The sequence below is a fragment of the Bacillus sp. MMSF_3353 genome (genome assembly GCF_030733445.1).
GTDB lineage: Bacteria > Bacillota > Bacilli > Bacillales > Bacillaceae_G > Bacillus_A > Bacillus_A wiedmannii.
In genome coordinates, this window is sequence record NZ_JASHJA010000006.1 from 114651 (window position 1) to 171847 (window position 57197).

Below are 57197 nucleotides of genomic sequence, written 5' to 3' on the forward strand. Positions count from 1 at the left end.
TTTTTTATGGAAAAAACATTTCTAATGGTAAAACCAGACGGTGTACAACGTGCCTTCATTGGGGAAATCGTAGCTCGTTTTGAGAAAAAAGGCTTTCAATTAGTTGGTGCAAAATTAATGCAAGTCACTCCGGAAATTGCTGGACAACACTATGCTGAGCACACAGAGAAACCTTTCTTTGGTGAATTAGTAGACTTTATTACATCTGGACCTGTATTCGCAATGGTATGGCAAGGTGAAGGCGTAGTAGATACAGCTCGTAACATGATGGGTAAAACAAGACCACATGAAGCAGCTCCTGGAACAATTCGTGGAGATTTCGGTGTAACTGTTGCGAAAAACATTATCCATGGTTCTGATTCGTTAGAAAGTGCAGAGCGCGAGATTGCTATTTTCTTTAAGGAAGAAGAATTAGTTGACTACTCAAAATTAATGAATGAATGGATTTACTAATTATTTTGAAATAATTTGTAAACGCTTTAATCACTGTGATAATAGTAGAAAGTGCAAGGAGAATAGGGGTATTCTTCTTGCACTTTTTTTGTTTCAATTAGTTACGAAGTTAGAGCTGTTATGATATATTGATATGTAAAGTAAAAGGCCTATCGGAGAATAAGCGAATGGCTGATCAAATATATAATTTCTTTCATATTTTTAGAGTAAGGAAAGATAATATCATTGCTTAATATAGCGGGATAAATACATATACGAAAAGAGGAATAACGTATGCGATATATTACAGCTGGTGAATCTCATGGTCCACAACTTACAACGATTATAGAAGGTGTTCCGGCAGGACTGCCTTTAGTAGCGGATGATATAAATGAAGAGTTAGCTAGAAGGCAAAAGGGGCATGGGCGTGGTAGACGCATGCAAATTGAAACAGATCAAGTGCAAATTGTAAGTGGTGTTAGACATGGAGAGACATTAGGTTCTCCAATTGCACTTGTTGTTGAAAATCGTGATTTTGCACATTGGACAAAAATTATGGGCGCAGAGCCTTTAACGGAACAAGAAGAAAAAGAAATGAAAAGGAAAGTAACAAAACCAAGACCTGGGCATGCTGATTTAAATGGTGCGATTAAATATGGTCATAGAGATATGAGAAATGTACTGGAGCGTTCTTCAGCACGCGAAACGACAGTGCGTGTTGCTGCTGGTGCGGTTGCTAAAAAAGTGTTAGCAGAACTTGGTATTACAGTGGCGGGCCATGTAATTGAAATTGGCGGTGTACAGGCTCAGGAATTTACCTATAGTTCAATTGAAGAATTAAAAAGTATTACAGAAGCATCACCTGTACGTTGCTTAGATGAAGCAGCAGGTAACCAAATGATGAAAGCAATTGATGATGCGAAAGCAAATGGTGATTCAATAGGTGGAATCGTTGAAGTGATTGTGGAAGGAATGCCAATTGGGGTCGGTAGCTATGTGCATTATGATCGAAAACTGGATGCAAAATTAGCAGCTGCAATTATGAGCATTAATGCTTTTAAAGGCGTCGAGATTGGAATTGGTTTTGAAGCAGCGCATAGACCGGGAAGTGAAGTTCATGATGAAATTCTGTGGAATGAGGAACATGGATATACACGAAGAACAAATAATGCAGGTGGATTAGAAGGCGGTATGACGACTGGAATGCCAATTGTTGTGCGCGGTGTGATGAAACCGATCCCTACACTATATAAACCTCTTCAAAGTATAGATATTGATACGAAAGAGCCTTTTACAGCAAGTATTGAACGTTCAGATAGTTGTGCTGTTCCAGCAGCTAGTGTCGTTGCAGAAGCGGTTGTGGCTTGGGAATTAGCGACAGCTTTAATAGAACAATTCGGATTAGATCGTATGGACCTTATTCGTGAAAATATTGAGAAACATAATGAATATGCGAGGGGATTTTAATGGGAAACATACATATTCAAACGAAATCAAAAGAATATGATGTACATGTAGGAAAACAATCGTTGTCAAAGTTGACAACGATTGTTCAAAACATGCAGCCATCTGTGTCAAACATCATGATCATTTCAGATGAAGCTGTTGCGTCTTTACATTTACAGACAGTTGTAGACGCGTTGCAAATAAAGCAAAAAGTATTTTCATTTGTCGTACCGAGTGGCGAAAAAGAGAAGTCTTTTGAAAATTTCTATGCGGCTCATACGTCAGCTCTTGAAAATAAATTAGATAGAAATTCTTTAATTATTGCACTTGGAGGCGGGATGATTGGAGATTTAGCTGGTTTTGTTGCTGCATCGTTTATGCGTGGAATTCGCTTCGTTCAAGTTCCAACGACTTTATTAGCTCACGATAGCGCAGTGGGTGGGAAAGTAGCGATCAATCATCCGTTAGGTAAAAATATGATCGGTGCATTCCATCAACCGGAAGTAGTTGTATATCATACGCCGTTTTTACAGTCACTTCCTGAAAAAGAGTGGCGTTCAGGTTATGCAGAAGTGATAAAACATGCTCTTATTGGTGATGTAAAGCTGTATCATTGGTTAAAAGAAGAAGTGCAAACATTAGCGGATCTTCGTGATGAGAAGTTAATCCATATATTAACGAAGGCAATTCCTGTAAAGGCAAACATTGTATCGCAAGATGAAACAGAAAAAGGTGTACGTGCTCATTTGAACTTTGGACATACGTTAGGCCATGCTCTTGAAAAAGAACTAGGATATGGAAATATTACTCACGGTGACGGAGTAGCGGTTGGAATGTTATTTGCCTTGTTTTTAAGTGAGCAAGTGTACAAGGTTAATCTTTCTTATGAAGAGATGAAGCAGTGGTTCTTAAAGTACGGATATCCAAAAATGCCAAGTGATTTGAGTGTAGAGCGTCTCGTTCAATTGATGAAACAAGATAAGAAAGCGAACGCTGGAGCAATTCATATGGTGTTAATGCAGGAATATGGGGTAGTGAATGTCGTATCTATTCCAGATGAGACTGTTCATATTGCGTTAGAGGCATTTCAAAAGGATATGGTTTAAGAGCTAAGAAGTGCTTGTTTAAAGGTATCCTCGTAATAGTGACGGTTAAGATAAACGATTACAGTGAGAAATTACAACCTTATTGTAATTGAATTGAATAAAACGACTGGGGGAAGAAAAATGAGAGTGAAAGAGCAATTGTTAACTTTGAGAGCATATGTACCTGGGAAAAATATTGAAGAAGTAAAAAGGGAATATGGATTATCAAAAATTGTGAAATTAGCATCGAACGAAAATCCATTCGGTTGCTCAGCACGCGTAACAGAAGCATTAACTTCTTTAGCGAGTCAATACGCTCTTTATCCAGATGGATATGCATTTGAACTTCGGACAAAAGTAGCAGAGCAGTTAGGTGTCAAAGCAGAACAACTGTTATTTGGTAGTGGATTAGATGAAGTCATTCAAATGATTAGTCGTGCATTACTACATGAAGGAACAAATGTTGTAATGGCGAATCCAACATTCTCGCAATACCATCACCATGCTGTTATTGAAGAAGCAGAAGTTCGTGAAGTACCACTTAAAGATGGCATTCACGATTTAGATGCGATGTTACAGCAAGTAGATGATAAAACGAAGATTGTATGGATTTGTAACCCGAATAATCCGACAGGTACATATGTAGAGAAACAAAATTTACTTTCATTTTTAGAATCAGTTCCTAAGTCAGCGCTCGTTATTATGGACGAAGCATATTATGAATATGCGGGGGCAGAAGACTATCCGCAAACATTACCACTTCTTGAACAGTATGAAAATCTTATGGTTTTACGCACGTTTTCAAAAGCATATGGTTTAGCTGCTTTCCGTATCGGATATGCGGTTGGTAATGCGAATTTAATCGGGCAGCTAGAAGTAGCAAGGTTACCATTTAATACATCGACTGTAGCGCAGGCTGTAGCACTCGCTGCATTAGAAGATCAAGTATTTTTACAAGAATGTGTGAAAAAAAATGAAGAAGGATTAAATCAATATTACGCATTTTGTAAGGAATATAACGTATTCTATTATCCATCTCAAACAAATTTCATTTTCTTAAAACTCGGTATTCCTGGTAATGAGGCTTTCGAACGATTAATGAAGAAAGGATATATTGTTCGTTCTGGTGCTGCATTTGGTATACATGATGGTATTCGTATTACTGTCGGTTTGAAAGAAGAAAATGATGAAATTATAGAATTATTGAAAGAGCTTGTAAACGAGCAAGTAAAGAAAGAAGAAACATACTCTTAAGAGTTTGTGAAGGCTCCTAATATAGGAGTCTTTTTTATTTAAATGAAGGCCTGTAAAGCTTGATCCGTGCGTGTTAATAATTAATAAGGGAAGTTTATTTGCACGGTAATGAAAGAAAACGGTACAATAGAAAGTAGTAATGCGGTATCGGTGTCATGTTTGAATCGTTGTCAGTGAAAGTACAAGATGAAGTATGCTCATTCTAAAGGTTGCGTTCGTACACCTAGTTGCTTATGATAAAGTGAAACTTTAATCAGTGAGGGGATGCTCATCCCCTCACTGATTATTAGCCCGCACCAATCGGGGTAAATGAATAGAAAATAATATTTGTTAGAATTAAAGGAGACGTTTATGCAAAAGTTTGAACAAGCTGTTTCATATATTGAAAATGGTGAAGCGGAAAAAGGATTACAATTATTAAAAGAACAATTAAAAATTGCGAATGATGAAGAGAAGTATGATATCGCTCGCTATTATCATACACTTGGATTTACGGATGAAGCGTTAGCTATTACAGAAGACTTGCGTTTATTGTATCCGGAAGAAAGTGAATTCACTGTATTTTTAGCAGAATTATATATTGATCTAGACAAAGAAGATGAAGCGATTGAAGTGCTTCATGATATTCCAGAAAATGATGACTTATATGTTCAATCGTTATTACTTGTTGCAGATTTATTCCAAATGCAAGGTTTCGATGATGTAGCAGAACAAAAACTATTAAAGGCGAAAGAAATGATGCCTGACGAACCTGTTATTACGTTTGGATTAGCAGAGTTATATAGTAGTAAAGGTGAAGAACAAAAGGCAATCACTCATTATGAGTCGCTATTAGCAGAACATAAAGTCATGGGTGGTGTTGTCATTGCACTTCGCCTCGCAGAAACGTTAAGTGCGATTGGAAATTGGGAAGAAGCGATCTCTTACTATGAAGCAGGTTTAGAGGAACAAAAAGATATCCACTCATTATTTGGATATGCCTTCACATTATACCAAGGTGAAGAATATCAAAGAGCAATTGGTGCTTGGCAAGAACTAAAAGAATTAGATCCGGAGTATGCATCGCTGTACATGTATTTGGCGAAAAGCTATGAAAAAGAAGGAATGCTTCAAGAAAGCTATGAAACACTTCAAGAAGGAATTAAAGTAGATGAGCTTTCTGTACCATTTTATGTAGAATTAGCGAACATTGCGGCGAAATTAGGAAGAATAGCGGAAGCAGAGGAAGTGCTTCAAAAAGCGCTTGAGTTAGATCCAGGACATTTAGGTGCGATATTAAAATATGCGTATATCTTAAAAGAACAAGAAAAATATGAAGAGTTAATTGCAGTTGTAGAGCGTGCGATTGACAGCGGAGAACCAGATACACAACTACTTTGGGATCTTGCGTTTGCAAAAAAACAATTAGAAATGTATTCGGATGCATTAAAACACTATGAAAGTGCATATACTTCTTTTAAGAATCATCCAGACTTCTTGGAAGAGTACGGTTATTTCTTATTGGAAGAAGGTATGCGAAAAGAGGCGAAAGAAGTATTTACTCAGTTAATACAACTAGACCCGACACAAATTCATATTGAAGAATTGTTATATAATTTAGAGGATTTTTCATAAGTTGGAAGGAAACTGAATACCGCTTCTTGAATCTAAAAAGAAAAGAGAAAGACAGAGGAGGGACTTAATTGCTATGAATACCCCTGTTTCTGTAAACGAGAAGAAGGATTTTGTAAAATGGTTTTTGAATAATTACCAACTGAAACAGCGTGAATGTGTATGGATTTTGAATTATTTAATGAGTCATGACCAATTGATGCATAAAGTCCACTTCGTAGAGCATGCAAAATATTGTCCGCGTGGTTTAGTGATGTCCGCGAATTGTGTGAAAGACACACCATTTCACTTTTTTAAACAAAATGTTATGACAACAGATGCTGAAAAATCGTTTCATGATATTCGTTTAAATCGAGATGAAGATATTTATATTCAACTCAATTTTAAATCATCGTTTCAAAATGCCAATTATGTAGCTGTATTAGAAGAAAACCCGTATTTACCAAAGCATATTGAAGTAAATGAAAAAGATCGTTTACTTGCAGAAAGATTTTTAGAAGAAAGTGTATTTTCTTTTAGAAGAGAACGTCTTTTGAAACAAATTGATGAAGCGCTGGATAAGCAAGATAAGGAAGCGTTTCATAAGTTAACAGCTGAGTTAAAGATGTTATAGAATTCATTTGGATTCATAAAATTTTACAAATTTCAGACTTTTTTAAGAAAAACTACCTTAATATAGGTAGTTTTTCTTTTTTTACCTCTTTTAGTATGGTTTAATATATATAAAGTGAAAGTTCTGTCATTTGAAAATGAAGGGAGGGAAGACATTTGAAATGGAGTGTAAAAGATGTGGAGCAGTTTGAGCAAGCAAGAGATTATGTAGATACTGGTGTTATACCACTTTTATCAATTTCGGCAGCAAAAAAAATGAAAATGGTAGTAGAACAAGGTGAATTTATCGAATTGTTGAGTATGGAGTTGGAAAGAGAATATAAAGGAAGAGTACTTTTACTACCTGCATTTACGTATTTAGTAGAAAGTCAAAAAAATGAAAAAGGTCGTTTGCAAGAATGGACAAATCATTTGCAAAAGCAAGGTTTTAAGCATATTGCTTATGTTACAAGTGATTTTTCATGGAAAGAAGATATGCAAGAGTTACAAGGAGATTTATTTTGGTTTCCTTCATTAGCGTTAGAACAATTTAGTGATCAAGCGAAAAGAGAAGTTATTCATGCACATATAAAAAATATAATGGTGATGTTAGAAGAAAAATGGGGAAAGTAGTAATAAACAGAAAGTTCTTATTATTATGAGTAGTATGATATTGACCTGTACCTAAGCGTATTATATCATGATAGTGTCCTAGTTTTTATTTTTTATATAATTTATCACGAGGGGACAATTTCTGATAGAGGGGGGAAATTTTCGTGAGCGAGAAAGAACATCGTGTATCAAGAAGACAGTTTTTAAATTACACCCTTACAGGGGTAGGAGGCTTTATGGCAGCGGGTATTTTAATGCCGATGACGCGATTTGCGCTTGATCCGGTGTTAAGAAAAGAAGCGGGAACGGATATGGTTGCTGTTGCACAAGTAAAGGATATTACAACAGAGCCGAAACGTTTCGACTTTAAGGTGAAGCAGGTTGATGGTTGGTACAAGTCCGAAGAGCCAAAATCAGCTTGGGTTCATAAAGATGAAAGCGGAGACATTGTTGCGTTCTCTCCGGTATGTAAACATTTAGGATGTACAGTTAACTGGAATTCGGACAAAGCACATCCGAATCAATTCTTTTGTCCATGTCACGGGGGCCGTTACACAAAAGACGGGATGAACATTAAAGGCACGCCGCCCCTTGCTCCGCTTGATGTATACGAGTCCAAAGTAAAAGATGGAACGCTGTATTTAGGCAAAGCGAAGCCAAAAGGGGGTGCAAAGTAGATGCTAAATAAAATTTATGATTGGGTAGATGAAAGGTTAGATATTACACCAATATGGCGTGATATCGCTGATCATGAAGTACCTGAACATGTAAACCCGGCACATCACTTTTCTGCATTCGTTTATTGCTTTGGAGGACTTACCTTTTTCGTTACTGTAATTCAAATTTTATCAGGAATGTTTTTGACGATGTATTATGTGCCTGATATTAAAAATGCTTGGGAATCGGTTTATTATTTACAAAATGAAGTTGCATATGGGCAAATTGTTCGTGGTATGCACCACTGGGGCGCTAGTCTCGTCATTGTAATGATGTTTTTACATACACTTAGAGTTTTCTTCCAGGGTGCGTATAAAAAGCCTCGTGAGTTAAACTGGATTGTTGGTGTTCTTATTTTCTTTGTTATGTTAGGTCTTGGTTTTACCGGATATTTATTACCGTGGGATATGAAAGCATTATTTGCTACGAAAGTAGGGATTCAAATTGCAGAGCAAACGCCGCTCATTGGTCCTTATATTAAAACATTACTCGCTGGTCATTCCGAAATTGTTGGCGCTCAAACATTAACTCGCTTCTTTGCTATTCACGTCTTCTTCTTACCAGCAGCACTTCTAGGTTTAATGGCCTTCCACTTCATCATGATTCGCAAACAAGGTATTTCCGGTCCGCTATAAGAGATTGCTAAATTAAAGGGGAAAGAACTAAAGGAGGGAGATTATGCATCGAGGCAAAGGGATGAAGTTTGTAGGAGATTCTCGGGTACCAGTAGCTCGGAAACCAAATATTCCAAAAGACTATTCTGAATACCCAGGAAAAACAGAAGCGTTTTGGCCGAACTTCTTGTTAAAAGAATGGATGGTTGGTGCAGTTTTTTTAATCGGTTATTTATGTTTAACAGTGGCGCATCCGTCACCACTTGAGAGAATGGCAGATCCAACTGATGCCGGATATATACCACTTCCAGATTGGTATTTCTTATTCTTGTATCAGTTATTAAAGTATTCTTATGCTTCTGGTTCATTTACTGTAATTGGAGCGTTTATTATGCCAGGGATTGCGTTTGGCGCATTATTGTTAGCTCCATTTCTTGACCGAGGCCCAGAAAGACGCCCATTGAAGCGTCCTGTAGCAACTGGATTTATGCTTTTAGCAATTGCATCGATTATCTTTTTAACTTGGGAATCTGTAGCACACCACGACTGGGAAGCTGCAAAAAAACAAGGAGCAATTGTAAAAACAGCACCAGTTGATAAAAATGATGACGGCTATAAATTAATGCAAAAAAATACTTGTTTAACGTGTCACGGTGACAATTTACAGGGCGGGGCAGCAGCGCCTGCACTGCAAAACTTAACTTTAAAGCCAGAAGAAATTGCTAAAATTGCGAAAGATGGAAAAGGTTCAATGCCTAAAGGGGTATTTAAAGGTACAGATGAGGAACTGAAGAAACTTTCGGAATTCGTTGCAAAGTATAATAAAAAATAATAAAAAGCTGACTACAAAAATTTGTAGTCAGCTTTTTATTTTGATGAAAGAAAGTTTACTATATAATAGAGTAGAGTTTGAGGAAAGAATGACTTTGTTTGAAAGGTGTTGGACATACAGCTTGGTTTATTTGTATGCAATGTTAAGACAACGCTCTATATTATTATTTTTATTAGTTGTTAACATATTAGGTACAATATACGGATTTATATGGTATGGAAATCAATTAAAAGAAACCTCACCTATATTTTGGCCGTTTGTACCCGATAGCCCGATGGCAAGTCTCTTTTTTGTCTTTGTTTTAATTGCTTTTTTAAGAAAGAGAAATTGGGGATTAATAGAGGCGCTAGCGATTGTTACTTTAATGAAATATGGTATATGGGCTGTTGTTGTAAATGCAATTATGATCTATGTAAAAGGTCCTATTGGTCCTATTGGTCTTATGGGGTATATGTTAATGCTTTCGCATTTTGCGATGGCAGTACAAGCAGTGCTATATGCGCCGTTTTACCGTATAAAAAAATGGCATTTTGCGGTAGCAGCTATATGGACATTACATAATGATGCAATTGATTATTTATTTTGGCAAATGCCGAGATATGGAATTATGCATTTGTTTGTAGGAGAAATTGGTTATTTTACGTTCTGGCTAAGTATCGCAGTGCTTTGTGTTACATATTATTATTGCTTACGTGAGAACCGAAAACAGTTTTCTTTATGAACATTTAGGGGGAGAAAATGAAGAAGAATAAGAGTCGTACAAAAATATTGGATCGATTGATTACGATAGTTGTTTCATATAGCATAGCATTTTCTATATTTGCACTCGCAACAACGGTGGTGGTGTACGGAAAATGGCTATATTATTTTGAAATTGATTTTTTAAACATTCCAGACTTAGCGGATATGACGAAGGATGATATTAAAAGAAATTATGATGTGCTTATCACATATTTATCTCCGTTTTATGACGGAGCATTACAGTTTCCAACATTAGATATGTCCACAAATGGCCGTATTCATTTTGTAGATGTTAAAAATATTTTAGTGAAAATTCAATATGTGATGTATGCGACAATTATGATTGCAATAATAGGCGGGATTTATTTATTAAAAAAGAAAAATGAAAAGTTTTTACTGCACGGATCAATTTTAACAATTATCTTACCGATCGCGCTCATGTTACCGATCGCTATTAATTTTGAAAAGAGTTTTGTATTATTCCATAAACTTTTATTCAGTAATGATTATTGGATGTTTGATATTGAAACGGATCCAATTATATTAATGTTACCAGAAGAATTCTTTATGCATGCTGCGTGTGCTATTTTATTATTTATTTTATGCGGCAGCATAATTTGTTACAGTTTGTATAGATATTTCGTAAAAAAGAAAAGGGTTTCAAAGGAAAAATTCTCTGTTTAAAGAGAATTTTTTTGTTTGTAAAATGATAATATATTTTTCGGTCCAGTTCTGTTCTATTCTTGTCCAAATTAACATATTTTGTACTAGTAGTTATAGGGGGGACCGTGATGAAGAGAACATTAATTGGATTAATAGCATTTCTAATTATAATGTTTCCGTTACGTATATATGCTGAAGAGTGGAGTGAACTAACAGGGTTGTTAGACGACTCATTACAATTAGTGAAGCGTAATGAAGATGGAAAAGCAGTACAAGTATTACAACATTTCTCCGAGCAGTTTGTTATAAAGGGGAATGAAAAGAAGCAAGAAGTAACGCCAGATCAGGTTAGAGTTATTTCTTTAGCTTACGACAAGGCGAAACAATCTCTCTCGGAAACAGATTTAGGTAAACAAGTTAAAATTGATAATGTGTTAGCCCTGCAGCTCGCTGTTGATGCGCAAGTGTCGAAATATCAACCGCTTTGGATGGAAAGAGAAAGAAAAGTAATGGGTGCCTTTTCTCAAATGGAAAAAGCGATGAAAAAAGAAGATACGGGACAGTTTCAACAAACGTTAAACACATTTTTACATGAATTTAATATTATTTATCCAAGCTTAATGATCGCCCTGCCAGAAAATGAAGTGCAGCGTGTAAATGCCCATTTATCTTATTTGGATGAATTTCGTAACGTTATGTTAAATACGAAAGGGGGGCAAATGCAAGTAGGAATCATTAAAGGGGATTTGCAAAAAATATTTCACACAGTAAAAAAAGATGAAATTGCACCCTCACTCATTTGGTTTATGACAATTACTGGAGGTCTTATTTTATTCACATTAACTTATGTTGGATGGAGAAAGTATAAAGGAGAGAGAGAAAAAAGAAAAAGTAATGTACACTCTAAGAATAGATAATGCAATAAATAAAGATACGGATTGTAAGGTTTATTCATTGACAATGATGTCAGAAGAAAATAGAATGAGAAGTACTATAATTAAAACTTCAATGGAGGTTCAGAGGTTCATGATGTTTTATTTAATTTACTTCGCGATCATAATGATCATACCGTTGTATGCACAGTCAAAAGTACGTAGTGCCTATAGCAAGTATTCACAAGTTTATTCAACTTCAGGTATGACAGGAGCGGAAGTGGCTCGAAAAATTTTAGATGAGAACGGATTATACAACGTAGCTGTAGAAGAAACACCAGGTCATTTATCAGACCATTATGATCCAACTGCCAAAACAGTTCGATTATCAACAGATAACTATTACGGTCATTCAGTTGCTGGTACAGCAGTTGCAGCACACGAAGTAGGACACGCAATTCAAGACGCAAAAGATTATAACTTTATGCGTATTCGTCATTCGTTAGTGCCAGTTGCAAACTTTGGATCGAATATTTCTTGGGTATTTATTATGATTGGTGCCTTTGCATCTATGTCTAACTTGTTGTTATTAGGTATCATTTTAATGGCAGCAGGTGTTGTGTTCCAACTTGTGACATTACCTGTTGAGTTTGATGCATCAAAGCGTGCAATGCAACAAATTGAAGCGTTAGGTATCGTATCAACAGATGAATATGGCCAAGCTCGTAAAGTATTAAATGCGGCAGCATTAACATATGTAGCGGCTGCAGCTGTAGCAGTATTTGAATTATTACGTCTCGTATTAATGTATACTGGTATGCAGCGTAGCGACGACTAAAGACTATCAATTTTGATAGTCTTTTTTGTTTTGTGGATTGAATTATATAATGTATTGCAAATAGAAATAATAGAAGGAATAGAAGTAATGCGGAAAGGCGGTGGGGGAAGTGAAATATCCAAGTCGTTTAGTAAAACAAGTGAAAGAACAAAGCGCTTCTTATCAGTTAGAAGGCTTTTTAAGTGGACAAGGTCCTGAAAATCCAAAATTTATGCTGTTAGGAGAAGCGCCTGGTGAAACAGAAATTCATAATGGGATTCCGTTTAGCGGGAGAGCGGGAAAACAATTAATGGGTTTTTTAGAACGGATTCATGTTACAAGGGAAGAAGTATATATTACGAGCGCTGTCCGAAGTAGGCCTTATAAATGGCGAGAGAAAAAAGAACGAAATGGTGAAATCATACAGAAAAAATATAATAGAACACCAAATCAAGGAGAAATACTTGCCCATGCGCCTTTGTTAGATTATGAATTAGAGAAAATAAATCCGAAGCTTATCGTCACCCTTGGAAATATCGGTCTTCAACGTTTAACAGGAAAAAATAAAAAAATAACAGATGTGCACGGACAATTATTAAAACAGCCCATTCAAAAATTAAAGGATATGCAAAGTGCAGTGTTTACATGGTCAGAGCAAGAATATCATATCTTTCCGACCTTTCATCCTGCTTCCATTTTTTATAATCGGAGTTTATTGGAGCTTATTTATGAGGATTTAGATAAACTTAAAAAATATGTAATAAAAAACTAGAAAAGCTAGAGAGCTTTTCTAGTTGCGTTTATTTATGTAACGGATTTTTATTTTCATCTAACGTAAAACCTTCACCAACTACATCATGTACATCACTTACAGCAACAAAGGCATGAGGATCTACAGAAGTAATAATATTTTTTAATTTCACGATTTCATTTTTAGCAACAACGCAATATAATACGTTCCGTTCCACTTTCGTATACGATCCAACAGCTTTTAAAAAAGTAGCTCCGCGTTCCATATCAGATAAAATTTTGGCAGCAATTTCATCGTTTTTATCTGAGATAATAGTTGCTCCTTTTGCCGCATAGGCTCCTTCTTGCATAAAATCAATGACTTTCGCCCCGATAAAAACAGCAACTAACGTATACATGCCCTCGCGGTATGATAAATAGGTAAGAATAGAGACGATAATGACGATAGCATCAAACATAAACATCGTTTTCCCCATACTCCAGCCAACATATTTATGAGCGAGTCTTGCGATAATATCTACACCGCCAGTAGTCCCGCCATATTTAAATATTATGCCAAGACCGACACCGATAAATGCCCCGGCGAATAAAGCCGCGAGTGTCATATCATTTTGTAAGTTTAAATGTAAGTTAAGAACTTCGTAACGTTGAAAAATCCATAGAAATAAAGATACGCTGAAGGTGCCGATTAGTGTATAGATAAATGTCGTTCTTCCAAGTAACTTCCAACCAATAAAAAATATAGGGATATTTAAAATTAAGTTTGAATAAGAAGGATCAAACTTAAATAGAAAATACAATAATAGTGTAATACCGGTAAATCCACCTTCTGCAAGGTGATTTTCAATATTGATATTCACAATACCGAAAGAAAAAATAGCGGAACCGATTAAAATGAAAATGATATTTCGAATCTTCAAATTTGATGTCATATAGAAATCCTCCTAATTATGTAAATTGCATTGCTCCGCTGATACGGTAAAACATAATGATAAGTAATTTCTAGTTGTTAGTAAAAATAGAGAAGGCTGTAAAAAAACGCAAAAGAAGTTTCTATTTACCTCGTTCCAACGGCTGGTAGGAGATAAAGCTCTGAAGAAGGACAAACCAGCCGTAGGAACCCGATTGGTTCTGGCTGATCTTTTGCAAAAAACGCAAAAGAAAGTTTCACTTTATTATAGTCTATCCAAAAAAGGGTCGCAAATAGGTGTTTGGCGGGGAATAATATTTGTCAAATCGCGATGAATTGGCTAACATGAAAGAGGAAGGATTAGAGGTGAATTGTATGGAAGCAAAAACGATGAAGGATATGCAGAAAGAAGTAGATGCATATATTGGTCAGTTTAAAGAAGGTTATTTCAGTCCACTTGCAATGATGGCTCGTTTAACGGAAGAAATGGGGGAGCTTGCAAGAGAGGTAAATCATTATTATGGTGAGAAACCGAAGAAAACAACTGAAAAAGAACGTAGTCTGGAAGAAGAGCTTGGAGATGTATTATTTGTTATGATTTGTATGGCAAATAGTTTAAATATTGATTTAGAAACGGCACATAACATTGTAATGAATAAATTTAATACACGTGATAAAGATCGCTGGACACGTATTGATGAGGGAGAGAAAGAATAATGAAAGAAATTAAAGTAATTATCGCTGGACCAAGAGGACGTATGGGACATGAAGCAGTCCTTCTTATGGAAAGAACGGAACATTTTAATTTGGTAGCAGCAGTGGATTATAAGCATGGTGGAGAGAAAATTTCTGATTTACCGGGCATGCCAGCGTTACAAGCGCCAATTTACGCAGATTTACATACTTGTTTAGAGGAAGTAGAAGCAGATGTGTTGTTAGATTTAACAACGCCAGAAGTTGGGAAACAACACGTTACACTAGCAGTTGAGCGTGGACTTCGTTCTGTTATTGGTACAACTGGATTTACAGAAGAAGAACTAAAGCAATTAAGAGAGAATGCGAAAGAAAAAGCAGTAGGAACAATTATCGCTCCAAACTTTGCAATTGGTGCAGTTCTTATGATGAAATTCTCACAAATGGCAGCGAAGTATTTCCAAGATGTTGAAGTAATTGAATTGCATCATGATCAAAAGTTAGATGCACCATCTGGTACAGCAGTAAAAACAGTAGAATTAATTCGTCAAAATCGTGAATCAAAGCAGCAAGGTCATCCGAATGAAGTAGAACAACTAGAAGGTGCTCGTGGTGCAAATGTAGACGGCATTCACATTCATAGTGTACGTTTACCAGGACTTATTGCACACCAAGAAGTAATGTTTGGTGGAGATGGACAAATGTTAACGGTTCGTCATGATTCATTCAATCGTGCATCATTTATGTCGGGTGTAAAACTATCAATTGATACAGTAATGAATCTAGATCATCTTGTGTACGGTTTAGAAAATATTATCGACTAAAGGGGAGACAACGGATGAAAATTGCCTTAATCGCACATGACAAAAAGAAAGATGACATGGTTTCGTTTGCATACGCATATAAACCAATTTTTGAACAACATGAATTATTTGCAACAGGGACGACAGGACTTCGTATTATGGAGGCAACTGGTTTAGTTGTAACAAGATTTCAGTCGGGTCCTCTTGGTGGCGATCAAGAAATTGGTGCCATGATTGCAAAAAACGATATGGATATGGTGATTTTTTTCCGAGATCCACTAACTGCTCAGCCGCATGAACCAGATGTAAATGCATTGCTTCGTTTATGTGATGTATATGCGATTCCACTTGCAACGAATATGGCAAGTGCTGAAATGTTAATGCACGCATTAGAGCGAGGAGATTTAGATTACCGCAAGTTTAGAAAATGAGGGGAACAATTATGAGTGGATTACATATATTAGCGTTTGGTGCTCATGCCGATGATGTCGAAATCGGCATGGCTGGTACCATTGCTAAATATACGAAGCAAGGGTATGAAGTAGGTATTTGTGATTTAACAGAAGCTGACCTTTCTTCTAATGGAACGATAGAATTGAGAAAAGAAGAAGCAAAGGCGGCAGCTCGTATAATGGGAGTAAAAACGAGACTGAATTTAGCGATGCCAGACCGTGGTTTGTATATGAAAGAAGAGTATATACGTGAAATTGTAAAGGTGATTCGTACATATAAACCGAAACTAGTTTTCGCGCCGTATTATGAAGATCGTCATCCAGATCATGCAAATTGTGCAAAACTTGTGGAAGAAGCTATTTTTTCAGCGGGAATTCGTAAATATATGCCAGAGGTTTCGCCACATCGCGTGGAGTCTTTTTATTATTATATGATTAATGGTTTTCATAAACCGAATTTTTGTATAGATATAAGTGAGTACCTTTCTATAAAAGTGGCAGCATTAGAAGCGTATGAAAGTCAGTTTTCAACAGGGAGTGATGGTGTGAAAACGCCGTTAACAGAAGGTTACGTTGAAACTGTGGTCGCTCGAGAGAAAATGTTTGGAAAAGAAGTTGGAGTCTTATATGCCGAGGGATTTATGAGTAAGAAACCGGTTTTATTACATGCTGATTTAATAGGGGGGATGTAAATGAAATTAAAAATAGGTATTACATGTTATCCTTCTGTAGGTGGTTCTGGAGTTGTTGGAACAGAATTAGGAAAGCAATTAGCGGAACGCGGGCATGAAATTCATTTTATTACATCGGGTTTACCATTCCGGTTAAATAAAGTGTATCCAAATATTTATTTTCATGAAGTGACGGTAAATCAATACTCTGTATTTCAATATCCACCATACGATTTAGCGTTAGCGAGTAAAATGGCAGAGGTTGCACAAAGAGAGAACCTAGATATTTTACATGTGCATTACGCAATACCACATGCCATTTGTGCTTATTTAGCAAAACAAATGATTGGAGAGCGTATTAAAATTGTTACAACCTTGCATGGAACAGATATTACTGTGTTAGGTTCTGACCCTTCGTTAAATAATTTAATTCGTTTTGGTATTGAGCAATCTGATGTTGTGACGGCTGTCTCGCATTCATTGATTAACGAAACGCATGAGCTTGTAAAACCAAATAAAAACATTCAAACGGTATATAACTTTATAGACGAGCGTGTATATTTCAAGCGTGATATGTCTCAATTAAAGAAAGAATACGGTATAAGTGAGAGTGAAAAGATACTGATTCACATTTCAAATTTCCGTAAAGTGAAACGTGTGCAAGATGTTGTTCAGGCATTTGCTAAAATTGTTACAGAAGTAGATGCGAAGTTGCTTCTTGTTGGAGATGGACCAGAATTTTGCACGATTTTACAGATAGTAAAAAATTTACATATTGAAGATCGCGTCTTATTCTTAGGGAAGCAAGATAATGTTGCAGAGCTACTTGCGATGAGTGATTTAATGTTGCTTCTTTCAGAGAAGGAGAGTTTTGGTCTTGTTTTATTAGAAGCGATGGCGTGTGGTGTACCTTGTATCGGAACAAGGGTTGGAGGTATTCCAGAAGTCATTCAACATGGTGAAACAGGATATTTATGTGAAGTTGGCGATCCAACAGGAGTGGCAAATCAAGCCATTCAGCTATTAAAGGATGAAGAACTTCACCGTAATTTGGGAGAGCGAGCAAGAGAAAGTGTTTACGAGCAGTTCCGCTCTGAAAAAATCGTCTCACAATATGAAACGATTTACTATGATGTACTAAGGGATGACAAAAATGGAAAGATTTAAAAAAGCTAGTTCTATTATTGAGACTTTAAAGCAACAAGGACATGAGGCCTACTTTGTCGGTGGAAGCGTACGAGATCTTATTATCGATAGGCCGATTGGAGATATTGATATTGCGACATCTGCTTTACCAGAAGAAGTGATGGCTATATTTCCAAGACATGTTCCTGTTGGTCTTGAGCATGGAACTGTAATTGTGGTAGAAAATGGTGAACCTTATGAGGTAACCACTTTTCGAACAGAGAGCGAATATGAAGATTTTCGAAGACCTAGTAGTGTTCAATTTGTTCGTTCATTAGAAGAGGATTTAAAACGTCGTGATTTCACAATGAATGCAATTGCGATGACAGAAGAAGGCAAAATGGTTGATTTATTTGCTGGACAGCAAGCGATTCAAAAGAGAGAAATTGTGACGGTTGGCAATGCTGCGGATCGTTTTCAAGAAGACGCCCTGCGAATGATGCGTGGTATTCGTTTCGTAAGTACGTTAGGTTTTTCTTTAGAAATGAAAACGAAACAAGCAATAGAAACATATGGACATTTGCTAGAACATATTGCAATTGAGCGAATTACAGTGGAGTTTGAGAAACTGTTAACTGGTACATATTGCGTGAAGGGCTTGCAAGAATTAGTAGAAACGAAGCTATTTTCTCATCTGCCATATTTACAAATGTCAGATGAGAGATTATTAAAAGCTACGCAGTATAACTGGGATTCTTTTGAAACGGACATTGAGGCATGGGCATTCTTCTTATATTGTATTGGGGAAGAGCATCCATCTGTCTTTTTACGTCAATGGAAGTTTTCAAATAAAAAAATAAAAGATATCGTCGCAGTTTTATTAACACTCCGTACGAGAAAGGAGAAGGATTGGGATACAGTCTTTCTTTATAAAACGGGAATTCATATCGCTGAAATGGCAGAAAGAGTATATGAAGCGATGATTGAAAGCTATGATAATACATCTGTGAAACGAGTACAAACGTTGTTTGAAGCATTGCCAATCAAGAATCGACAAGAAATGAATGTGACTGGGAATGATTTATTAAACTGGGCAAATAAAAAGCCAGGTCCGTGGGTTGCTGAAATGATTCAAAAAATTGAGGAAGCAATTGTACAAGGAAACGTAGTTAATGAGAAAGAGTGTATAAGGGAGTGGCTGCAAGAATGCAATCTACTATAAGAAAGCAGTTATTGCAAGTTTTTTCAGAAGCGGATGGCGCGTTTGTATCTGGCCAAACGATTAGTGATAAACTTGGTTGTTCAAGAACCGCTGTGTGGAAACATATGGAGGACCTTCGGAATGAGGGATATGAACTTGAAGCTGTGCGTCGATTAGGTTATCGAATTGCGAGTAAGCCAGACAAAGTGACTGCTAATGAAATTCAGTTAGGGTTACAAACGAAACATATTGGTAGAACGGTATATTTTGAAGAGTCTGTTGAATCTACGCAGCATATTGCAGCAAAACTTGCTTATGAAGGTGCAGAAGAAGGAACGATTGTTGTTGCAGAAGAACAAACAGCCGGCAGAGGTCGTTTAAGTAGGAAATGGCATTCACCAAAAGGAACAGGAATTTGGATGAGTATTATTTTACGTCCATCAATCCCGGTTCATCATGCACCACAACTTACTTTATTAGCGGCTGTTAGCGTTGCACAAGCAATTGAAAAGTGCACGGGTGTAAACGTAGGAATAAAATGGCCGAATGATATTTTAATTCAAGGTAAAAAGGCTGTAGGTATATTAACAGAAATGCAGGCTGATCCTGATAAAATTAATGCTGTCATTATGGGTATTGGTATTAATGCAAATCAAAAGCAAGAGCATTTTGATGAGGAAATTCAGCATATTGCTACTTCTTTAGCGATTGAATCCGGTGAGCCAATTGTTCGTGCAGAGCTGATGCAACAAATCTTTTTACAACTAGAAAAATTATATGAAGAGTATTTACAAAATGGTTTCTCTGTCATTAAAATTCTTTGGGAAAGTTACGCTGTGAGCATCGGGAAAGAAATTACCGCTCGAACGATGAGAGAGACAATTACAGGCGTAGCAAAAGGAATTACAGAGGATGGTGTATTGCTTCTGGAGGACCATGAAGGGAAAGTACATCACATTCATTCTGCGGATATCGAAATTAAGTAAAAGAAGTTCCTTTTGGGAACTTCTTTTTATTTGACTATTACTTTGCCTTCCATTCCTTTAAGAAGGTGGTACCGGCATATTAATTCATATGTACCAGTATTTTTAGGTTTCACGGTAATGTTTTTTTCTTTTCCTGACTCGACTACGACATCAATGCCGAGTTTTTTTACTGTAAAGGTGTGTTCATTCTTACCTTTGTTTTTTAATAACAATGTTGTTGACTCTTCAATTGGAATGGTGATGACGTTTGGATGAAAGTAATCATCATTCAGTTCGACCTCAATTACTTTCGTTGAATCGATAGGTTGTGTTACGACGTTAACTGAGGCAAATGCATGGAAGGAGCTAAAAGTTATCATCCCTACAATCATCAGAAGCAAACCGGTGAATGGAAATAACCATTTGTTCATAAACATGCGCAATTCTCCTTTTGTAAGTACTTTTCTCCATTAACCTGCATCATTAGTTTAAGAGTTATACGAGGCATTTTAAACAAAGCTTAATCTTTCTATGATTGAGTTATTTATAAAAAATTTCACATACCATAATAGGAATAAAAAATTATTTTTTCAAAAAAATGTAGTAATTCCTTTTTGGAGTTTGCTATAATTAGTTCGAATGTGGGCAGTATCAGAGCGAACTGCACCATGATTCGAAGCAATACGAAAAATAATAACTTGGATTCTGCCTTGATCCAATAACGGACTGGGACAGAGGGATGAATAATGCCGACTAACACACAACCCTTCTGCCCTTTTATGGCCAGAGGGGTTTTTTATATGATTTCGGCCATCTCCTCTCTCCTGTATAAAGGAGGAGTAGTTTTTGAAAACAAAAACAGATTTTTTGAAGATGAAAGAGCAAGGTGAGCCGATTACGATGCTAACGGCGTATGATTATCCATCTGCTAAGTTAGCAGAAGAAGCTGAAGTTGATATGATTCTAGTTGGAGATTCCCTTGGGATGGTTGTGCTTGGCTACGATTCAACAGTACCTGTAACAGTAGAGGATATGATTCATCATACGAAAGCTGTACGCCGAGGAGCGAAAGAGACGTTTATTGTAACTGATATGCCATTTATGTCGTATCATGTGTCGCCTCAAGATACGATGGTGAATGCACGCCGCATTGTTCAAGAGAGTGGTGCTCATGCACTGAAGGTAGAAGGTGCAGGGGAAGTGGTATCAACTATTCATTACTTGACGAATGCGGGAATTCCTGTCGTGGCACACTTAGGCTTAACTCCTCAATCTGTAGGAGTACTAGGTGGGTATAAAGTACAAGGAAAAGATGCTGAAAGTGCAAAAAAATTAATAGAAGATGCGAAGAGATGTGAGGAAGCTGGTGCGATAGCGCTTGTGTTAGAATGTGTGCCAATGCAGTTAGCGGAATTAATTTCGAAGCAACTAACAATTCCGACGATTGGAATTGGAGCAGGGAAAAAAGTAGATGGGCAAGTACTTGTTTATCATGATCTTATCTCATACGGCGTAAATCGTGTTCCGAAATTTGTAAAGCAATATACGTCTGTTCAAGAGGAGATTGTGCGAGGGATTTCACAATACGTTACTGAAGTAAAGACAGGGCAATTTCCAGAAGAAAAACATTCATTCACAATGAAAGAGGAAGAATGCTTAGCGTTATACGGAGGAAAACAATAATGAAAATCGTAACTACAGTGCAAGAGATGCAGCAAATTACAAACGAACTTCGTATAAGTGGAAAAAGTATTGGTTTTGTTCCAACGATGGGTTATTTACATGAAGGCCATGCGACTTTATTACGTAAGGCAAGAGAAGAAAATGAAATTGTGGTTTTAAGCGTGTTTGTCAATCCGCTACAGTTTGGGCCGAATGAAGATTTAGATCGATACCCTCGTGATATTGATAGAGATGAAAATGTAGCAAAAGAAAACGGTGTAGATTATTTATTTTATCCGAGCGTAGAAGAAATGTATCCAGCAGAACAAACGACAACAGTAGCAGTTGTGAAGCGTACCGATGTATTATGTGGCAAACAAAGACCTGGTCATTTCGCTGGAGTTGCGACTGTACTAATGAAACTATTTAATATTACATTGCCAACGCGTGCTTATTTTGGTATGAAAGATGCACAGCAAGTTGCTGTCATTGAAGGATTTGTCGCTGATTTTAATATTCCGGTTACGATCGTACCAGTGGATATTGTAAGGGAAGTAGATGGATTAGCGAAAAGTTCTCGTAACGTGTATTTATCACAAGAAGAGCGTGAAGAGGCTCCTCATTTATACCGCAGTCTATGTATAGCGAAAGAAAGAATTGAAGCAGGCGAACGTAATGCAGAAATCATTACAACTCTTGTGAAAGAGTATATTGAGACGTATACGAAAGGCACTGTAGATTATGCTGATTTATATGCCTATCCTTCACTACAAGTAATAGATAAAATTGAAGGACGAATCATTTTAGCAATTGCAGTTAAATTTGAGAATGTACGATTAATTGACAATATAACATTAACGGTTTAATAAGGGGGAGCATCTATGTTTCGCACAATGATGAGAGCGAAGTTACATCGCGCAACAGTAACAGAAGCAAATTTAAATTATGTAGGTAGTATTACAATTGATGAAGATTTAATGGATGCAGTAAATATTTTAGAAAATGAAAAAGTACAAATTGTAAATAACAATAATGGTGCGCGCTTAGAGACATATGTTATTAAAGGAGAACGCGGTAGCGGTGTTGTTTGTTTAAATGGTGCAGCTGCAAGGCTTGTACAGCCAGGGGATAAAGTTATTATTATTTGCTACGGTTTAGTGGCAGAAGAAAATATTCATAACCAAGAGCCGAAAATTGCAGTATTAGACGATGATAATCAAATTATCCAAATGTTAGGCACTGAAAAAGCGGGTACGATATTATAAGTAAGAAGGCTATCTCTATTATGGAGATAGCTTTTTTGTGCATCTTTTCATTAAGATGAGATAAAACGTGGTATAGTAACATTATATAATTTTGTGATTGATAGGTAAGAAATTGAGGTGTTACATATATGAGTAAACGTTATGTCGTTGTGGATTTAGAGACGACAGGGAACTCCTGGAAGGACGGGAAGGATAAAATTACCCAAATCGCAGCTGTTGTAGTGGAAGATGGAGAGATACTAGAGATTTTTTCATCTTTTATTAATCCGAAGAGAGAGATTCCGCCATTTATTACAGAATTAACAGGGATTGATGAGAGTATGGTTAAGCAAGCCCCGTTATTTCATGATGTAGCCCCGATGGTTGTTGAGCTATTGCAAGGTGCAGCTTTTGTTGCACATAACGTTCACTTTGATTGGAATTTTTTAACGGAAGAATTAAGGTGGGCTGGATATACAGAAGTACATTGTCCGAAAGTTGATACAGTGGAGTTGGCGCAAATTCTTTTGCCGACAGCTGATAGTTATAAATTACGTGATTTAGCTAAACAACATGAATTAGAGCACGATCAACCGCATCGTGCGGATAGTGATGCTCTTGCAACAGCGGAATTATTTTTACAATTTTTAAATGAAATTGAAAAGTTACCACTTGTCACCTTGCAATCGCTTTATGAATTGAGCGATGTTTTTCAAAGTGATATAGCGGATGTACTTTCTGAAAATATTTTAAAGAAAATGATGCATGGTAGAAAAGTGGCAGAGGGGTATGAAGTGTATCGAAATATTGCGCTTCGAAAACGGAATTATGCTTTAAATCTCAGTGAAACATGTTCATCTAAATTTGATGCTTTCTTGCATAAGGCAATCGATAAACTTGAATTGAATATGCCAAGGTTTGAAAAAAGAGAAAGCCAACAGATTATGATGAAGGAAATATATACAGCACTAAGAGATTCTAGGTTTTCACTAATTGAAGCAGGAACAGGAACAGGAAAGACTCTTGCATATTTACTTCCAAGTATTTATTTTGCAACGAAAAAAGAAGAACCTGTCATCATAAGTACCCAAACAGTACAACTGCAACAACAAATATTAGAAAAAGAAATTCCATTATTACAGAAAATAATGCCATTTTCATTTGAAGTAGCTCTTTTGAAAGGAAGAAAGCATTATCTTTGTCTACATAAATTTGAATATGCTTTGCAAGAGGAAGAGAAAAATTATGATATGGCGCTCACAAAGGCAAAAATTTTAGTGTGGTTATTGCAAACAGAAACTGGCGATCGTGATGAATTAAATATTCCTGAGGGCGGAAAGTTACTTTGGAACCGTATTTGTAGTGATGTACATAGTCCAGGCGGGATGCAAAGCAACTGGTATAGCCGTTGTTTTTATCAACGAGCAAAGAATAAAGCATTATTTGCAGATATCGTTATTACAAATCATGCGTTATTATTTCAAGATTTTTCAAGTGAAGAACCACTATTTGCTTCATGTGAACATATTATTTTTGATGAAGCTCATCATATCGAGGAAGCGGCGAGTAGAATATTAGGTGAACAGTTCTCCTGTATGTATTTTCAATTAGTTTTATCTCGTCTTGGTACGCTAGAAACAGATGATGTACTTTCTAAAGTATATAAAATGATGAAAAAATCAGAGCAAGCCTCTCGTTCGACTTTCCGTATGGTGAGTCATAGTTTGAAGGAATTGAAATTTGATGCGGATGAGCTATTCCAAATGTTACGTGCTTTCATCTTTAAACAAACAAAGCAGGAACAAGGGATAAGCAATATGCCACTCATTTATCGATATAACACGGAAGTAGAGAAAGGTAAGTTATGGGATAGCATTACCGAGTTAACAAATCGTTTTGTATACGATGTAAGAAAATTATTGACTATACTTGAGAAGCAAGTTGATATATTGCAAAGTAAATTAGAATGGGAGATGCATGTTATTACAGGTGAATTTATGCATTTAATTGAGTTGTTGAGAAAGATGGAAAAATCTTTACAATTACTCATTTTAGAAAAAAATTCATATGTGACATGGATGGAGACTGAAACGAAGGGAACAATTCATTCAACCGTTTTATATGCACAGCCTGTTCATATTGGTGAAAGGCTTGCGGATGAATTTTTAACACAGAAAAAGAGTGTTATTTTCACATCAGCAACGTTAACAGTAAACGATTCATTTGACTATATAAAAGAGGAGCTAGGTTTACATGATTTTGCTCCCAATACATTACAGGTTCCATCACCATTCCGTTTTGAAGAACAGATGAAATTAATGGTTTCAACAGATGTGCCTTTTATTAAGCAAGCAAGTAATGAAGAATATATTAAATCTGTGTCGGCACATATTGCAAAAATCGCGAAAGCTACAAAAGGTAGAATGCTTGTTTTATTCACTTCGTATGAAATGTTGAAAGAAGCGTATACGAATTTGAAAAATGATGAGGAATTAGAGGGGTATTTATTATTAACGCAAAGTGTAAATAATAAGAGCCGAAGTCGTCTCATTCGTAAATTTCAAGAGTTCGACAAATCGATTTTGTTAGGAACAAGTAGTTTTTGGGAAGGGATAGATATACCTGGAGATGCCCTTAGTTGTCTTGTTATTGTACGGCTTCCCTTTACGCCTCCTCATCAACCGATGATGGAAGCAAAAGGAGAGTGGTTAAAAAATCAAGGAGAGGACGTATTCGCTAAGTTAGCACTCCCGCAAGCAATCTTGCGTTTCAAACAAGGATTTGGTCGTCTGATTAGAACAAGTACAGATACCGGAACAGTATTTGTATTAGACCGTCGTTTGATAAGCGCTTCTTATGGAAAACGTTTTTTACAATCAATCCCAACTGTTCCGCTTTATGAAGGCCCTCTAGAAGAATTATTAGAACAATTAAAGGCATGGCCAAATAAATAAAATTGGAAGAAAAATACGCCTGAAGTACATTTAAGCTTCAGGCGTAAAAAATGTGGGTAGGAGGAATTTTATTTTTCTTACTTCTTGTATACAAAATGTATTGGTTTTCGACTTGAAACCTTTTTTTGCAGTACATGTCCTGCTATAATAGATGGGTGATGAAGCAGGGGTTGTAAAGAATGTACTCTTATTGTAACCGTATTGCGTTCTTCTATAATTAGAAATTTTTGTGTAACGGAGGAGTTTTTTCATGGATAAGAAAATCGAAGTCCTATCAACGACGCGTATTAAATATTCGTCTGACTTGTATAAAATTGTTGATAGTTTGAATCGTACGTTAAAAGAACAGGACCTCATGTTCGGATTAGCATTAGACGAAAAAGATAAAGAAATAGCTGTATTTACGATTTACAGAACGTAGTGATACAATGAAAAAGTGGATCTTTGCAATCGTTATCGTAATCGTTGCTAGCGGAATATATGGGGCGTATGTTTACAATAAAGCAATGGAAAAGAAAATCCCTAAAGAGGCAAAATCTGTAGAAATTGCGAAAGAAAAGGCAAAGCTTACAAAAGTAAAATCTGTTGATTATTATAATGGAAATTCTTCATATACAGTCGTACAAGGTGTAGACGAAAAAGGAGAACAAATTATTGTTTGGGTGCCTAATAAAAAAGGGAATGTCCTTGTGAAGAAAAAGAGTGAAGGTATTCCTGAAAAAGAAGCTTTGCAAAAGTTGGCTGAACAAGCTACAGGAAAAGGTGATGAGCCAAAGCCAAAGCCAAAAGAAATTATAAAAGTAAAATTAGGTGCTCAAAACGATATTCCGTTGTGGGAAATTACATATATTGATCAGGAAGATCGTTATACGTATTATTATTTAGAGTTTCAAAATGGGGCTTATGCTGGTCACTACAGCATTGAAAAATAGATGTAGGGGGAACTACAAATGAAATTAGCAAAGCGAGTAGCTGCTTTAACACCATCTGCAACTTTAGAAATTACAGCAAAGGCACAAGCATTAAAAGCAGAAGGTCATGATGTAATTGGATTAGGGGCAGGAGAACCTGACTTTAATACGCCAGAACATATTATGGATGCTGCACATAAAGCGATGTTAGAAGGACATACGAAGTATACACCAACAGGTGGATTACAAGCGTTAAAACAAGAAATTGTGAAGAAGTTTACACGTGATCAAGGAATTGCGTATGATCCATCTGAAATTATTGTATGTAACGGTGCAAAGCATGCATTATATACATTATTCCAAGTGTTACTTGATGAAGGAGATGAAGTTATCATCCCAACTCCTTATTGGGTAAGTTATCCTGAGCAAGTAAAGCTTGCTGGAGGTAAGCCAGTTTACGTAGAAGGCCTGGAAGACAATGAGTACAAAATTACAGCGAAGCAGCTGCGTGAGGCAATTACAGAGAAAACGAAAGCAGTTATTATTAATTCACCGAGCAATCCAACAGGAATGATTTATAGCAAAGAGGAATTACAACAGCTTGGAGAAATATGTTTAGAACACGATATTTTAATCGTTTCAGATGAAATTTATGAAAAATTAATTTATGGTGGAGCAGAATATACTTCGATTGCCCAGCTTTCTAATGCATTAAAAGAACAAACACTTATTATTAATGGTGTATCTAAATCTCATTCTATGACAGGATGGCGTATTGGATATGCAGCAGGAAATAAGCAGCTTATTAAAGCGATGACGAACTTAGCGAGTCATAGTACGTCAAACCCTACTTCAATCGCTCAATACGGCGCAATTGCAGCATATGCAGGCTCACAAGAACCTGTAGAAACAATGCGTCAAGCATTTGAAGAAAGATTAAACATTATTTATGATAAATTAATTCAAATCCCTGGCTTTACTTGCATTAAACCACAAGGTGCATTTTACTTATTCCCTAATGTAAAAGAAGCTGTAGCTTTATCAGGATACGAAACTGTGGATGATTGGGCAAAAGCTCTATTAGAAGAGGAAAAAGTGGCTCTTGTACCAGGTACAGGATTTGGTGCTCCAAATAACGTTCGTTTATCATATGCGACATCTCTTGAACAAGTAGAGAAAGCATTGGAACGCATTCATACGTTTATGAAAAGTAAAGTGCAAGCTTAATTGTATATTTTATTAACGCAATACAAAAAACCTTCCTACATAATAGGAAGGTTTTTTTGACGAATTGTGGCAAAAAGAAATAGCGAAAGGTGTGTTATACTAGAGAGCGAGGTGTTTGGTGATGAAAAAGAAAATGATGTTACAGTGGTTTGAGCAGGGAAGCATTGCAATTCCAAAATTACTTATGATGCATTATAAAAAATTAGGGCTAAATGAAATGGAATTTATGGTTGTACTTCATGTACACACATTTTTAGAATCGGGCAATTCGTTTCCGACTCCGTCAGAGATTTCAGAACGGATGACGATTACTGAAATGAAATGTATGGAAGTAATTCAGACATTGATTCAAAAAGGTTTTTTATCACTAGAAGGTGGACAAAAATCAGAAGCGATGATGTGTGAAAGTTATTCTTTACAACCGCTATGGGAAAAAATATTGCATTTCTTAATGAACGAATCAATAGAGGAAGAACAAAAAGAAATAAAACAACTGCAAGTAAATTTATATACAGTATTTGAAAAAGAATTTGGAAGACCACTTTCTCCGTTTGAATGTGAAACGTTGGGTATGTGGGAAGATCAAGATCAACATCATCCGAATTTAATTCAAGCGGCCCTCAGGGAAGCTGTAATGAGCGGTAAGCTTAATTTCCGATATATTGATCGTATTTTATTTGAGTGGAAAAAGAATGGTATTAAAACAGTAGATCAAGCCCAAAACCAAGGACGGAAATTTAGAGCAAATCAACAACGAACGCAGCAAACGACAAAACAAGAGACGAAATTTACTGGGAAAGTGCCTTTTTATAATTGGTTGGAGCAGTAATGTAGGAGGAAGTATATGTTAAATAAAACGCAAATTCGCTATTGTTTAGACACAATGGCGGATATGTATCCAGAAGCACATTGTGAATTAATTCATGATAATCCATTTGAATTAGTAATCGCGGTGGCGTTATCTGCACAATGTACAGATGCACTTGTAAATAAAGTGACGAAAAATTTATTTCAAAAATATAAAACACCAGAAGATTATTTAAGCGTGTCTTTAGAAGAATTACAACAAGATATACGTTCCATTGGATTGTTTAGAAATAAGGCGAAAAATATTCAAAAATTGTGCCAGATGTTGCTAGATGATTATAACGGGAAAGTTCCAGAAGACCGTGACGAGCTGACGAAATTACCAGGAGTAGGAAGAAAGACAGCGAATGTAGTTGTTTCGGTTGCATTTGGAATTCCAGCGATTGCTGTTGATACGCATGTAGAGAGAGTGAGTAAACGGTTAGCGATTTGTAGGTGGAAAGATTCGGTGTTAGAAGTAGAAAAGACATTAATGAAGAAAGTTCCGATGGATGAATGGGGCGTTACACATCATCGTATGATTTTCTTTGGGCGTTACCACTGTAAAGCACAGCGACCACAATGTGAAGAGTGCCGATTACTAGAAGTGTGTCGTGAAGGAAAGAAGCGAATGAAGGGGAAATAAAGGATGGAGCGAGTTATAGAAATACCGAAAGAATTTCGGTGCTTACCATTTTTTACAGAAAGCGTAACTTCGATTACGTATCATACAGATCAGTCTTTTGAAGAAATAATACAAAATACTTACTTTATATTTGATATTGAAAGACAATATGAGCCGTGGAATGAAATTGAAAATAGTATTCCTGTACTGTTGAATGTATGGAAAAGTAAGCATGAAGACATTGCTACACTATTTCGAAACAGAAATAAGCAAGAAGTTGAAGGTCCAATGATTCTTTTTGCAGCGCATTTGTTATCAATTGTATATTGGTTAAATGAGCAACCTATCCATAGTTTGAACGAAATGGAAGATTACACGAGTATATTGGAAGTACAACCAGTTAATTTTGTAGAGCGATATTCGTTCATTATAAAAAAAACGAATAATTATCATTCTTATATTCAGTTAGCGCAGTTGTATATTGAAATAGAAAAGCTATATGTAAAGAAAATGATAACAAAAAAGAAGTCCTTTTCTCGTTAAGAGAAAGGACTTCTTTTTGTATTAAGACTCTGTTATAACAGCATTTCCGTCTGCGTGAGGTGTATCTCCTCCGGTATTTTGTTGTTGTTCTTGTTGCTTGTGTTGTTCTTCTTCAGCTTTTTTTCTAGCAGCCTCTTCTTCAGCTTTCTTTCTAGCAGCCTCTTCTTCAGCTTTCTTTCTAGCAGCTTCTTCATCGGCTTTCTTTCTAGCGGCTTCTTCTTCAGCAGCCTTTTTCTGAGCTTCTTCTTGTTGTTTACGTTGTTGTTCTTGTTGTTGCTGTTGCTCTTGTTGTTTACGCTGCTCTTCAGCAGCTTTTTTCTGAGCTTCTTCTAGTTTTTGTTTATCTTCATTAGCTTTTTTCTGTACTTCCTCATCAGCTTTTTTCTTAGCTTCTTCGTCAGCCTTCTTCTTAGCCTCTTCTTCAGCTTTCTTAGGGTCTGGAGTTCCGCCAGGTGCAGTGAAGGATGCACCAACTGCAGGGCTTGTTCCAGTACCTTTTTTCGCTACCACAGAGAAGCTGTAAGTAACGCCTGGTTTAATACCACCAAGAGAAGCTGTCGTACCATTTATTGATAAACTACCACTTGAACCGTCAGTTGCTTTATAGCTTGCTGCATACGCATCAACTTCTGCTGGTCCAGACCAGTTTAGTGTAACGGTGCTAGCCCCATCGAAAGTAACATTAAGACCACTAGGTGCATCTACTTTAATTTGTTTAATTGCATCTTTTTTCGCACCTTTTACGTATAATTCTCCGTTTATTTCTTGTACAGAAGAAGGACGTTCAAAGCGAGATTTATCTGTAGCAAATTTGCTCATCATTACTTGGAACATTTGTTGTGCAATTCTAGTAGAGCGATCACCAATGTAATTTTCTGGACCATCCTTTTCGTAACCAGTCCAAACAGCCATTGTATATTGTGGTGTATATCCAGCGAACCAGCTATCTCTGTTTGCATCAGCTGGAATACCATATTTTTTAAGAACGTCTTCATCAAAGTTTTGTGTCCCTGTTTTACCAGCTACGTCAAAACCAGAAACGTATGCTGTTGGACCTGTACCACCAGAACCAGGTTTTACTACGTCACGAAGAACGTCAGTAACCATGTAAGCTGTGTAGTCTTGCATTGCACGTTGTTCTTTCGGTTTAAAACTTTTCTTTTTACCGTCTGGGAAGATGACTTCTTTTACGAAGTGCGGTTTATTATAGTTACCATCATTACCAAAGGTTGCATATGCACCTGCTAATTCTAATGGAGAACTATCGTTACTACCAATTGCTGTTGATTCATATGTTTTGCCGTCTTTAAATGTCATACCTAAGCCTTCAGCAAACGCTTGTGACTTAGGAAGACCAACCGCTTGAGCTGTCTTTAAAGCTGGGATGTTTAATGATTTTTTCAAAGCTTCACGTAGTGAAACGTCACCTTTGTAACTTTTTGTTGCATTTCGTATTTTCTTACCATTGGAATACGTATACTCTGAGTCGTTTAATTGATGGTATGTAGACCATTGTAAATTCTCAAATGCTGGACCGTAGTCGAAAATTGGTTTCATCGTTGAACCGACTTGGCGTTTTAAATCAGTTGCCATATTATGACCTTTGAAAGTAGACTTACTTTCTTTACGCCCAGCTCCAATTGCTCGAACTTCGCCAGATTGTGTATCCATAAATACGAATGATCCTTGGAATTGATCGTTCGGATACTTAATAAGGTTGCCATCCATAATTTTTTCAGCGTAATCTTGAGCATCTTGATCAATTGTTGTATGAATTGTTAAACCATCTGAACCGATATTTACATCGGGATATTCTTTTTCAACTTCTTTTACAACAGCATCTAAAAATGCTTGATACTTCATCTCAGTTATTTCTGAAGACGGTTGAAGACCCTCAGTTACAGAGATTTTCATTGCGTTATTCATTTCATCTTTTGTTATATAACCATGTCGATTCATTAATGATAATACGACGTTACGACGTTGTGTAGCTCGTTCAACGTTGTCTTTTTTTGTTGGATCATAAATATTAGGACCTTGTGGTAAACCTGCAAGCATTGCAGCTTCATGTAACTGTAAGTCTTTTAAATCTTTGTTATAATATTTTTTGGCTGCTGTTGCAATACCGTACGAACGGTTACCTAAGTTAATCTTATTTAAGTACATTTCTAAGATCTCATGTTTAGAGTATTGTTGCTCTAATTTGTAAGATAGGTACCATTCTTGTACTTTTCTCTTCGCAGTTTTGTCCATCGTTAGAAAATAGTTTTTGACTACTTGTTGTGTAATCGTGCTACCACCTTGAGATCCGAACCCTCCAGTGACATTTTCCATAACTGCTTTTGTAGTTCGTTTAAAATCAATTCCATTATGATCATAGAAACGTGAATCCTCAGTTGCAAGGAATGCACTTTCAACTACCTTTGGAATTTGATCATACGTAACGTGGGTTCGTTTTTCAGCACCGTATTCATAGAAAAAGTTCCCATTCTTATCAAGAAACTTTGTTGATAAAGGATTGACAAGTTTTGATTTGTCTAATTTTGGAGCGTCCTTCACCATAACAAAGAAAGCGGAAACGCTAGCTATAAGACCAACGATACCAAGAAGTAGACAACCTATAAGGAATTTTTTAAAAAAGGAGCCTTTTTTCTTTGGTTTTTTTTCTTTATTTGTTTCTTGCTTTTGATTTTGATTTTTTACATGATTTCGTTCTGTACGAGAACGATAATTATCTGACATTATACTTTCTCCTACCTTTCATTCTCTCCCCAAAAGTCGAAAAAAGAGCCTTAGTGATGACTCTATCACGAAAAATAAACCGTGTCTAGTACACGGATATAATCAATCCGAGGGTGATAACCGCATGATAATAAAGATCCATGCTCTTCTATTTCTTCTTTCGTAATCGATTTCCGTCCACCAGTATTTTGACGATTCCAAAATGCAATAATATGTTTTGCATCTAGTAAATAAAGTTCATCAAAAAGTGTAAATTTAATAATAACAAATGCAATTCCATCATGAACGATTACTTGCTTCATATGTTCAATTTGATGAAGGTGGAAGTTTTGAAGTGGAAAGCTGGTTTTATTTTTTGTTTCTTTCGCTTCAAAATCGATGTATTTCCCTTTGTATACACCGTTGTAATCTGTTGTAGAAGGTTGTTTAAAATACGCTTCTTTTACCACTGCAGCACTTCGAGCGGGGTAATCTACTTTTACAATTTGAAGAGGTGTAGGTTTTTTATGTACACATGCAATATTATGGGTTAAGTAATATTCATTTGTTTCATTCAATTCCTCTTCAAGGGACATACCTCTATTACTATAAGTATGTTTTTTAATTGGTGTTTTATGAGGTTGTGAAGCTTGATTGTACCGTTTTCCGTTTGGGTAACGAATGGTCATAGTGTGTCCACTCCCAACTTGCTAAGAATTACTTACAAAGGTGATTATAACAAAAAATGAAAAAAGATGTGACCTTTTTGAAGAAAGGCATGATGACTTATTTATGTTTACATGGAATGATTATGAGAAAATTAAACAATATCGTAAAAATATGGTTTGTACAGACGAAGAAAAAACAATCGTTTATAACATTAAGAGGAAAATAGAAATGGCTAATATGGACAATATTTCTCGAACACAGTCTTATCAAGAATATTATGTAAGGAACAGTGAAATTAGGTGGGCCTTTTTAGCAAGTATGGTCTCGAGAAATGCTGGATGGAATATGACTGATTTAAAAGGGAGATATTATGCTACTGTTTTACCTCAAACAGTAAAAAAACATTTGTTTCTGACTTATGAAGAAGCGAATTGGATTATTTTTTTAGATGCATTTCCTCAGCTATTGTTATACGAAGAAAGTAAGAGGAGGCAGGTACCACTATTCTATTTGTTACAATATTTTAACGTATCAATTTTTATGGAAAAAGAATGGATTTATTTTTGGGAAAAAAAAGATATAAATAGGCTCATGACAGCGCTTATTATAAATGAGCAAAATAAAATTCAAAAACCAGTTATTGAGAATGCATATTTTAAAAAACATGTATTCCATACTGCACTTTTTAAATTGCAAGAAATGCTTCATATTAGTGCTGTTATTTTTCCGACTGTTGAAGGGAGGATGTATGGTTTTTCAGTTTATCAATTTGAAACGTTACAAAAGCGTATAGAACTAGGGCAGAAATTAGCGGAGTTACTGTTTCATCCGAATTATAAAAGTTTATTCCATAGGTTTGCATTGCAAACTATACACACAGGATCAAGAGCAGATTATGAATATTATGTAAGAGAAGCTAGAAAATCTTGTACGCCAGCCCTTAGAGAGGTTTATCCTGTCGTTGCACATAAGGAAATAAGTATGAGAGATTGGTTTTGTAGAGATATGGAAATAAATGAGTTGTTTCTACTGGAAGAGTATAAGGGTGAAGTTGATATAACAGAATGGTATAAAAGAAAGAGGGAGCAAATCTATGTTGCTTCTATCGTAAATCGTTTTGTTAAAAGGATGGATGAGTTCGTGATATAATAAAAAAGAAGTCCCGTCTTCATAAATGAAGACGGGACTTCTTAATGTGAAGTAATCCTGCCGTGTATGCTAACAATTTAATCTCAAAACGTAATGAATATAGGAGATTAAGGATGCTTCAGAAATTAGCTTTTTGTAAAAGTGCTAAAGTTTCACTTTATCCCGCTACTTGCCGGGCAGTAAGACCCACGTCTCAAAATTCAGTGAAAGCAAAGAATTTAGGTGTGGATCAACTGCCCGTAAAAGCCCGATTGAGAAGGCTAATAATCAGTGGGGATGAACAAAACCCCTGCTGATTAAAGTTTCACTTTATGTAGCAGGGAAGTTTGGACCATCTAACTTAGGGTTGCCAGTCTCGGGTTTATTTTGTTTGTTTTGTTTTTTCTTTTTGTCGTTTTTGTTCTTTGTCATTTTCATACACCTCCTTTTTGTATTGTTACCATTTCTATAAATGACATACAAAATGATTTCTTTGACGAATAACAACTAGTTTTGTCATGTGAGCAGGAGTGAGGAGTCATTCGGCGAAATTACATGACAAAGGAAAAGCAAAGAAGGGGGCGTTTTGTATATGGCGATGGTTCAGAAGGAAGATGTAATGAAAACAATGGATCAAATGTTAAGTTCTCTCGATTTGCTGGAAATGAATATAGGGATTAGAATGAATCATGCATTGAAGGATACGGGTGAAAAAATATGCAATAAGATAGAAATAACAGAAATGCATATTGAGCATATGGAAAATAAATTAGTGCATCACGAAGAAAAAGGGAATTGGGTGAAGGCATTTCAAAACGTCGTAGTGAGTGCATAATAAGGTGGGAATAAAATGAAGTATGAAGCATTGATACAATCTTCAGAAAAACTCATGCAGTATAATAATGAAGCGAATGTGAAAAAAAGAGAAATGATTGAGTACGATTTTTATAAGGATATGAAACCATTTGTAGATATGGTAGATGAGGAATTAAAAGTGTGGAAAGAATTAGCTTATAAATGGATTAAGGAAGAAAAACCGAAGTATATACATGTACAGCAAATTGATCAAGTGTACGATAATTTACAGACAAATGTGTTGCAATGTTTTGTAAATAAAGGTAAAGGTAAGCGATTCTTTGAAACACATCAAGCCATTTCGTATACTTTGCAAAATATAATTGAGCAATGTAAGTAACAAGAGGGGAAACCCTCTTGTTTTTTTTTATGCTTCTGTCATTGTTGTAGGTTTTGTTGCACCGTTTATTTCTAATTCTTTTATTAATGTTCGGTAATCTGAAATGCATATTTTCCCTTCGAGATACCAATGTCTCGCAAAGTCTAACAATTCATTTACATTCTCTGTGTAATACCCCTTTTTTTGAGAAAACGCTTGTTTTAAATCCCCTAATACCATGTTGATTCCTCCCCCATGAGAATCTTCTTCTTCACTATCATAGCATGGAAGGGTTTTCTTTTTTAATTTTTTAAAAATTTAAACTTCCGACAAAAATAGACAGATACTCCGTCACACAAATTATTTTACAAGTACATATTATATATGTAGAAACTTATGTGAAGGAGGAGAGAATGCATGTTTCAACAATCTAACGTATATCAGCAATCTTATCCATATGCACAGCAAAATATGTACCAATATAATACGGATACATATTTACGGTATAATATGTATCCTTTCGAACCTAATTATGGAAATCAAAATTATTACCAGCCATTTGAAGTATCGTTTATGAATCAACCACAACAACAGCAGCAACCACATACGAATCAACAGCAGCAGCCCTATATGGAGCAACAGCAGCAACCCTATACGAATCAACAACAGCAGCCCTATATGGAGCAACAGCAACAACCCTATACGAATCAACCACAACAACAGCAGCCTTATATGGATCAACAACAGCAACCTTATATGAATTCACAATACTATATGCCACCACCATCTCCCTATGGAAATCAACAAGCGATGTTTTATCCACCAAAACAACCGTACCCGACGCAGAATAAACAAAAACAACAACAGCAACCGAGTCAATTTTCTAGTTTTGTTTCCCAATTTAAAAACTCAGATGGTAACTATGATGTAAATAAAATGATGAATACAGCTGGACAAATGATGAATGCGATGAACCAAGTGACAGGTATTGTAAAGCAAGTTGGAGGTTTTTTTGGTAAGTAATTTTGGGGGTTGTCTATAAAAAGCATTACGTATAAAGCAGAAGGCTAGACAAATTTCCTTGTAATAAATGGGTATATATAACAAACGGCTTTCTCTCTTTTCTCATATTGTAAAGTGTAGTCAGATTTTTTTAACGAGAGAGGAGAGAAAAAACTATGCATCATTGTCATCCTTGTTTTGGAGGGCATAAGCCTGTAGGACCTATTTGTACAACTGCTCCTGTCATTCATCCGACGAAACAATGCGTAACACACTCTTTTTCAACAACGGTGGTGCCACACATTTTCCCAACGCATACAACACATGTACACCATCAACAAATTAAAAACCAAAACTTCTTCCCACAAACAAACTCGAATGTAAATGTGGTAGACCCAGTTGATCCAGGATTCGGCGGCGGATGTGGACCATGTGGTCATGGACATCATGGACATTTTGGACATCATGGACATTTTGGACATCAAATATCTCCATTTGGTCCAGGACCAAATGTATCACCATTCTTACCGAATAATGTATCACCAGTAGGTCCGAATATTGGACCAAACGTTGGTGGAATATTTAAAAAGTAAATGATATGTTAGAACTAGCGAAATGCTAGTTCTTTTTTTTGTAATTGGAGTGTTGATATGAAAGTTATTGCTGTAACGGGATATAAGCCATTTGAACTTGGTATATTTAAAAATGATCATCCAGGGGTGGAATGTATAAAAAAAGCATTGCATCGAAAATTAACTACTTTTGTAGAAGAAGGTTTGGAATGGGTGATAATAAGTGGGCAGTTAGGAGTCGAATTATGGGCTGCTGAAGTTGTTTTTGAAATTCAAGTAGAATATCCAGATCTAAAATTAGCGGTATTTACTCCGTTTTTAGAACAAGAAGAAAGCTGGAAGGAAGATAACCGTGAATATTACGAATGTATTCTCTCTCAAGCAGACCATATTGATAGTATTACGAAACGGAAGTACGAAAGCCCGGAACAATTTAAATTAAAAAATCAATTTTTTATTGAAAAAAGTGATGCACTTTTAGCTGTATATGATGAAGAAAAACCAGGGAGTCCCAAATATATTGTAGAAGCAGCAAAGAAAAAAGGAGAAATAGAAAATTATCATAGTTATTTTATTCTTTTTTCTGATTTACAAGATATAATAGAAGAGGAACAGTGGAATAATGCTGAGTAATATGTAATATAGTACTCGTATATATGATTGACAAAAGGCATTGTTTCTGAAAAAATTTAGGTAATGAAAGTTTTGGCAAAAATTTGAGGTGAAGAAAATGATTTCGGATAAAATTAAATTAACGGCGAAAGATATTTTAGAAAAAGAATTTAAAACAGGCATGAGAGGCTATCAACAAGAAGAAGTAGACAAGTTTCTTGATATGATCATTAAAGACTATGAAGCTTTCCACAAGGAGTTTGATCAATTAAAGCAACAAAATGCTCGTTTAAAGCGTGAATTAGAGGAACAAAAATTAGTAGCAACGCAAGTGCCACAACAACCAGTTGTACAAACACCAGTTACACAACCTGTATATAACAACACGAATACGGACATTTTAAAACGTCTATCTAATTTAGAAAAAGCTGTATTTGGAAGTAAGTTATACGAATAATTTCTAGTGGTAAAAAGGTTAAAGCATTTTACATAGAAAAAAACATTGCAAAATCTTTTTGTTTCCACTATACTAATGGATGTCATAACGTTTGGGTAATCGCTGCAACGCCAACGTTGTAGAGGAAAGTCCATGCTCGCACGGCCTGAGATGGCTGTAGTGTTCGTGCCTAGCCAATTCATAAGCTAGGGTATTCTGGCTGTAAGGCTGGTTTAACGGCAGGGAAAAAACCTAAGTCCTTTCGGATATGGTTTGACTACCTTTAAAGTGCCACAGTGACGAAGTCCTTGAAGAAATGATAGGAGTGGAACGAGGTAAACCCCACGAGCGAGAAACCCAAATAATGGTAGGGGAATCTTTTCCAAGGAAATGAACGATGGGAAAGGACAGGTTGTATAACCTGTAGATAGATGATTGCCACCGGAGTACGAGGCGTGGGCCGTTTGCAGTACAAAGGAACAGAACATGGCTTACAGAACGTTATGAACCAACTATGAAATAACTCAGCTCTCCTTTGTTAGAGGAGGGCTTTTTATTTGTATGAAGTTATAAATTATGAGTTAAAATGGTTAATGAGAAAATTCTTCGTAAAATGTAATGATTAATAGGACAAATTGCTATTAATTATTGTTTAACTATACATAAGAGGTGAATGCAAATGGGAAAAGTTACTTTAATTGCAACAGCGGCAATGGGTATTGAAGCGTTAGTTGCCCGAGAAGTTCGTGATCTTGGTTATGAATGCCAAGTGGAAAACAGCAAAGTAACATTTGAAGCAGATGAAAAGGCGATTTGTCGCACGAACTTATGGTTACGTACTGCGGACCGTGTGAAAATTAAAGTTGGCGAATTCAAAGCGACAACATTTGATGAGCTGTTTGAAAAGACGAAAGCATTAAACTGGGGAGATTATATTCCAGAGAATGGGGAATTTCCTGTAATTGGTAAATCGTTAAAATCTGAGTTGTTCAGTGTTTCAGATTGCCAACGTATCGTTAAAAAAGCTGTCGTTGAAAAATTAAAAACAACATATAAACGTACAACTTGGTTTGAAGAAGATGGTCCGTTATTCCGTATTGAGATCGCAATGCTCAAGGATATTGCAACATTAACAATTGATGCAAGTGGTGTTGGACTTCATAAACGTGGATACCGTATGGATCAAGGGGAAGCCCCATTAAAAGAAACATTGGCTGCGTCTTTAATTAAGTTAACAAACTGGAAGCCGGATCGTCCTTTCGTGGATCCTTTCTGTGGATCAGGTACAATTCCGATTGAAGCAGCATTAATTGGACAAAATATTGCACCAGGATTTAACCGTGGTTTTGCATCAGATGAGTGGGGCTGGGTTGGTAAACAAAACTGGCGTGAAGCTCGTCAAGAAGCTGAAGATTTAGCGAATTATAATCAACCACTACAAATCATTGGATCAGATATTGATCATCGTATGATCCGAGTTGCTCAAGATAATGCAGAAGAAGTGGGCTTAAGTGATTTAATTACATTTAAACAAATGCAAGTAAAAGATTTCACGACAAAAGAGGATTATGGCTATGTTGTAACGAATCCTCCATACGGAGAACGTTTAAGTGAAAAAGCACTCGTTGAACAATTGTACAAAGAAATGGGACAAGTATTCCGCCCATTAGATACATGGTCAGCGTATGTATTAACCAGCTACGAAGCATTTGAAAAGTGTTATGGAAAAGATGCATCGAAGAAACGTAAACTGTTTAATGGATTTATCCGTACAGATTACTACCAATACTTCGGAAAACGTCCACCGCGTAATTCATAGTATAAAACTCCTCCAGCGCGCATATACTGGCTATTATGTAATGCGTAAAGGAGGACGTGATATGGATAGTTTCCAATTATCTATGATTCAAAAAGCTATTCATCGTACGTATGATGAGATCGGGAAAGAAGTGGATAGCCAAGGTGCGATTGTAGAGGAAATACAAAAAGCACAAGAAGAATATTTGTCAGCTCTTTCACACGAAACAGCGATTGATAAACGGTATTTAAAGTCATTAATATAGAAAAAAATTTTCCTTTTTCGAAAGGAAAATTTTTTTTCGTGTATTTCTATGTATGGCAACAGGGGAAAGTGGCTGCACACATATGAGTAGCAGTTGCTATATCTTTTTATAGAAAAACTTTTTGGTTGGAGGCTAAGGATGTTTACTGAGAAGAGATTACCATTTGAAGTAGGAAAACAAGATAATTTTTATGATAAGTTGAATGAATGGATTGGAGATGTGTTTTACGATATCCTTCCAGAAAAAGGCTTTGAAGAGCGTGATGAACAAATTTTTATGGCGTTTCAATTAGAGCGTGCTTTCCAAGAAAAGAAAGTAATGTTCGCAGAAGCGGGTGTAGGAACAGGGAAAACAATTGTATATCTTCTATATGCAATTTGCTATGCGCGTTATACTGGAAAACCAGCTATTATCGCTTGTGCTGATGAAACGTTAATTGAGCAGCTTGTGAAAGAAGAAGGAGACATTGCTAAGTTATCTGAAGCATTAGGACTATCTGTTGATGTTAGACTTGCGAAATCAATGGATAATTATTTATGTTTACGTAAACTTGAAGATGTTATGAGTGGACGAGCTCCAGAAGTAATTGAAGATGTATACTACGAATTACCACAGTTTGTATTCGATCATGGTACGATGCAAAACTTTACTCACTACGGCGACAGAAAAGAATTTCCACTTTTAAATGATGAGGAATGGTCAAAAGTAAATTGGGATTACTTCCAAGATTGCTTCACTTGTGATTCTCGTCATCGTTGTGGTCAAACTCTTTCTCGTGAACATTATCGTAAAGCGGCAGATTTAATTATTTGTTCTCAAGATTTCTACATGGATCATATTTGGACGTACGATGCTCGTAAGCGTGAAGGGCAAATTCCGTTATTACCTGAAAGTAGCTGCGTTGTATTCGATGAAGGACATCTTGTAGAATATGCAGCTCAAAAAGCTTTAACATATCGTTTAAAGCAAACGATGATGGAGCAACTTTTAACAAGATTGTTGCAAAACGATATTCGTGAAGAGTTTGCACATTTAGTAGAAGAAACAATTTGGCAAACAGAGCGATTCTTTGATGTGTTACAAGAAAATAAAAAGGAAATCGCCGGTTCTGATCGTTTAGAAATTACTGTGACAGAAAAAGTAACAGCTGAAGCGAATAGACTTTATGCGAAAATTGGTGAAGTCGGTGATGCATTAGTATTTGAAAGTGAAATGCATACAGTAAACACGTATGATTTAAATATCGTTGATGAACATTTAGATGTATTAGAACATTCACTTCGTCTGTTCATGCACGAGAAAAATGTAATTACATGGGGTGAAGAAGGTGATGGAGCCTTCACGTTAGTGATTATGCCACGTGCAGTTGAAGAAGTATTACAAGAGAAAGTATTCTCGAAGAAAATCCCGTATATTTTCTCTTCTGCTACATTATCTAACAACGATTCATTCTCATTTACAGCAAATAGCCTAGGGGTAAGAGATTACTTATCATTCTCAGTTGCCTCACCGTTTGATTATGAGGAGCAAATGGCAGTAAACTTACTATCGCATACGAAAGAGAACGAATGGGAAAGAAAGTGTCAATATACACTTGAAAATATACAGAAAACAAATGGACGTACACTTGTATTATTCCGTACAACACAAGAACTTGCAGCGTTTAAAGAATATGTAAGTAAAGAACAAATGTCCGTTCCGTTCCTATATGAAGGGGATCAAGAAATTAGTCAGCTCGTTTCTCGTTTCCAAAATGAAGAAGAGACTGTACTTTGTGCTGTTCATTTATGGGAAGGTTTAGATATTCCTGGTTCATCATTATCGCATGTTATTATTTGGTCATTACCATTCCCTCCAAACGATCCTGTGTTTGAAGCGAAGCGTAAACATGTAAATAATCCATTCTGGGATGTAGATGTACCGTATATGATTTTACGTCTTCGTCAAGGGATTGGACGTTTAATTCGTACGAGCGACGATAAAGGGGCTATATCAATCTTCTTATCTGATACAGAAGATGAGAAAGTGATAGAAGCGGTGAAAAACGTACTACCAGTAGAAGGTAAAGAATTATAAGGAGAAAGCTTGGCGCTTGCCAAGCTTTTTTTCTATTATAAAAGGAATTTAGGTTTCCATGTCGAATTAAGTTTGAGGTAGAAAAGGGAGGTTTTATACGATGACAGTAGCTACATATGAAGTAGAAAAACAATTTTTAACATATGTGAAGAAGATACAAAATTACGGTGAAGCATTAAGCTTAATGTTTTGGGACTTAAGAACAGGTGCGCCTAAAAAAGGTGTAGACCAGCGTTCAGAAGTAATTGGTATGCTTTCATCAGAAGTGTTTGTTATGTCGACTTCAGATGAGATGGGAAATTATTTAACAGAGCTTGAAGCTTTAATAAGTGAAGATAAACTTTCTGAAACGACGAAGAAAATGGTTGAAGAGTGTCGTAAAGAATATGATAGAAATAAGAAAATTCCACAAGCGGAATACGAGGCGTATGTGAAATTAGAAGCGAAAGCGGAAAGTGTGTGGGAAGAAGCTCGGGAAAAATCTGATTTCGAAATGTTCCGTCCGTATTTAGAACAAATAGTTGAATTTAAAAAGAAATTCATTACATATTGGGGTTACGAAACATATAAATATAATACATTGTTAGATATGTATGAGCCAGGTATTACAGTAGAAGTGTTAGATCACGTATTTGGTCAACTTCGTGAGCGTATCGTTCCGCTCGTAAAAGAAATATCGGAGTCACAAAAGAGATTAAAGACAAGTGCTTTATCAGAACATTTTTCAAAAGAAAAACAAAAGAACTTTACATTAGAGTTATTAAAGCAATTGAATTATGACTTTAAAGCAGGTCGTCTTGATGAAACGGTACATCCATTTGAGATTACATTAAATAGAGGGGACGTTCGTATTACAACACGTTATGATGAAAAAGATTTCCGTATGGCAGTGTTTGGAACAATTCATGAATGTGGCCATGCTGTATATGAACAAAATATTGCAGAGAAATTCGAAGGTACACCGCTATGTAGTGGAACTTCTATGGGTATTCATGAGTCACAATCATTATTCTTTGAGAACTTTATCGGTCGTAATAAATCATTCTGGAAGAAAAATTATGATTTATTAAAAGAGTATAGCGATGGTCAATTCAATGATATATCAGTAGATGAGTTTTATGATGCGATTAACGAATCGAAGCCATCGTTCATTCGTATAGAAGCAGATGAGCTTACATATCCGCTTCACGTCATGGTTCGTTATGAACTTGAGAAAGAATTATTTGATGGTACATTACAAGTGAAGGATTTGCCAGTGGCTTGGAATGATAAGATGGAAGCATATTTAGGAATTCGTCCGGAAAGCGATGCACAAGGTGTATTGCAAGATGTTCACTGGGCTGGTGGTTCATTTGGATACTTCCCATCTTATGCGCTTGGTTATATGTATGCAGCGCAATTTAAGCAAAGAATGTTAAAAGACATTCCGAACTTTGATGCATTATTAGAAGAAGGAAACGTAACACCAATTCGTGAATGGTTAACAGAAAATATTCACCAATACGGTAAAACGAAAAAGCCACTTGAAATTTTAGAAGATGTGACAGGTGAAGGATTAAATGCAAACTACTTAGCAGATTATTTAGAAGCGAAGTATAAAGAAATCTATGAGTTATAAAAAAGAGCTGCTTAATTGCAGCTCTTTTTTTCAAGGGGGATAGAAGAATGGCTTATACATATACAGTAATGACGCAAGAAGAAGCAGAAGAAATTGCATATAACTGGCATTATGAAGGGAGGTATTCCTTTTACGATATAGGTGCAGATGAAGAAGATTTAGCTGAGTTTTTACATGATGAGAGTAGAGGAAATCATACATTTTCTGTGAAGGAAAATGGCACTCTCATTGGTTTTTTTACTGTTTGTAAAATAAATGATGGAACGGTTGATATAGGTCTTGGAATGAGACCTGATATAACTGGAAATGGATTTGGTTTACAGTTCGTAAACGCTGGACTAGCTTTTAGTAAAGAAAAATATGGTTGCAATTATATAACACTATCAGTAGCGACATGTAATGAGAGAGCGATTAAAGTGTATAAAAGAGCAGGATTTGAAGCTGTTGGAACGTTTATACAGAAAACAAATGGTAGTTGTTTTGAGTTTTTGAAAATGAATTATATATGTAAAAATGATTAAGAAACAGAGGGGATCTTCTGTTTCTTTATTTTGATTTAGAAGTATAGGATACATATTTTTGTACTTGTTGTAATTGAGAGTTTTGAAATTTTGACAGAGGATGTGTATGATTGAACTTTAGTAGCAAATAGCAGGTTTAGCAAGGAGAGGTAGAATGATTACAATTAAAACGAAAAATGAAATAGATTTGATGCATGAATCTGGGAAATTACTTGCTTCATGTCATAGAGAAATTGCCAAAATGATGAAACCAGGTATTACGACAAAAGAAATTGATACGTTTGTTGAAGCTTATTTAGAAAAGCATGGTGCAACATCTCAGCAGAAAGGTTACAACGGGTATCCATATGCGATATGTGCATCTGTAAATGCTGAAATGTGCCATGGGTTTCCCGCCGATGTTCCTTTAACTGAGGGAGATATTGTAACAATTGACATGGTAGTAAACTTAAATGGTGGTCTTTCAGATTCTGCTTGGACGTATAGAATTGGAAATGTTTCTGATGAAGCAGAAAAGTTATTGTTAGTAGCTGAGAATGCTTTATATAAAGGGATTGGTCAGGCGGTAATCGGTAATCATGTAGGAGACATTGGCTATGCAATTGAAAGTTATGTAGCTACTGAAGGTTTTTCGGTTGCAAGAGACTTTACGGGGCACGGGATTGGTAAAGAGATTCATGAAGAACCAGCAATTTTTCATTTTGGGAAACAAGGACAAGGGCCTGAACTACAAGAAGGAATGGTAATTACAATTGAGCCTATTGTCAATGTAGGTATGCGATATTCAAAAGTAGATTTAAATGGATGGGCTGCAAGAACGATGGACGGGAAATTATCAGCGCAATATGAGCATACAATTGCGATTACAAAAGATGGGCCGATTATTTTAACGACACTTTGAAATAATATGTAAGAGTTTACAAAACTCGAACAAAAATGATGTTTTTATAAAATTTGTACGTGTTTTATTAAGAAATGCTTTTCAAAGTATAAAAAGTGCGTTATAATCCTTCTATAAAATAAATAGTTAGCTACACTCATATAATCGCGGGGATATGGCCTGCAAGTTTCTACCGAAGTACCGTAAATACTTTGACTATGAGTGAGGACGAATATATTTGCTTGTTTAGCATTCTTTTTTGCGAAACTCCAAAAGCGCGTCTCTCACTTGTAACGAGTGGTGGCGGCTTTTGGAGTTTTTTATTGCATAAGAGGGGGAACAAACATGAAAGTATTACAAGAAAAGATTTTGAACGAAGGAAAGGTTTTATCTGGTGACGTATTAAAGGTAGATGCATTTTTAAATCATCAAATTGACCCAGTACTTATGCAAGAGATCGGAAAAGAATTTGCTAAACGTTTTAAAGAAGAGAACATTACAAAAATCGTGACGATTGAATCTTCAGGCATTGCACCAGCAGTTATGGCTGCATTAGAGCTTGGTGTAAAAGTAATCTTTGCAAGAAAACGTAAATCGTTAACGTTACAAGATAATATGTACGTTGCAAACGTATATTCATTTACGAAACAAGAAACGAATGAAATTTCATTATCTCGAAATCATATCGATGAAAATGATCGTGTTTTAATTATCGATGACTTTTTAGCAAATGGTCAGGCTGCTTTAGGTTTAATGAGTTTAGTAGAGCAAGCAGGAGCAAGTATTGCAGGAATTGGTATTGTTATTGAAAAAGCATTTCAAGATGGAGGAAAGAAGCTTCGTGAACAAGGAGTTCGTGTTGAGTCACTAGCAGAAATTGCATCACTTGATAACGGCACAGTTACATTTGTACAGCAAGAAACTGCGGAGGTGAAATAAACGATGAAGCAACATCCATTTAAAATCGCATCGCTTGGTATGCAGCATATGCTGGCGATGTATGCTGGCGCAATTATCGTTCCGCTTATTGTGGGCGGCGGACTTGGTTTAAATCAAAAAGAGTTAACATATTTAGTCTCGATTGATTTATTAATGTGCGGCGTTGCGACGATTTTACAAGCATTATCAAATCGCTTTTTCGGTATTGGACTTCCCGTTGTACTTGGTTGCACATTTACAGCGGTTGGGCCGATGATTGCAATCGGGAAACAATACGGTGTGTCTTCTATTTATGGAGCGATTATTGCTGCCGGGTTATTCGTTGTTATTTTTGCGAAATTATTTGGAAAGCTTGTAAAACTGTTTCCACCTGTTGTAACAGGATCTGTCGTTACCGTAATTGGAGTTACACTTGTTCCAGCAGCAATTAATGATATGGCTGGAGGAGTAGGAAGTAAGGATTTTGGTAGTCTTGAAAATTTAGCGTTAGCATTTGGTGTATTACTATTTATCATCATTATGTATCGTTTCTTTGATGGATTTATTCGTTCAATCTCTATTTTACTTGGTCTATTGTTCGGTACAATTGTCGCAGCATTTATGGGGAAAGTAAGTTTGCAAGCGGTTGGAGAAGCGGATTGGTTCCATGGTATTCAGCCGTTTTACTTCGGTACACCAACATTTGAATTAACGCCAATTATTACGATGATTTTAGTTGCTTGCGTAGGGATTGTAGAAGCAACAGGTGTTTACTTTGCATTATCTGATATTTGCAATAAAAAGATTGGTGAAAAAGAATTAACAAAAGGTTATCGCGCAGAAGGATTAGCGATGGTGTTAGGTGGTATTTTTAACGCGTTCCCATATACAACATACTCTCAAAACGTAGGACTTGTTCAATTAACTGGAGTAAGAAATCGCGTTATTATTTATGCTTGTGGTGGTATGTTAATCGTTCTTGGGTTTATTCCAAAAATCGCAGCTATTACAACTATTATCCCGAAATCAGTACTTGGCGGTGCAATGTTAGCGATGTTTGGTATGGTAATGGCATATGGTATTAAAATGTTAAGTAGCGTTGATTTTGGTAAACAAGAAAACTTATTAATCGTTGCATGTTCTGTCGGAATTGGGCTTGGGGTTACAGTTGTTCCGACATTATTCTCACAACTTCCTGAAAACATTCGTATTTTAACAGATAACGGAATTGTACTTGGAAGTGCGTCAGCAGTACTTTTAAATATCGTATTTAATATGGTGCCGCAGCGTAAAGTGAAAGTAAAAGAAGAGCCAGTGTCTATGCAAAGTGCAGTAAGAGAAGCGTAAAAAAGCAAGGTCTCATTATGAGACCTTGCTTTTCTTTTTAAGTGGCATCATTTTCCCATACGTACCAAGACGCCAAATGTACTCAAGTGGCCCGTATTGATAACGTGACAGCCACCAGCGGCTAATAAAGATTTGTAACGTATAGAAACTAATGCAAAATAGAGGACCTACCCATAATGGAGCAAGATAATCATTTTTGAACAATAGTCCGAATACAAGTAATGTAACAATTGTATGTGAAATGTAGTTTGTTAACGCCATTCGACCAACATACTGGAACGGACGTAATAATGTTTGCCATCTTTCTTTTTGTAATAAACGCATTAACGTGACAATGTAGAAGATGAACAATGTCTTTCCGCTTATCATCGTAATACCCATAAGTGAAAATGGTGTGTATGGTTGATTGTTCATAAAGAAGTAAACCATAATAAACCACATCGGTAATGTTAAAATGAACATAATGATTTGCCATTTTTTAAGTTTTAGATCTAATTCTTTAGCACGGCGGAAAATGTCTTTTTTACCGGCATATAATCCTAGTAAAAACAATCCTAGTGTTTCAGGAAGCATAATAAGACTGTTACTTATTGCTTTAGAATAGAAAGAATGGAATCTGTCTGTAATTTGTAAGCCCCAGTTTTCTAACGGCATAATGGCTATGGAAAGGCCTAGTTCATCTACCGGCACTAATAACATGAGAAGAGAACCTACTAATGTGAACAATTGCATGAAACTTAATAGTACAATTGACCATATTAAAATAGTACGTGGCTTTCTCTTGTAAAATAAAAATAAGAAAAATCCGGTAATTGCATAAGTATGTAAAATGTCCCCGTCCCATAAAAGAACGTAGTGTAAGAAACCAAATAATAATAAAATAAGTAAGCGGCGAACAAACAAAGTTTTTGGACGATCGGTTTTCGCCTCAGCACGATTCATAAAAATATAAAAACCTAATCCGAATAAAAACGAAAAAATTGTATAAAATTTCGTTTGAATAAACATATCGTAAAATAGGCGAATATAGCTGTCTATCCCTTCGTAAATTCCTGTAATATCACGTGAGTCAACCCCGGCGATAATTGGCCAGTTAACAAGAAAAATACCTAGTACAGCTATTCCTCTAATAATATCTATGGAATGTATCCTCTCGCCTTGTGAAATATTTTGTGTCATTATTTTCCTCCTTGTTAAGTAATTCCCTTTTATTATACAAAATGTAAAGAGGAGGGTATATAGGTAATTTCCAATTTTTAAAACTGTTAAGATATGTATTATGAGATATAATAAGAGTGCACAACAAGTTTTAACCTTCTTCAAAACAGGCAGTAAAGCTCCTTTCTATAAGGGGCTTTCTTTATGAAAAGTATTGATAATGATTCTCTTTAATGATAAAATGTATTTAAAAGTGATAATCATTATCAAAAAAAGGTTGGTGCATGAGTATGGTATATGCATTAGTAGCAGGTACAGTCACTGTATATGCAGTTATTGCAAAGTATGTTTTAAATGGAGTAGGAACAGCAAAATGAGTGATATGACATAAAATCCCTTTCATTTGTAAAAAGAATGAAAGGGATTTTTTATTTTTAATGAGAATATGCTGAAAATTTAGTATGATAGTAAAGTGAAACTGTAATCGATGAGGGGATGTATCTCCTGAGGATTATGAGCTCGCAAATAGCGGGAAAAAGTATATACATCTTGGATAAAGGGGAACAAGGGGATGACAAACATAGTACAGACAAACGGTATGAAAAAACTTGTTTGTTTTTATGAAGAGTGGCAAAAACACGGCGATGCAGAGAATAGTGTAAAGTTGTTTGAGGTGATTCAAAAATATAAACAAGAACAGCTTATGATAGCGTTCTGCGGTCACTTCTCTGCAGGGAAATCAACGATGATGAATCATCTATATAAAGCGCAGTTGTTACCAACAAGTCCAATTCCGACAAGCGCTAACGTTGTCAAAATTGAAAAAGGAATGGATCGTGTTGTTGTAACAGTTAAATCTGGAGAACAGTACGAATATGATGGTGCATATTCAGCTGAAGAATTAAAACAAATTTGTAAAGACGGTGATGAGGTAATTGGTGTTCATATTTATCGGAATGATGCGCCAATTCCTGAGGGTGTTATGTTAGTTGATACACCAGGGATTGATTCAACAGATGATGCCCATCAATTAGCGACAGAATCAACGCTGCATCTAGCAGACGTGATTTTTTATATGATGGATTATAATCACGTCCAATCGGAAGTGAATTTGCAATTTGTTAAAGAATTGAAACAACGTAATAAAACGGTTTATCTCGTTGTAAATCAAATAGATAAACATAAAGAAAATGAATTATCGTTTGAGGATTATAAAGATAGTGTAAAACAATCGTTCTCTAACTGGGATATTGAAGTAGATGGAGTGTATTATACTTCATTACGAATGATGAACCATACACATAATGAAATTGGGAGCTTAGAAACATTAATTACTTCTATTATGAAAGAAAAAGTGCAGTATGTAAGAGATGGAATGGAGCGAGAAACAGAATATTTAATGGGGGAACATTTTTCATTTATTCTTTCAGAAAATGAAAAAGCTCTTTTGAAATATGAGGAAGAGCTAGCATCGCCGCTTTCTATTTCAGAGATAGTTGAAAAGAAAGAAGAGCTAACGGAAACTAAACAACGCGAGGCTAGTAAAGAATCTCATGTGAGAAACGAATTTATAAAAGGCTTACAAGCTATATTAGATAACGCGTATTTAATGCCATTTGAAATGAGAGAATTGGCAAATGCGTATTTAGAAACGAAATTAACTAAATTTAAGGTCGGTTTGTTGTTTGCGAAAGGAAAGACGGAGCAAGAAAAACAGAGACGTTTAGATGCTTTTTATTCTGCTTTGCAAAAGACTGTTGAAACGCAACTTGATTTTCATGTGAAAGAATTTATTGTTGCCTTCTTAAAAGAAGAAGGATTGTTCACAGAGGAAATTGGGAAAGACATATATGCTTTAGAAATTGCTTTTGGACCAGAAATGTTAGCTGAAGTCATTAAACAAGGTGCAGGTTTCACAGGTGATTACTTACTTCTTTATACAGCGGATGTAGCGAATGAACTGAAGAAACGTTATTTTACAAAAGCGCAGCAAATTTTTGATAAAAGTGCAGTCGTTTTAAAGCAAAAGGTGAAGGAAGCAGTTGCACGCATTGAAGAAGAGATTGAAAAATATATGATGTTGCAAACGGCAAAAGAAACGCAATTGCAATACAGTAACAATTTAGAGACATATGAAAGTTATTTGCAAAATGTTTGGCACGAGCGTGTTGCTACACCAGAAGGCTTGCGAATAGAGGAGATATTGCAAAGTAAAATACAAATTGTTAGTGAGAAATTCACACTACAAGAGCAGGAAAGCGTAAACGATAACGTAATGGCTTGTGAGGAAGAGATAAAAGGAACAGCAGCTTTAAATATTCAGCGTATATTAGAGAAAGTGAAGAAAGCTGAAACGATATTAGAGCCATTGCCAGCGCTGAAACATGTACAGCAAGAGGTAATAGAAAAAAGGCGTCGTGTGGAAACGAAACAATTTACAGTAGCGTTATTCGGAGCTTTTAGTGCTGGGAAATCATCATTTGCCAATGCATTGCTTGGTGGGAATGTACTTCCTGTATCACCAAATCCGACGACGGCAACGATTAATCAAATTTTGCCGGTTACAGAGGAAAAACCACACGGAACAGTAATGGTTCAATTCAAATCAAAGCAAGCTCTATTAGAAGATATGAAAGCTGTTTATAAGTTGTTTCATTATGAGATTACTACGTTAGATGCAGCGTTAGCACAAATTGATAAAGTTATGAAATATCCTTCACCAACTGGGAAGCAAAAAACAACATTTAGCTTTTTAAGAGCGGTACAAAAAGGGTATGATACGGTTTCTGCTCATTTAGGGGAGCAAGTACAAGTTACATTAGAAGAGTTTTCTGATTATGTAGCGAATGAAGAAAAATCATGTTTTGTTGAGTACATGGAGCTTTATTATGATTGTGCTTTAACAAGGCAAGGAGTAGCGCTTGTAGACACACCTGGAGCGGATTCTATTAACGCCCGCCATACGGACGTTGCGTTCCAGTATATTAAAAACGCAGATGCTATTTTATTTGTAACGTATTATAATCATGTGTTCTCTCGTGCTGACCGTGAATTCTTAATCCAGCTTGGTCGTGTAAAGGATACTTTTGCACTTGATAAAATGTTCTTCTTAATTAATGCGGCCGATTTAGCAGAGTCTGAAGAAGAACTTGAAATGGTAAAAGGTTATATCGCAGACCAGCTACTGCAATACGGTATTAGAAATCCGCGTTTATTTGCAATTTCAAGTTTATGTGCACTTGAAGAGAAGCAAGGAAAGAATATTGAAAAAGAGAAGTACGGTATTTTACAAAACTCTGGGATTGCTAAGTTCGAGGAATCATTTACATCCTTTATGATGAGAGATTTAATGCTCGTATCTGTTCACGCTTTATATGGTACATTGCAAGGAGCAGATCAGCTTTTAGTAAATATGATAAACGGTGCAAAGCAGGGGAATGAAGAGAAAGAGAAGCAAACGAAAAAATATGAAGCAGAGCGTGATCAGCTACTTCATATTATTTCATCATATAGTGTGCTTGCTGAAGAGCAGGCGATGCAAAATGAAGTGAAAGAATTGCTTTATTACGTGCAACAGCGTCTATTCCTACGCTATAACGATGTGTTTACTGAATTTATTAATCCAGCATCGCTGCGAACGGATGGGAATGTGAAAGTGCAGTTGCAACAGTGCGTTATGGAATTAGTGGCATTTATTCAGCATGATTTACTACAAGAAATGCGTGCGACATCATTACGCCTTGAGAAATGGATAGATGAAGCGATGAAGCGTGCAAAGAATGAAATTGTGGTGAACTGTAAAGTAGAAAATGAATCAATTTCTATGAGTGGAACAGTGGATTATGAATATAAAGATATTGCACATAAAGAACCGTTCCCTTCAGTTGAAATAAAAGATTTCAAAAAAGCACTGGCGCATTTTAAAAATGAAAAAAGCTTTTTTGAAAAAAATGATAAAGCTTTCATGCAAGAAGAGGCTAAAGTTGTATTAGAGCCTTTCGTATCAAACTATGTAGCTGATGAAAAAGATATATTTGTTCATCATTATAAGCAAGAGTGGGATTTGAAATGGAACTTATTCCAAAAAGTGATGCAGCAAGATGTGATGAATTATTATGAAAGTGTATTATTTGCATTGGCTGAAACAATTGATGTATCACTATATGAACAAAGTAAAGAACAATTGCAAAAGCAGTTAGTAGAGATTGAAAAAGAAATTTATGTGATATAGTCGTTATGAGAAAAAGATTCGTTCAATTTTCTTTTGCAATACTGTATCTAAAGATTTGACAAACCCAGCAAATTCATCGGTAGAAATCATATGAGTAAGAACGAGGCGTCTGCCGTCTGGTGTTTCACCGCATAAGACGAATGAAGAAAATTCATATGTTTTGTTTTCTACTACTAATTTTGGGTAGGAATACGTGTCGCTTTTCTTCTTCTTTCCATCAATAGAGATGACGTTGCACTTTTTCTCATTGTTGTCCATGGTGAATCCCTCCTTTCTATTATTTATGGTAGACAAGGAGGGTTTAGAACAATAGAGAAAGGGGAGTTTTTTATGTGTGTAGTAATAGAGTATATTTCGAAAGAAGCTATACCGAAACCTTTATTATTGCTTGCTGATCCAAGTGAGGGGCAAATTGATACATATGTACAAAGAGGGAAAACATATGTAGCTAAGCAAGAGGAGAGAGTTGTCGGTGTATATGTTCTTTTGGAAACAAGGCCGAAGACGATGGAAATTATGAATATTGCGGTTGTAGAGCATTTGCAAGGAAAAGGGATTGGAAAGCAGCTATTAAGTCATGCCGTAGAAACTGCTAAAGGATATGGTATGTCAAAACTTGAAGTTGGTACGGGCAATTCTAGTGTTTCACAACTTGCTTTATATCAAAAATGTGGATTTCGTATTTTTTCTATTGATTTTGATTACTTTTCGAAGCATTATGAAGAAGAGATTATTGAAAATGGGATTGTATGCCGTGATATGATTCGGCTTGCAATGGAATTGAATGAGAACGTATAACTTATTTAGGGGGAAGAGAAGATGGAAGTACATAAAGCAATTACAGCACATTCTCGTAAACAAAATGAAAGTGTAAAAGCATGTTTACAATTAGATGCGCAGCGTGAAGCAGCTATTGAAGCAGCCGTATCTCTTGCGTCAAATGGGAAAGAATTTTCGGTTGATGTCATTAATGTTGTAACAAAGCAAATTAATGATCTTGCAAAAAATGGTGTTACACTAGAGCGTAAATATGTTACAGAAGAAATGGTTATGGAGTATGTAAGTCGTTTGCAAGAGAAAGAAGGTCGTTAAAGATGATAGTTACAGTCGAATGGTTACGTGAGCATATAGAAGATGAGAATGTCCGTATAATCGATTGTCGTTTTGATTTAGCGAATCCTAATTGGGGTAGAGAAAAGTATGAGGAAGAACATATTCTTCATGCATTATATTTTGATTTGAATTTAGATTTATCAAGTCCTGTAACAGAACATGGTGGTCGCCATCCATTGCCGAATATTGAGGAGTTTGCAGACAAGCTTTCACAAGCTGGTATTGATGAACATACGACAGTAATTGCATATGACAGTCAAGCGGGTTCAAATGCTTCTCGTCTCTGGTGGTTATTAAACTATGTAGGACATGAGAAAGTATATATATTAGATGGTGGATTTCCAGCTTGGAAAGAGAATGGACTACCGATAACAATGGAAATTCCTGTTGCTATACGAAAAACATTCAAAGCAAATGTACAAGATCATATGCTTGTAACGATGGAAACGGTGAGAGAGAATATTCATGCAGGTGCAGATGTTACGTTAATTGATTCTAGAGAGCCAAAACGTTATGCTGGTGTAGAGGAACTAGTTGATCCAAAAGCAGGACATATTCCGACAGCAGTAAACTATTTTTGGAAGGATGGAATTGTACAATCAGGGCAATTTAAGAATGAAGCTGGGCAACAAGAACGATTCCGAAATCTTTCGAAAGATAAGGAAACAATTGTATATTGTGGTTCTGGTGTTACAGCCTGTCCAAATATCCTTGCATTGAAATTAGCTGGATTCCAAAATGTTAAATTGTATGCAGGTAGCTGGAGTGATTGGATTTCTTATCCAGAAAATCAAATTGCAAAAGAAGAAGATTAATCACTTGCATGCAAAAATAATTTGTATTAAAATAAGGTCACAAGCAAGAAATTGCTCGAAAAACTTTGTATTTTACACATTGGAAACAATGTGATAATATAACGACAAGTAAATAATACATCCTGCGGTGTACGTAACTTATTTATGTCTAAAACCGATGTTAGTTATACGGAAGCTCAATATTTAGCGACCATCATCAAGCCTTCCTTGTGGAGGAAGATGTACGGTAACTGTGAGGGCATCCACCTGCGAGTAGCGGGTTTTTGGACATTTACGAGGAGCGGCACGTGCGGGGGTCTTATTTCAACTAACATTATATAAAATTCCTACGGTGTACGTAGCTTATGCATGTCTTAAACCAATAAGTTTAATATGGAAGTTCAATATTTAAATGTAGCAAACATGCCATCTTTTTAAGAAGGAAGTTACAAACATTTGTGAGAGCATCCACCTGTGAGAGCAGGTTTATGGACATCTAGAGAGAACGGCATATGTGGGGCTATATAAAAACCTTACGTTTTATACGTAAGGTTTTTTTGTTGCATACATATATCTATTTTATCTGGATTCACCTGTGAAGTTTCCATAATAAATATAGCACTTTCTATCTTCATCAATCTCTCTTGAATCTAAAGCGAACTCCATATGCATGCCGTCGCGCTGAATATATATAAGGTCTGAATGAAGAGATGGCAAAATTTCTTCATAGTTCCATACATCTTTCCGATCTATTATGCTTGAACTCGTTTCACTTAGTTCTCTAACCTCAAAACCGATGTGAGAGTATGTAGGATCTGAAGGGTCATTTGCAAACTCTTCTTTTTGAATATATATAACTGCTGTTCCGTCTGGATCTACTGAAGTAGCAGTAACAACATATGTCTTGTTATCCTTTATAAAATATTCACACGTCATGCGTGCGATGATTTCAGAGTTAGAAATATTTGCGTAGCTCCATAAAGCAGGATATCTTTTCGTTTCATCATTAAGTCGATATTCTAAGCGCATTTTATCCCTCTTCTTCCTTTTTCTTCTACTTTATCATGCTATCTTATATAATAGGAATAGAATTTAAAAAGGGGAGTGCGAAGGTGACAAAAACGAAATGGCTAGTAGGTGGTGTCGTAACGTCTTTAATGACTGGCACCTTATTTGGCTGCGCACAAGATCTTCCCCCAAAACCGAATGATAATAGTTGTTCAGATTGGGATTGGGATGATGAACTTGGGGTATGGCAGTGTGATGATAGTAGGTCAGGTTATCGTGGGCATTATTTTTATGGTGGGAGTTACTATCAAAATAAATCCACTTTTAAAAATTCATCGGCGTTTAAATCTTATCAATCGTCTGCGGAATTTAAAGGTGGAATTGGAAGCGGTTCAAAGGGAGGATTTGGGGGCTAACATATGTCGCAATACATAAGAGAACGAAAAGCGTTTTATTCGAAATATCCGAATTTTTGGTCGGATTTATATGAATGTGAGTATAGTTTGTTTCATGTTTTCTCTATAACAAATCAGACTATGAAACAATTGCAATTAGCAACTGAACGAATGGGGAAAATATTTTTTAAGACTGCTAAACTTTTGCGGAATTTAAGTGACGAACAGCTTCTTGAACTTGGGTATCCTCCTGCAAGCTTATCGTTTATTAGAATGAAAGGATTATATCCTGAATCTGTTATTTCACGATTTGATTTCGTTTTAACAAGTGATAACCAAATTAAAATGCTTGAGTTTAATAGTGATACACCAACTTTTATTATGGAATGCTTTCAAATGAATGGAAAAGTTTGTGGAAAACTAGGCTATGATGATCCAAACTTGGGTCAAGAACGATTACTATCTTCTGGTGTTACAAAGGCCGTAATGGAAGCGACAAAGGGAATAGATAACCCAAATGTTGTTTTTACAGCACATCATGAACATATTGAGGATTGGAATACGACTATGTATTTGAGTCAGTTATGCCATGTTGAAAATAAAGTAGTGCCAATGTCAGAACTTAGAATTACAAAAGATGCTTTAGTGGATAGGGATGGAGTACAGATTGATATTTTATATCGCCAAACATATCCGATAGAAGATTTAATTGAGGATCAAGATCCTGAAACAGGAGACTTCGTAGGTGTGGAACTGTTGCAACTTGTAAAAGCCGGAAAGCTTTTTATAATAAATCCTTTGTCAGCATTTTTACTTCAGCCAAAATCAATTCAGTGTCTGATTTGGGGGTTAGCAGAAGAAAAGGCCTTTTATACAAATGAGGAACAACAGT

At 36.0% G+C, this 57197-nt stretch carries 62 protein-coding genes, 3 other RNA genes and 1 riboswitch (1 of these 66 only partly in view); of the genes, 56 read left to right on the plus strand and 9 right to left on the minus strand.

The features are described 5' to 3' along the window. The first annotated feature begins 6 nt into the window (after window positions 1–6). The 15 genes from ndk to RBB48_RS16100 all read left to right on the plus strand — a co-directional run bounded on the left by ndk (window position 7) and on the right by RBB48_RS16100 (window position 13059). A complete protein-coding gene (gene ndk / locus RBB48_RS16030) occupies window positions 7–453 on the plus strand; it encodes a nucleoside-diphosphate kinase (protein WP_000415885.1) in 447 nt (148 codons plus the stop codon). Window positions 454–726: 273 nt separating this feature from the next. After that, window positions 727–1899 (plus strand): chorismate synthase, encoded by a 1173-nt coding sequence (gene aroC, locus RBB48_RS16035; protein WP_087985544.1) that lies wholly within the window; start codon window positions 727–729, stop codon window positions 1897–1899. Next, window positions 1899–2984 (plus strand): 3-dehydroquinate synthase, encoded by a 1086-nt coding sequence (aroB, locus tag RBB48_RS16040; RefSeq protein ID WP_088062697.1) that lies wholly within the window; start codon window positions 1899–1901, stop codon window positions 2982–2984. Before aroC ends, aroB begins: the two co-directional genes overlap by 1 nt. A gap of 120 nt (window positions 2985–3104) precedes the next feature. Next, a complete protein-coding gene (gene hisC / locus RBB48_RS16045; protein ID WP_088062699.1) occupies window positions 3105–4217 on the plus strand; it encodes a histidinol-phosphate transaminase in 1113 nt (370 codons plus the stop codon). Between the two features lie 351 nt (window positions 4218–4568). Next, the gene (locus RBB48_RS16050) at window positions 4569–5831 is read left to right on the plus strand and encodes a tetratricopeptide repeat protein (RefSeq protein WP_088062701.1); all 1263 of its coding nucleotides are present in this window, start codon (window positions 4569–4571) and stop codon (window positions 5829–5831) included. A gap of 73 nt (window positions 5832–5904) precedes the next feature. Further along, window positions 5905–6441, plus strand: coding sequence for a ReoY family proteolytic degradation factor (locus tag RBB48_RS16055; protein ID WP_001095922.1), 537 nt, complete (start codon window positions 5905–5907; stop codon window positions 6439–6441). A gap of 155 nt (window positions 6442–6596) precedes the next feature. Next, on the plus strand, window positions 6597–7052 hold the full coding sequence (locus tag RBB48_RS16060) for a YpiF family protein (protein WP_306007847.1): 456 nt from the start codon (window positions 6597–6599) through the stop codon (window positions 7050–7052). 143 nt (window positions 7053–7195) lie between these two features. Then, window positions 7196–7708, plus strand: coding sequence for a menaquinol-cytochrome c reductase iron-sulfur subunit (qcrA, locus tag RBB48_RS16065; RefSeq protein WP_001290419.1), 513 nt, complete (start codon window positions 7196–7198; stop codon window positions 7706–7708). After that, window positions 7709–8383 carry a menaquinol-cytochrome c reductase cytochrome b subunit gene (qcrB, locus tag RBB48_RS16070; protein WP_000932700.1) on the plus strand — a complete coding sequence of 225 codons (675 nt, stop codon included), beginning with the start codon at window positions 7709–7711 and terminating at the stop codon, window positions 8381–8383. It abuts the gene before it with no gap. A 43-nt stretch (window positions 8384–8426) separates the two neighbouring features. Beyond that, window positions 8427–9194, plus strand: coding sequence for a menaquinol-cytochrome c reductase cytochrome b/c subunit (gene qcrC, locus RBB48_RS16075; protein ID WP_000554601.1), 768 nt, complete (start codon window positions 8427–8429; stop codon window positions 9192–9194). 121 nt (window positions 9195–9315) lie between these two features. Further along, window positions 9316–9915: a lipoprotein heptaprenylglyceryl N-acetyltransferase LhaT gene (lhaT, locus tag RBB48_RS16080; RefSeq protein ID WP_306007848.1), complete on the plus strand. Its 600-nt coding sequence runs from the start codon at window positions 9316–9318 to the stop codon at window positions 9913–9915. Window positions 9916–9932: 17 nt separating this feature from the next. Next, window positions 9933–10619, plus strand: a complete 687-nt coding sequence (gene lit, locus RBB48_RS16085; RefSeq protein ID WP_088062705.1) for a lipoprotein intramolecular transacylase Lit — start codon at window positions 9933–9935, stop codon at window positions 10617–10619. A 107-nt stretch (window positions 10620–10726) separates the two neighbouring features. After that, window positions 10727–11515, plus strand: coding sequence for a sporulation protein YpjB (gene ypjB, locus RBB48_RS16090; protein ID WP_088062706.1), 789 nt, complete (start codon window positions 10727–10729; stop codon window positions 11513–11515). A gap of 112 nt (window positions 11516–11627) precedes the next feature. Further along, the gene (locus RBB48_RS16095; RefSeq protein ID WP_002096760.1) at window positions 11628–12308 is read left to right on the plus strand and encodes a zinc metallopeptidase; all 681 of its coding nucleotides are present in this window, start codon (window positions 11628–11630) and stop codon (window positions 12306–12308) included. A gap of 109 nt (window positions 12309–12417) precedes the next feature. Beyond that, complete coding sequence (locus RBB48_RS16100; RefSeq protein ID WP_088608754.1) at window positions 12418–13059, plus strand: uracil-DNA glycosylase; 642 nt, start codon at window positions 12418–12420, stop codon at window positions 13057–13059. A gap of 28 nt (window positions 13060–13087) precedes the next feature. Here RBB48_RS16100 and RBB48_RS16105 read toward each other — a convergent pair whose 3' ends face one another. Next, window positions 13088–13969 (minus strand): YitT family protein, encoded by an 882-nt coding sequence (locus RBB48_RS16105; protein ID WP_000203306.1) that lies wholly within the window; start codon window positions 13967–13969, stop codon window positions 13088–13090. 353 nt (window positions 13970–14322) lie between these two features. Here RBB48_RS16105 and RBB48_RS16110 point away from each other — a divergent pair, with 353 nt between their 5' ends. Genes RBB48_RS16110 through RBB48_RS16140 form a run of 7 tightly spaced genes read left to right on the plus strand, consistent with a single transcriptional unit; the run spans window position 14323 to window position 19878 of the window. Next, window positions 14323–14664, plus strand: coding sequence for a nucleotide pyrophosphohydrolase (locus RBB48_RS16110; RefSeq protein WP_048543622.1), 342 nt, complete (start codon window positions 14323–14325; stop codon window positions 14662–14664). Then, window positions 14664–15464 carry a dihydrodipicolinate reductase gene (gene dapB, locus RBB48_RS16115; protein ID WP_048543525.1) on the plus strand — a complete coding sequence of 267 codons (801 nt, stop codon included), beginning with the start codon at window positions 14664–14666 and terminating at the stop codon, window positions 15462–15464. The genes RBB48_RS16110 and dapB overlap by 1 nt, the downstream gene beginning before the upstream one ends. 14 nt (window positions 15465–15478) lie before the next feature. Continuing rightward, the gene (gene mgsA / locus RBB48_RS16120; protein WP_046955216.1) at window positions 15479–15874 is read left to right on the plus strand and encodes a methylglyoxal synthase; all 396 of its coding nucleotides are present in this window, start codon (window positions 15479–15481) and stop codon (window positions 15872–15874) included. An 11-nt stretch (window positions 15875–15885) separates the two neighbouring features. Further along, window positions 15886–16587 carry a bacillithiol biosynthesis deacetylase BshB1 gene (gene bshB1, locus RBB48_RS16125; RefSeq protein WP_306007849.1) on the plus strand — a complete coding sequence of 234 codons (702 nt, stop codon included), beginning with the start codon at window positions 15886–15888 and terminating at the stop codon, window positions 16585–16587. After that, window positions 16588–17733: an N-acetyl-alpha-D-glucosaminyl L-malate synthase BshA gene (bshA, locus tag RBB48_RS16130; protein WP_087985552.1), complete on the plus strand. Its 1146-nt coding sequence runs from the start codon at window positions 16588–16590 to the stop codon at window positions 17731–17733. After that, window positions 17720–18913 carry a CCA tRNA nucleotidyltransferase gene (locus RBB48_RS16135; RefSeq protein ID WP_088062710.1) on the plus strand — a complete coding sequence of 398 codons (1194 nt, stop codon included), beginning with the start codon at window positions 17720–17722 and terminating at the stop codon, window positions 18911–18913. Before bshA ends, RBB48_RS16135 begins: the two co-directional genes overlap by 14 nt. Next, entirely contained in the window at window positions 18898–19878 is a 981-nt protein-coding gene (locus tag RBB48_RS16140; protein ID WP_046955213.1) for a biotin--[acetyl-CoA-carboxylase] ligase, read from the plus strand. Before RBB48_RS16135 ends, RBB48_RS16140 begins: the two co-directional genes overlap by 16 nt. 26 nt (window positions 19879–19904) lie before the next feature. Here the strand turns inward: RBB48_RS16140 and RBB48_RS16145 are convergent, their stop codons facing one another. After that, on the minus strand, window positions 19905–20294 hold the full coding sequence (locus RBB48_RS16145) for a cupredoxin domain-containing protein (RefSeq protein ID WP_078183454.1): 390 nt from the start codon (window positions 20292–20294) through the stop codon (window positions 19905–19907). Between the two features lie 409 nt (window positions 20295–20703). Between RBB48_RS16145 and panB the strand changes: the two genes are divergently transcribed. The 10 genes from panB (at window position 20704) to RBB48_RS16195 (ending at window position 29869) form a co-directional block, all read left to right on the plus strand. Continuing rightward, window positions 20704–21540 (plus strand): 3-methyl-2-oxobutanoate hydroxymethyltransferase, encoded by an 837-nt coding sequence (gene panB / locus RBB48_RS16150; RefSeq protein WP_000853116.1) that lies wholly within the window; start codon window positions 20704–20706, stop codon window positions 21538–21540. After that, entirely contained in the window at window positions 21540–22385 is an 846-nt protein-coding gene (panC, locus tag RBB48_RS16155) for a pantoate--beta-alanine ligase (RefSeq protein WP_098857571.1), read from the plus strand. Before panB ends, panC begins: the two co-directional genes overlap by 1 nt. Before the next feature lie 15 nt (window positions 22386–22400). Beyond that, complete coding sequence (panD, locus tag RBB48_RS16160; RefSeq protein ID WP_088062713.1) at window positions 22401–22784, plus strand: aspartate 1-decarboxylase; 384 nt, start codon at window positions 22401–22403, stop codon at window positions 22782–22784. Window positions 22785–22912: 128 nt separating this feature from the next. Further along, window positions 22913–25717 carry an ATP-dependent DNA helicase DinG gene (dinG, locus tag RBB48_RS16165; protein ID WP_088062714.1) on the plus strand — a complete coding sequence of 935 codons (2805 nt, stop codon included), beginning with the start codon at window positions 22913–22915 and terminating at the stop codon, window positions 25715–25717. A gap of 250 nt (window positions 25718–25967) precedes the next feature. Continuing rightward, window positions 25968–26138, plus strand: coding sequence for a YpmA family protein (locus RBB48_RS16170; RefSeq protein WP_000358351.1), 171 nt, complete (start codon window positions 25968–25970; stop codon window positions 26136–26138). A 7-nt stretch (window positions 26139–26145) separates the two neighbouring features. Beyond that, the gene (locus RBB48_RS16175; RefSeq protein ID WP_088608759.1) at window positions 26146–26649 is read left to right on the plus strand and encodes a cell wall elongation regulator TseB-like domain-containing protein; all 504 of its coding nucleotides are present in this window, start codon (window positions 26146–26148) and stop codon (window positions 26647–26649) included. An 18-nt stretch (window positions 26650–26667) separates the two neighbouring features. Then, a complete protein-coding gene (gene aspB / locus RBB48_RS16180) occupies window positions 26668–27855 on the plus strand; it encodes an aspartate transaminase AspB (protein WP_088062716.1) in 1188 nt (395 codons plus the stop codon). Between the two features lie 121 nt (window positions 27856–27976). After that, window positions 27977–28684 (plus strand): DNA replication protein DnaD, encoded by a 708-nt coding sequence (gene dnaD, locus RBB48_RS16185; protein WP_000728534.1) that lies wholly within the window; start codon window positions 27977–27979, stop codon window positions 28682–28684. A gap of 15 nt (window positions 28685–28699) precedes the next feature. Beyond that, window positions 28700–29347 (plus strand): endonuclease III, encoded by a 648-nt coding sequence (gene nth / locus RBB48_RS16190; RefSeq protein ID WP_046958931.1) that lies wholly within the window; start codon window positions 28700–28702, stop codon window positions 29345–29347. Between the two features lie 3 nt (window positions 29348–29350). Next, window positions 29351–29869 carry a YpoC family protein gene (locus RBB48_RS16195; protein ID WP_087985560.1) on the plus strand — a complete coding sequence of 173 codons (519 nt, stop codon included), beginning with the start codon at window positions 29351–29353 and terminating at the stop codon, window positions 29867–29869. A gap of 21 nt (window positions 29870–29890) precedes the next feature. Here RBB48_RS16195 and RBB48_RS16200 read toward each other — a convergent pair whose 3' ends face one another. Both RBB48_RS16200 and recU read right to left on the minus strand, forming a co-directional pair. Continuing rightward, window positions 29891–32611, minus strand: a complete 2721-nt coding sequence (locus tag RBB48_RS16200) for a PBP1A family penicillin-binding protein (protein WP_088062717.1) — start codon at window positions 32609–32611, stop codon at window positions 29891–29893. A gap of 65 nt (window positions 32612–32676) precedes the next feature. After that, window positions 32677–33279 carry a Holliday junction resolvase RecU gene (gene recU, locus RBB48_RS16205; protein WP_046958934.1) on the minus strand — a complete coding sequence of 201 codons (603 nt, stop codon included), beginning with the start codon at window positions 33277–33279 and terminating at the stop codon, window positions 32677–32679. 103 nt (window positions 33280–33382) lie between these two features. Here recU and RBB48_RS16210 point away from each other — a divergent pair, with 103 nt between their 5' ends. Beyond that, window positions 33383–34408, plus strand: a complete 1026-nt coding sequence (locus RBB48_RS16210; protein ID WP_087985630.1) for a DUF2515 domain-containing protein — start codon at window positions 33383–33385, stop codon at window positions 34406–34408. 309 nt (window positions 34409–34717) lie between these two features. Here RBB48_RS16210 and RBB48_RS16215 read toward each other — a convergent pair whose 3' ends face one another. After that, window positions 34718–34894, minus strand: coding sequence for a phage portal protein (locus RBB48_RS16215; protein ID WP_087985562.1), 177 nt, complete (start codon window positions 34892–34894; stop codon window positions 34718–34720). 85 nt (window positions 34895–34979) lie between these two features. Here RBB48_RS16215 and RBB48_RS16220 point away from each other — a divergent pair, with 85 nt between their 5' ends. Together RBB48_RS16220 and RBB48_RS16225 are read left to right on the plus strand one after the other, a co-directional pair. Beyond that, window positions 34980–35222: a hypothetical protein gene (locus RBB48_RS16220; protein ID WP_001252041.1), complete on the plus strand. Its 243-nt coding sequence runs from the start codon at window positions 34980–34982 to the stop codon at window positions 35220–35222. 15 nt (window positions 35223–35237) lie between these two features. Continuing rightward, entirely contained in the window at window positions 35238–35582 is a 345-nt protein-coding gene (locus RBB48_RS16225) for a YppE family protein (protein WP_000872967.1), read from the plus strand. 27 nt (window positions 35583–35609) lie between these two features. Here the strand turns inward: RBB48_RS16225 and RBB48_RS16230 are convergent, their stop codons facing one another. After that, entirely contained in the window at window positions 35610–35801 is a 192-nt protein-coding gene (locus RBB48_RS16230) for a YppF family protein (RefSeq protein ID WP_000242661.1), read from the minus strand. 177 nt (window positions 35802–35978) lie between these two features. Here RBB48_RS16230 and RBB48_RS16235 point away from each other — a divergent pair, with 177 nt between their 5' ends. From RBB48_RS16235 to pbuX, 13 genes are all read left to right on the plus strand, one after another. Next, window positions 35979–36584 (plus strand): YppG family protein, encoded by a 606-nt coding sequence (locus tag RBB48_RS16235; RefSeq protein WP_088062718.1) that lies wholly within the window; start codon window positions 35979–35981, stop codon window positions 36582–36584. Window positions 36585–36739: 155 nt separating this feature from the next. Next, window positions 36740–37156: a CotD family spore coat protein gene (locus tag RBB48_RS16240; protein ID WP_088608764.1), complete on the plus strand. Its 417-nt coding sequence runs from the start codon at window positions 36740–36742 to the stop codon at window positions 37154–37156. A 57-nt stretch (window positions 37157–37213) separates the two neighbouring features. After that, entirely contained in the window at window positions 37214–37768 is a 555-nt protein-coding gene (locus RBB48_RS16245) for an SLOG family protein (protein ID WP_000862919.1), read from the plus strand. A 97-nt stretch (window positions 37769–37865) separates the two neighbouring features. After that, window positions 37866–38204, plus strand: a complete 339-nt coding sequence (gene gpsB, locus RBB48_RS16250; protein WP_306007850.1) for a cell division regulator GpsB — start codon at window positions 37866–37868, stop codon at window positions 38202–38204. A gap of 87 nt (window positions 38205–38291) precedes the next feature. After that, window positions 38292–38682: RNase P RNA component class B (rnpB, locus tag RBB48_RS16255), an RNA gene on the plus strand. Window positions 38683–38862: 180 nt separating this feature from the next. Beyond that, window positions 38863–40002 carry a THUMP domain-containing class I SAM-dependent RNA methyltransferase gene (locus tag RBB48_RS16260; protein WP_000521230.1) on the plus strand — a complete coding sequence of 380 codons (1140 nt, stop codon included), beginning with the start codon at window positions 38863–38865 and terminating at the stop codon, window positions 40000–40002. 61 nt (window positions 40003–40063) lie between these two features. Further along, window positions 40064–40246: a DUF3921 family protein gene (locus RBB48_RS16265; protein WP_000376888.1), complete on the plus strand. Its 183-nt coding sequence runs from the start codon at window positions 40064–40066 to the stop codon at window positions 40244–40246. 138 nt (window positions 40247–40384) lie between these two features. Continuing rightward, window positions 40385–42322: an ATP-dependent DNA helicase gene (locus RBB48_RS16270; protein WP_306007851.1), complete on the plus strand. Its 1938-nt coding sequence runs from the start codon at window positions 40385–40387 to the stop codon at window positions 42320–42322. 100 nt (window positions 42323–42422) lie between these two features. Then, window positions 42423–43940, plus strand: coding sequence for a carboxypeptidase (gene ypwA / locus RBB48_RS16275; RefSeq protein ID WP_088062731.1), 1518 nt, complete (start codon window positions 42423–42425; stop codon window positions 43938–43940). A gap of 47 nt (window positions 43941–43987) precedes the next feature. Further along, on the plus strand, window positions 43988–44461 hold the full coding sequence (locus RBB48_RS16280) for a GNAT family N-acetyltransferase (RefSeq protein WP_087985567.1): 474 nt from the start codon (window positions 43988–43990) through the stop codon (window positions 44459–44461). A 154-nt stretch (window positions 44462–44615) separates the two neighbouring features. Further along, on the plus strand, window positions 44616–45362 hold the full coding sequence (locus RBB48_RS16285) for a type I methionyl aminopeptidase (protein ID WP_088062732.1): 747 nt from the start codon (window positions 44616–44618) through the stop codon (window positions 45360–45362). 116 nt (window positions 45363–45478) lie between these two features. Next, window positions 45479–45580: riboswitch (purine riboswitch) on the plus strand. A gap of 106 nt (window positions 45581–45686) precedes the next feature. Then, window positions 45687–46280 (plus strand): xanthine phosphoribosyltransferase, encoded by a 594-nt coding sequence (locus RBB48_RS16290; protein WP_000866483.1) that lies wholly within the window; start codon window positions 45687–45689, stop codon window positions 46278–46280. A 3-nt stretch (window positions 46281–46283) separates the two neighbouring features. Beyond that, window positions 46284–47606: a xanthine permease PbuX gene (gene pbuX, locus RBB48_RS16295; protein ID WP_306007852.1), complete on the plus strand. Its 1323-nt coding sequence runs from the start codon at window positions 46284–46286 to the stop codon at window positions 47604–47606. A gap of 15 nt (window positions 47607–47621) precedes the next feature. On the opposite strand, the gene RBB48_RS16300 is transcribed toward pbuX, so the two are convergent. After that, complete coding sequence (locus tag RBB48_RS16300) at window positions 47622–48785, minus strand: DUF418 domain-containing protein (RefSeq protein WP_306007853.1); 1164 nt, start codon at window positions 48783–48785, stop codon at window positions 47622–47624. 550 nt (window positions 48786–49335) lie between these two features. Here RBB48_RS16300 and RBB48_RS16305 point away from each other — a divergent pair. Next, window positions 49336–52995 (plus strand): dynamin family protein, encoded by a 3660-nt coding sequence (locus tag RBB48_RS16305; RefSeq protein ID WP_215559019.1) that lies wholly within the window; start codon window positions 49336–49338, stop codon window positions 52993–52995. Between the two features lie 3 nt (window positions 52996–52998). On the opposite strand, the gene RBB48_RS16310 is transcribed toward RBB48_RS16305, so the two are convergent. Further along, window positions 52999–53253, minus strand: a complete 255-nt coding sequence (locus tag RBB48_RS16310; protein ID WP_000369740.1) for a DUF3931 domain-containing protein — start codon at window positions 53251–53253, stop codon at window positions 52999–53001. A 72-nt stretch (window positions 53254–53325) separates the two neighbouring features. On the opposite strand from RBB48_RS16310, the gene RBB48_RS16315 reads away from it, so the two are divergent. The 5 genes from RBB48_RS16315 to ssrS (RBB48_RS16335) all read left to right on the plus strand — a co-directional run bounded on the left by RBB48_RS16315 (window position 53326) and on the right by ssrS (RBB48_RS16335) (window position 55427). Continuing rightward, on the plus strand, window positions 53326–53793 hold the full coding sequence (locus RBB48_RS16315; RefSeq protein WP_087985571.1) for a GNAT family N-acetyltransferase: 468 nt from the start codon (window positions 53326–53328) through the stop codon (window positions 53791–53793). A gap of 21 nt (window positions 53794–53814) precedes the next feature. Continuing rightward, window positions 53815–54087 (plus strand): YpbS family protein, encoded by a 273-nt coding sequence (locus RBB48_RS16320; RefSeq protein ID WP_000451816.1) that lies wholly within the window; start codon window positions 53815–53817, stop codon window positions 54085–54087. 2 nt (window positions 54088–54089) lie between these two features. Further along, window positions 54090–54923: a sulfurtransferase gene (locus RBB48_RS16325; RefSeq protein ID WP_306007854.1), complete on the plus strand. Its 834-nt coding sequence runs from the start codon at window positions 54090–54092 to the stop codon at window positions 54921–54923. Window positions 54924–55039: 116 nt separating this feature from the next. After that, a non-coding RNA gene (gene ssrS / locus RBB48_RS16330) (6S RNA) lies at window positions 55040–55222 on the plus strand. Window positions 55223–55243: 21 nt separating this feature from the next. Beyond that, window positions 55244–55427: non-coding RNA, 6S RNA (gene ssrS / locus RBB48_RS16335), on the plus strand. A 54-nt stretch (window positions 55428–55481) separates the two neighbouring features. Here ssrS (RBB48_RS16335) and RBB48_RS16340 read toward each other — a convergent pair. Further along, window positions 55482–55931: a hypothetical protein gene (locus RBB48_RS16340; protein ID WP_088062736.1), complete on the minus strand. Its 450-nt coding sequence runs from the start codon at window positions 55929–55931 to the stop codon at window positions 55482–55484. A gap of 83 nt (window positions 55932–56014) precedes the next feature. Between RBB48_RS16340 and RBB48_RS16345 the strand changes: the two genes are divergently transcribed. Beyond that, window positions 56015–56326, plus strand: a complete 312-nt coding sequence (locus RBB48_RS16345) for a hypothetical protein (RefSeq protein ID WP_000169026.1) — start codon at window positions 56015–56017, stop codon at window positions 56324–56326. Window positions 56327–56329: 3 nt separating this feature from the next. Further along, window positions 56330–57197, plus strand: the 5' portion of a protein-coding gene (locus RBB48_RS16350; protein WP_088062737.1) for a glutathionylspermidine synthase family protein. It continues 368 nt past the right edge of the window; the window shows 868 of its 1236 coding nt (coding positions 1–868); its start codon is at window positions 56330–56332; its stop codon lies off the right edge, out of view.

Bases quoted from the DNA above. Each gene is read 5' to 3' on its own strand.
- ndk (WP_000415885.1), top strand. From the start codon at position 7: ATGGAAAAAACATTTCTAATGGTAAAACCAGACGGTGTACAACGTGCC.
- aroC (WP_087985544.1), top strand. From the start codon at position 727: ATGCGATATATTACAGCTGGTGAATCTCATGGTCCACAACTTACAACG.
- aroB (WP_088062697.1), top strand. From the start codon at position 1,899: ATGGGAAACATACATATTCAAACGAAATCAAAAGAATATGATGTACAT.
- hisC (WP_088062699.1), top strand. From the start codon at position 3,105: ATGAGAGTGAAAGAGCAATTGTTAACTTTGAGAGCATATGTACCTGGG.
- RBB48_RS16050 (WP_088062701.1), top strand. From the start codon at position 4,569: ATGCAAAAGTTTGAACAAGCTGTTTCATATATTGAAAATGGTGAAGCG.
- RBB48_RS16055 (WP_001095922.1), top strand. From the start codon at position 5,905: ATGAATACCCCTGTTTCTGTAAACGAGAAGAAGGATTTTGTAAAATGG.
- qcrB (WP_000932700.1), top strand. From the start codon at position 7,709: ATGCTAAATAAAATTTATGATTGGGTAGATGAAAGGTTAGATATTACA.
- qcrC (WP_000554601.1), top strand. From the start codon at position 8,427: ATGCATCGAGGCAAAGGGATGAAGTTTGTAGGAGATTCTCGGGTACCA.
- lit (WP_088062705.1), top strand. From the start codon at position 9,933: ATGAAGAAGAATAAGAGTCGTACAAAAATATTGGATCGATTGATTACG.
- ypjB (WP_088062706.1), top strand. From the start codon at position 10,727: ATGAAGAGAACATTAATTGGATTAATAGCATTTCTAATTATAATGTTT.
- RBB48_RS16095 (WP_002096760.1), top strand. From the start codon at position 11,628: ATGTTTTATTTAATTTACTTCGCGATCATAATGATCATACCGTTGTAT.
- RBB48_RS16105 (WP_000203306.1), bottom strand. From the start codon at position 13,969: ATGACATCAAATTTGAAGATTCGAAATATCATTTTCATTTTAATCGGT.
- RBB48_RS16110 (WP_048543622.1), top strand. From the start codon at position 14,323: ATGGAAGCAAAAACGATGAAGGATATGCAGAAAGAAGTAGATGCATAT.
- dapB (WP_048543525.1), top strand. From the start codon at position 14,664: ATGAAAGAAATTAAAGTAATTATCGCTGGACCAAGAGGACGTATGGGA.
- mgsA (WP_046955216.1), top strand. From the start codon at position 15,479: ATGAAAATTGCCTTAATCGCACATGACAAAAAGAAAGATGACATGGTT.
- bshB1 (WP_306007849.1), top strand. From the start codon at position 15,886: ATGAGTGGATTACATATATTAGCGTTTGGTGCTCATGCCGATGATGTC.
- bshA (WP_087985552.1), top strand. From the start codon at position 16,588: ATGAAATTAAAAATAGGTATTACATGTTATCCTTCTGTAGGTGGTTCT.
- RBB48_RS16135 (WP_088062710.1), top strand. From the start codon at position 17,720: ATGGAAAGATTTAAAAAAGCTAGTTCTATTATTGAGACTTTAAAGCAA.
- RBB48_RS16140 (WP_046955213.1), top strand. From the start codon at position 18,898: ATGCAATCTACTATAAGAAAGCAGTTATTGCAAGTTTTTTCAGAAGCG.
- RBB48_RS16145 (WP_078183454.1), bottom strand. From the start codon at position 20,294: ATGTTTATGAACAAATGGTTATTTCCATTCACCGGTTTGCTTCTGATG.
- panC (WP_098857571.1), top strand. From the start codon at position 21,540: ATGAAAATCGTAACTACAGTGCAAGAGATGCAGCAAATTACAAACGAA.
- panD (WP_088062713.1), top strand. From the start codon at position 22,401: ATGTTTCGCACAATGATGAGAGCGAAGTTACATCGCGCAACAGTAACA.
- dinG (WP_088062714.1), top strand. From the start codon at position 22,913: ATGAGTAAACGTTATGTCGTTGTGGATTTAGAGACGACAGGGAACTCC.
- RBB48_RS16170 (WP_000358351.1), top strand. From the start codon at position 25,968: ATGGATAAGAAAATCGAAGTCCTATCAACGACGCGTATTAAATATTCG.
- RBB48_RS16175 (WP_088608759.1), top strand. From the start codon at position 26,146: ATGAAAAAGTGGATCTTTGCAATCGTTATCGTAATCGTTGCTAGCGGA.
- aspB (WP_088062716.1), top strand. From the start codon at position 26,668: ATGAAATTAGCAAAGCGAGTAGCTGCTTTAACACCATCTGCAACTTTA.
- dnaD (WP_000728534.1), top strand. From the start codon at position 27,977: ATGAAAAAGAAAATGATGTTACAGTGGTTTGAGCAGGGAAGCATTGCA.
- nth (WP_046958931.1), top strand. From the start codon at position 28,700: ATGTTAAATAAAACGCAAATTCGCTATTGTTTAGACACAATGGCGGAT.
- RBB48_RS16195 (WP_087985560.1), top strand. From the start codon at position 29,351: ATGGAGCGAGTTATAGAAATACCGAAAGAATTTCGGTGCTTACCATTT.
- RBB48_RS16200 (WP_088062717.1), bottom strand. From the start codon at position 32,611: ATGTCAGATAATTATCGTTCTCGTACAGAACGAAATCATGTAAAAAAT.
- recU (WP_046958934.1), bottom strand. From the start codon at position 33,279: ATGACCATTCGTTACCCAAACGGAAAACGGTACAATCAAGCTTCACAA.
- RBB48_RS16210 (WP_087985630.1), top strand. From the start codon at position 33,383: ATGTTTACATGGAATGATTATGAGAAAATTAAACAATATCGTAAAAAT.
- RBB48_RS16220 (WP_001252041.1), top strand. From the start codon at position 34,980: ATGGCGATGGTTCAGAAGGAAGATGTAATGAAAACAATGGATCAAATG.
- RBB48_RS16225 (WP_000872967.1), top strand. From the start codon at position 35,238: ATGAAGTATGAAGCATTGATACAATCTTCAGAAAAACTCATGCAGTAT.
- RBB48_RS16230 (WP_000242661.1), bottom strand. From the start codon at position 35,801: ATGGTATTAGGGGATTTAAAACAAGCGTTTTCTCAAAAAAAGGGGTAT.
- RBB48_RS16235 (WP_088062718.1), top strand. From the start codon at position 35,979: ATGTTTCAACAATCTAACGTATATCAGCAATCTTATCCATATGCACAG.
- RBB48_RS16240 (WP_088608764.1), top strand. From the start codon at position 36,740: ATGCATCATTGTCATCCTTGTTTTGGAGGGCATAAGCCTGTAGGACCT.
- RBB48_RS16245 (WP_000862919.1), top strand. From the start codon at position 37,214: ATGAAAGTTATTGCTGTAACGGGATATAAGCCATTTGAACTTGGTATA.
- gpsB (WP_306007850.1), top strand. From the start codon at position 37,866: ATGATTTCGGATAAAATTAAATTAACGGCGAAAGATATTTTAGAAAAA.
- RBB48_RS16260 (WP_000521230.1), top strand. From the start codon at position 38,863: ATGGGAAAAGTTACTTTAATTGCAACAGCGGCAATGGGTATTGAAGCG.
- RBB48_RS16265 (WP_000376888.1), top strand. From the start codon at position 40,064: ATGGATAGTTTCCAATTATCTATGATTCAAAAAGCTATTCATCGTACG.
- RBB48_RS16270 (WP_306007851.1), top strand. From the start codon at position 40,385: ATGTTTACTGAGAAGAGATTACCATTTGAAGTAGGAAAACAAGATAAT.
- ypwA (WP_088062731.1), top strand. From the start codon at position 42,423: ATGACAGTAGCTACATATGAAGTAGAAAAACAATTTTTAACATATGTG.
- RBB48_RS16280 (WP_087985567.1), top strand. From the start codon at position 43,988: ATGGCTTATACATATACAGTAATGACGCAAGAAGAAGCAGAAGAAATT.
- RBB48_RS16285 (WP_088062732.1), top strand. From the start codon at position 44,616: ATGATTACAATTAAAACGAAAAATGAAATAGATTTGATGCATGAATCT.
- RBB48_RS16290 (WP_000866483.1), top strand. From the start codon at position 45,687: ATGAAAGTATTACAAGAAAAGATTTTGAACGAAGGAAAGGTTTTATCT.
- pbuX (WP_306007852.1), top strand. From the start codon at position 46,284: ATGAAGCAACATCCATTTAAAATCGCATCGCTTGGTATGCAGCATATG.
- RBB48_RS16300 (WP_306007853.1), bottom strand. From the start codon at position 48,785: ATGACACAAAATATTTCACAAGGCGAGAGGATACATTCCATAGATATT.
- RBB48_RS16305 (WP_215559019.1), top strand. From the start codon at position 49,336: ATGACAAACATAGTACAGACAAACGGTATGAAAAAACTTGTTTGTTTT.
- RBB48_RS16310 (WP_000369740.1), bottom strand. From the start codon at position 53,253: ATGGACAACAATGAGAAAAAGTGCAACGTCATCTCTATTGATGGAAAG.
- RBB48_RS16315 (WP_087985571.1), top strand. From the start codon at position 53,326: ATGTGTGTAGTAATAGAGTATATTTCGAAAGAAGCTATACCGAAACCT.
- RBB48_RS16320 (WP_000451816.1), top strand. From the start codon at position 53,815: ATGGAAGTACATAAAGCAATTACAGCACATTCTCGTAAACAAAATGAA.
- RBB48_RS16325 (WP_306007854.1), top strand. From the start codon at position 54,090: ATGATAGTTACAGTCGAATGGTTACGTGAGCATATAGAAGATGAGAAT.
- RBB48_RS16340 (WP_088062736.1), bottom strand. From the start codon at position 55,931: ATGCGCTTAGAATATCGACTTAATGATGAAACGAAAAGATATCCTGCT.